The 41,502-nt window shown below is 59.8% G+C and carries 41 protein-coding genes and 2 tRNA genes; 21 read left to right on the top strand and 22 right to left on the bottom strand.

Translation table 11 applies throughout. The features are described from left to right. The 4 genes from VM94_RS29030 to VM94_RS14480 form a co-directional block, all read left to right on the top strand. On the top strand, positions 1–1,146 hold a 1,146-nt coding region (locus tag VM94_RS29030; protein WP_046684694.1), incomplete at its 5' end, for a type VI secretion system Vgr family protein. Further along, positions 1,143–3,071, top strand: a complete 1,929-nt coding sequence (locus VM94_RS27805) for a hypothetical protein (protein WP_082127718.1) — start codon at positions 1,143–1,145, stop codon at positions 3,069–3,071. The genes VM94_RS29030 and VM94_RS27805, both read left to right, overlap by 4 nt. 2 nt (positions 3,072–3,073) lie before the next feature. Continuing rightward, positions 3,074–4,192, top strand: coding sequence for a T6SS immunity protein Tli4 family protein (locus VM94_RS29025; protein ID WP_235432917.1), 1,119 nt, complete (start codon positions 3,074–3,076; stop codon positions 4,190–4,192). A gap of 72 nt (positions 4,193–4,264) precedes the next feature. After that, entirely contained in the window at positions 4,265–4,744 is a 480-nt protein-coding gene (locus VM94_RS14480; protein WP_046684076.1) for a GNAT family N-acetyltransferase, read from the top strand. Positions 4,745–4,748: 4 nt separating this feature from the next. Here the strand turns inward: VM94_RS14480 and VM94_RS29325 are convergent, their stop codons facing one another. The 6 genes from VM94_RS29325 to VM94_RS14455 all read right to left on the bottom strand — a co-directional run bounded on the left by VM94_RS29325 (position 4,749) and on the right by VM94_RS14455 (position 8,175). Next, positions 4,749–4,880 carry a hypothetical protein gene (locus tag VM94_RS29325; RefSeq protein ID WP_260687190.1) on the bottom strand — a complete coding sequence of 44 codons (132 nt, stop codon included), beginning with the start codon at positions 4,878–4,880 and terminating at the stop codon, positions 4,749–4,751. Further along, positions 4,873–5,250, bottom strand: coding sequence for a DUF2750 domain-containing protein (locus VM94_RS14475; protein ID WP_138829144.1), 378 nt, complete (start codon positions 5,248–5,250; stop codon positions 4,873–4,875). Before VM94_RS14475 ends, VM94_RS29325 begins: the two co-directional genes overlap by 8 nt. Further along, positions 5,240–5,512 carry a hypothetical protein gene (locus tag VM94_RS14470; protein ID WP_046684610.1) on the bottom strand — a complete coding sequence of 91 codons (273 nt, stop codon included), beginning with the start codon at positions 5,510–5,512 and terminating at the stop codon, positions 5,240–5,242. Before VM94_RS14470 ends, VM94_RS14475 begins: the two co-directional genes overlap by 11 nt. Beyond that, a complete protein-coding gene (locus VM94_RS14465; protein WP_082127717.1) occupies positions 5,512–5,901 on the bottom strand; it encodes an Imm1 family immunity protein in 390 nt (129 codons plus the stop codon). The genes VM94_RS14470 and VM94_RS14465 overlap by 1 nt, the downstream gene beginning before the upstream one ends. Beyond that, positions 5,898–7,538 (bottom strand): SulP family inorganic anion transporter, encoded by a 1,641-nt coding sequence (locus tag VM94_RS14460; protein WP_046684073.1) that lies wholly within the window; start codon positions 7,536–7,538, stop codon positions 5,898–5,900. Before VM94_RS14460 ends, VM94_RS14465 begins: the two co-directional genes overlap by 4 nt. 67 nt (positions 7,539–7,605) lie before the next feature. Continuing rightward, positions 7,606–8,175, bottom strand: a complete 570-nt coding sequence (locus VM94_RS14455) for a TetR/AcrR family transcriptional regulator (RefSeq protein WP_046684072.1) — start codon at positions 8,173–8,175, stop codon at positions 7,606–7,608. Positions 8,176–8,302: 127 nt separating this feature from the next. On the opposite strand from VM94_RS14455, the gene VM94_RS14450 reads away from it, so the two are divergent. The 3 genes from VM94_RS14450 (at position 8,303) to VM94_RS14440 (ending at position 12,601) form a co-directional block, all read left to right on the top strand. Further along, positions 8,303–9,289 carry an SDR family oxidoreductase gene (locus VM94_RS14450; RefSeq protein ID WP_046684071.1) on the top strand — a complete coding sequence of 329 codons (987 nt, stop codon included), beginning with the start codon at positions 8,303–8,305 and terminating at the stop codon, positions 9,287–9,289. 3 nt (positions 9,290–9,292) lie between these two features. Beyond that, positions 9,293–10,168 carry a non-homologous end joining protein Ku gene (gene ku / locus VM94_RS14445; RefSeq protein ID WP_046684070.1) on the top strand — a complete coding sequence of 292 codons (876 nt, stop codon included), beginning with the start codon at positions 9,293–9,295 and terminating at the stop codon, positions 10,166–10,168. A 120-nt stretch (positions 10,169–10,288) separates the two neighbouring features. Continuing rightward, positions 10,289–12,601, top strand: coding sequence for a PAS domain S-box protein (locus tag VM94_RS14440; RefSeq protein ID WP_082127716.1), 2,313 nt, complete (start codon positions 10,289–10,291; stop codon positions 12,599–12,601). On the opposite strand, the gene ligD is transcribed toward VM94_RS14440, so the two are convergent. Then, positions 12,585–15,083: a DNA ligase D gene (ligD, locus tag VM94_RS14435; protein ID WP_046684069.1), complete on the bottom strand. Its 2,499-nt coding sequence runs from the start codon at positions 15,081–15,083 to the stop codon at positions 12,585–12,587. The genes VM94_RS14440 and ligD overlap by 17 nt on opposite strands. Before the next feature lie 210 nt (positions 15,084–15,293). Between ligD and VM94_RS14430 the strand changes: the two genes are divergently transcribed. The 6 genes from VM94_RS14430 to VM94_RS14405 all read left to right on the top strand — a co-directional run bounded on the left by VM94_RS14430 (position 15,294) and on the right by VM94_RS14405 (position 18,573). Further along, positions 15,294–15,617 (top strand): hypothetical protein, encoded by a 324-nt coding sequence (locus VM94_RS14430; RefSeq protein ID WP_046684068.1) that lies wholly within the window; start codon positions 15,294–15,296, stop codon positions 15,615–15,617. Positions 15,618–15,839: 222 nt separating this feature from the next. Beyond that, positions 15,840–16,190 carry a hypothetical protein gene (locus VM94_RS14425; RefSeq protein WP_046684065.1) on the top strand — a complete coding sequence of 117 codons (351 nt, stop codon included), beginning with the start codon at positions 15,840–15,842 and terminating at the stop codon, positions 16,188–16,190. Between the two features lie 39 nt (positions 16,191–16,229). After that, positions 16,230–16,571, top strand: coding sequence for a hypothetical protein (locus VM94_RS14420; RefSeq protein WP_046684067.1), 342 nt, complete (start codon positions 16,230–16,232; stop codon positions 16,569–16,571). A gap of 213 nt (positions 16,572–16,784) precedes the next feature. After that, positions 16,785–17,798: a serine hydrolase domain-containing protein gene (locus VM94_RS14415; RefSeq protein ID WP_046684066.1), complete on the top strand. Its 1,014-nt coding sequence runs from the start codon at positions 16,785–16,787 to the stop codon at positions 17,796–17,798. Between the two features lie 115 nt (positions 17,799–17,913). After that, positions 17,914–18,264 (top strand): hypothetical protein, encoded by a 351-nt coding sequence (locus tag VM94_RS14410; protein WP_046684065.1) that lies wholly within the window; start codon positions 17,914–17,916, stop codon positions 18,262–18,264. Between the two features lie 45 nt (positions 18,265–18,309). Then, a complete protein-coding gene (locus VM94_RS14405) occupies positions 18,310–18,573 on the top strand; it encodes a hypothetical protein (RefSeq protein WP_046684064.1) in 264 nt (87 codons plus the stop codon). A 67-nt stretch (positions 18,574–18,640) separates the two neighbouring features. Here the strand turns inward: VM94_RS14405 and VM94_RS14400 are convergent, their stop codons facing one another. From VM94_RS14400 to VM94_RS28525, 6 genes are all read right to left on the bottom strand, one after another. Continuing rightward, positions 18,641–19,198 (bottom strand): fasciclin domain-containing protein, encoded by a 558-nt coding sequence (locus VM94_RS14400; RefSeq protein ID WP_046684063.1) that lies wholly within the window; start codon positions 19,196–19,198, stop codon positions 18,641–18,643. 208 nt (positions 19,199–19,406) lie between these two features. Continuing rightward, entirely contained in the window at positions 19,407–20,852 is a 1,446-nt protein-coding gene (locus VM94_RS14395; RefSeq protein WP_046684608.1) for an efflux transporter outer membrane subunit, read from the bottom strand. 44 nt (positions 20,853–20,896) lie between these two features. After that, a complete protein-coding gene (locus tag VM94_RS14390) occupies positions 20,897–24,097 on the bottom strand; it encodes an efflux RND transporter permease subunit (protein ID WP_035820025.1) in 3,201 nt (1,066 codons plus the stop codon). 2 nt (positions 24,098–24,099) lie between these two features. Then, complete coding sequence (locus VM94_RS14385; RefSeq protein ID WP_034751960.1) at positions 24,100–25,344, bottom strand: efflux RND transporter periplasmic adaptor subunit; 1,245 nt, start codon at positions 25,342–25,344, stop codon at positions 24,100–24,102. Positions 25,345–25,615: 271 nt separating this feature from the next. Beyond that, positions 25,616–26,476: an alpha/beta hydrolase gene (locus VM94_RS14380; RefSeq protein ID WP_034751961.1), complete on the bottom strand. Its 861-nt coding sequence runs from the start codon at positions 26,474–26,476 to the stop codon at positions 25,616–25,618. After that, the gene (locus VM94_RS28525; RefSeq protein ID WP_160309294.1) at positions 26,473–26,658 is read right to left on the bottom strand and encodes a hypothetical protein; all 186 of its coding nucleotides are present in this window, start codon (positions 26,656–26,658) and stop codon (positions 26,473–26,475) included. Before VM94_RS28525 ends, VM94_RS14380 begins: the two co-directional genes overlap by 4 nt. A 175-nt stretch (positions 26,659–26,833) precedes the next feature. Between VM94_RS28525 and VM94_RS14375 the strand changes: the two genes are divergently transcribed. The 3 genes from VM94_RS14375 to VM94_RS14365 are packed head-to-tail and all read left to right on the top strand — an operon-like array spanning position 26,834 to position 29,216. Beyond that, the gene (locus VM94_RS14375) at positions 26,834–27,796 is read left to right on the top strand and encodes a LysR family transcriptional regulator (protein ID WP_034751962.1); all 963 of its coding nucleotides are present in this window, start codon (positions 26,834–26,836) and stop codon (positions 27,794–27,796) included. Beyond that, on the top strand, positions 27,793–28,764 hold the full coding sequence (locus VM94_RS14370) for a D-2-hydroxyacid dehydrogenase (protein ID WP_046684062.1): 972 nt from the start codon (positions 27,793–27,795) through the stop codon (positions 28,762–28,764). Before VM94_RS14375 ends, VM94_RS14370 begins: the two co-directional genes overlap by 4 nt. Next, on the top strand, positions 28,761–29,216 hold the full coding sequence (locus VM94_RS14365) for a hypothetical protein (RefSeq protein ID WP_138829146.1): 456 nt from the start codon (positions 28,761–28,763) through the stop codon (positions 29,214–29,216). The genes VM94_RS14370 and VM94_RS14365 overlap by 4 nt, the downstream gene beginning before the upstream one ends. 3 nt (positions 29,217–29,219) lie before the next feature. On the opposite strand, the gene VM94_RS14360 is transcribed toward VM94_RS14365, so the two are convergent. The 5 genes from VM94_RS14360 to VM94_RS14345 form a co-directional block, all read right to left on the bottom strand. Then, the gene (locus tag VM94_RS14360) at positions 29,220–29,720 is read right to left on the bottom strand and encodes a DUF1993 family protein (protein WP_046684060.1); all 501 of its coding nucleotides are present in this window, start codon (positions 29,718–29,720) and stop codon (positions 29,220–29,222) included. Between the two features lie 429 nt (positions 29,721–30,149). Beyond that, on the bottom strand, positions 30,150–32,030 hold the full coding sequence (locus VM94_RS28235; RefSeq protein WP_138829147.1) for a hypothetical protein: 1,881 nt from the start codon (positions 32,028–32,030) through the stop codon (positions 30,150–30,152). 245 nt (positions 32,031–32,275) lie between these two features. After that, positions 32,276–32,815 carry a GNAT family N-acetyltransferase gene (locus VM94_RS14355; RefSeq protein WP_046684059.1) on the bottom strand — a complete coding sequence of 180 codons (540 nt, stop codon included), beginning with the start codon at positions 32,813–32,815 and terminating at the stop codon, positions 32,276–32,278. Between the two features lie 15 nt (positions 32,816–32,830). Next, entirely contained in the window at positions 32,831–33,178 is a 348-nt protein-coding gene (locus VM94_RS14350) for an SMI1/KNR4 family protein (protein ID WP_046684058.1), read from the bottom strand. Next, on the bottom strand, positions 33,175–33,738 hold the full coding sequence (locus VM94_RS14345) for a GNAT family N-acetyltransferase (RefSeq protein ID WP_034751971.1): 564 nt from the start codon (positions 33,736–33,738) through the stop codon (positions 33,175–33,177). The genes VM94_RS14350 and VM94_RS14345 overlap by 4 nt, the downstream gene beginning before the upstream one ends. 139 nt (positions 33,739–33,877) lie before the next feature. Here VM94_RS14345 and VM94_RS14340 point away from each other — a divergent pair, with 139 nt between their 5' ends. The 4 genes from VM94_RS14340 to VM94_RS14325 all read left to right on the top strand — a co-directional run bounded on the left by VM94_RS14340 (position 33,878) and on the right by VM94_RS14325 (position 37,873). After that, on the top strand, positions 33,878–35,461 hold the full coding sequence (locus VM94_RS14340; protein WP_052755769.1) for a sensor domain-containing diguanylate cyclase: 1,584 nt from the start codon (positions 33,878–33,880) through the stop codon (positions 35,459–35,461). A gap of 8 nt (positions 35,462–35,469) precedes the next feature. After that, on the top strand, positions 35,470–36,231 hold the full coding sequence (locus VM94_RS14335) for a CPBP family intramembrane glutamic endopeptidase (RefSeq protein ID WP_160309293.1): 762 nt from the start codon (positions 35,470–35,472) through the stop codon (positions 36,229–36,231). 136 nt (positions 36,232–36,367) lie between these two features. Beyond that, entirely contained in the window at positions 36,368–37,165 is a 798-nt protein-coding gene (locus tag VM94_RS27300) for a DUF6624 domain-containing protein (protein ID WP_052755768.1), read from the top strand. 201 nt (positions 37,166–37,366) lie between these two features. Continuing rightward, positions 37,367–37,873 (top strand): AAA family ATPase, encoded by a 507-nt coding sequence (locus VM94_RS14325; protein ID WP_046684056.1) that lies wholly within the window; start codon positions 37,367–37,369, stop codon positions 37,871–37,873. Here the strand turns inward: VM94_RS14325 and VM94_RS14320 are convergent. Both VM94_RS14320 and VM94_RS14315 read right to left on the bottom strand, forming a co-directional pair. Next, positions 37,870–39,015 carry an alpha-hydroxy acid oxidase gene (locus tag VM94_RS14320; protein WP_046684055.1) on the bottom strand — a complete coding sequence of 382 codons (1,146 nt, stop codon included), beginning with the start codon at positions 39,013–39,015 and terminating at the stop codon, positions 37,870–37,872. The genes VM94_RS14325 and VM94_RS14320 overlap by 4 nt on opposite strands. Before the next feature lie 94 nt (positions 39,016–39,109). Then, on the bottom strand, positions 39,110–40,069 hold the full coding sequence (locus VM94_RS14315) for a phytanoyl-CoA dioxygenase family protein (protein ID WP_046684054.1): 960 nt from the start codon (positions 40,067–40,069) through the stop codon (positions 39,110–39,112). A 115-nt stretch (positions 40,070–40,184) separates the two neighbouring features. On the opposite strand from VM94_RS14315, the gene VM94_RS14310 reads away from it, so the two are divergent. Continuing rightward, on the top strand, positions 40,185–41,060 hold the full coding sequence (locus tag VM94_RS14310; protein ID WP_046684053.1) for a helix-turn-helix domain-containing protein: 876 nt from the start codon (positions 40,185–40,187) through the stop codon (positions 41,058–41,060). Between the two features lie 55 nt (positions 41,061–41,115). Here the strand turns inward: VM94_RS14310 and VM94_RS14305 are convergent. Both VM94_RS14305 and VM94_RS14300 read right to left on the bottom strand, forming a co-directional pair. Beyond that, a tRNA-Arg gene (locus VM94_RS14305) sits at positions 41,116–41,192 on the bottom strand. Between the two features lie 160 nt (positions 41,193–41,352). After that, positions 41,353–41,429 (bottom strand) — tRNA-Arg (locus VM94_RS14300). Positions 41,430–41,502: the final 73 nt, after the last annotated feature.

Raw genomic sequence — 41,502 nt, 5'->3', positions numbered from 1 at the left:
GGCGTGGTCTACAACAGCGCCAACCCGCCGCCGTGGCAGCTGCCGCAGCAACGCGCCCTGTCCGGCTTGCGCAGCCGCGAACTGGGCGCCCGCAGCGCCAACCATCTCGTGCTCGACGATACCAAGGGCGCGATCCAGGCGCAGCTGCGCAGCGAGCACCAGGATAGCCGTCTTTCATTGGGCAGCATCACCCGCATCGACGACAACGCCGGCCGCAAGGAAGCGCGCGGTGTGGGCTTTGAATTGGCCAGCAACGCCTGGGGTGCCCTGCGCGCAGCCAAAGGCATGCTGATCACCACCGAAACGCCGGCAGGCGGCTCCGTGAAGCAACTCGACGAAACGCAGGCCCGCCTGGCACAAGCACGCCAACTGCAGCAGGGCTTGGCCGGCATGGCCATCGACGCCGGTGCGCAAGACAGCGCAGCACAACAGGGCGCCGTCGCCGAGTCCATCCAGCGGCAAAACGCCGCGATCAAAGGCGCCGGCGGCGATTTCCCGGAGCTGTCCGAACCGCATTTGCTGCTGGCCAGTCCAGCTGGCATCGAGCTGAGCACGGCCCAGTCCGTGCACGTGGCCGCCAGCGGACATGTGGCGCTCACCAGCAGCAAGCATATTTCACTTGTCAGCGGCGACAGCATGTTTGCCAGCATCGCCAAAACCTTCAGCCTGTTCGTGCACAAGGCCGGCATGAAACTGATCGCCGCCAGCGGCAAGGTGACCATCGAGGCCCACAGCGACGAGGTGGAAATCCTCGCCCAGAAGGTCTTGTCGCTGATCAGCGAAGCGGACTGGGTCAACATCAAGGGCAAGAAAGGCATACGCCTGCACGGCGCCAACCACATGCTGGAAATCAGCGACAAGGTGCAGTTCTTCACCTCTTCCCCCGTGCTCTTCAACGGCAACCTGGAAACCCTGGCGCCGAAGAGCGTGTCGCAGGAATTTAATGAGAGGCCAGTAACCCGTTTTGATCAGGCCGTACGCTTGCTGGAAGTGGACGGGAAACCGGCGCCCGATATCGCATTTGAACTCATACGTGACGACGGCCACAAAATTAGCGAAAAGAGTGGCGCCGACGGGCTGACGCCATTACAAAAAGGAGATGGCATGGACAGCTATACGATACGTTACAAGGGAAAACTACCATGAGTGACGATAACGATTTGAATGAACATGGCAATTACCAAGGCGAGTTTAGGCAAACTGTCGGTGGGTGGGCTGAATACACCGTTCATATGACGGAAATAGAAGATACGATTCGTCATGACGTCACGATCCCACCCAGAAAAATCATACCGATTATATTTTTACCAGGCGTTATGGGTAGCAATTTAAGAATGACAAAACAACGTCAAGACGATCTGAAGCGACCGGATAACAGATCATGGAGGCCAGATGACATGGTCGACAAATCTGGTAATTTGGCGGTTGCAACCGGTAGTGGTTTAGGTGGTTGGTTTAGGGGAGCATCCCCCAGAGATCGACAATTGGTCTTTGATCCAAATGAAACTGAAGTTGAGTACTATCAATATTCTATCGAAAATGAGCGCTTCTTCCCTGATGGAGACGTAACCAAAGGATCTGACGCCCGTCATAACAATGTACCTGACGATTTTCCTGGTGTTCCTCCATTGATTTCTGTTAGTCCTAAAAAGAATGCTCAGGTAGATGCAATTCAGAAACCTGGTGTAGCGGGAAAATTCATTCCCCGTGAAATACGTGAAACTCCAGCGCATATTGCACGGTGGCGTGGATGGAGCGAAGTTCTTTTCGCCGGCGCCTATGGCGAAATGCTTAAAAAAACAGAATTCTTCATGAATAATATAATAAAAAGAGGAGAAGTTTTACCTCATTGGAAAATTGATTCTTCCGATCAAGTTACTGGACGATATTCATTTGGCCAACAAGCCTATCCGCCTATTGCGAAGCTCCTAATACAAAATCCGAAAGACTTTGGTGGTTCGTCCGGAGCACCAATTAACACTTCCGACATGCTAAAAATTTCCCCATGCTGGTATCCGGTTCATGCGTTGGGATACAACTTCCTGCAAAGCAATGCCATTACCGCTATTATTATTACCAAACGCATACGAGGCATAGTAATAGGCTATCAAAAATGCGGCTTCAAATGCAGTGAGGTCATTCTCGTCACACATAGCATGGGAGGACTGCTCGCCAGAGCCTTAATGCATCCTAGATATGGAAATATGCTTAATGATAAAAGTGTAAAAATACTTGGGATATATCATAATGTGATGCCTACCTTAGGGGCCGCCAGTGCATACAAACGCATGCGTTTCGGCTTTAAGGAAAAGAGTGGCCCAATTAATACTCTCGAAGCCCAAATTCTTGGCATTGATGGTGAGCATGCCACCGCAATTCTCGCAAATGCACCTGCGCCATTAGAAATGTTGCCAAGCATGGCATATGGTCAAGAATGGATCAAGGTTGTTGATGCAACAGATAAATTACTTTGGAGCTGGCCACGAGGTAAGGATAGTGCGCTGGAAAGTATCTACTTACAACCTGAAAATGCGTGGTGGAGGATGACAAATCCTTCCTGGGTGAACCCTGCAAATATTCCATCAAAAAAAGGGGGAGGCATCAACAATGTCATGCGACGATTGAAAGATGCATCAGAATTATTAAAAGAAATAGAACAAATATTTCATCCAAATACATATGCAAGCTATTGTGCATCAAAAGAATTCTTAAGCTATGGAGAAATCACTTTCAAAGTTACCGAGGGTTTGGAAATTAAAAATTCATCCGATCCAGAAAAAATTATACCATCACCAAATAAGTGGCAGTTATTGACTGACGATGCAAAAGGCAACCTTACTGTACAAGCAGGAACACGTGTTTTGAAACTAAAATTACAACCACCAAATTCTACTGGCGATGAAACTGTCCCATCGGATCGCTCAGCAAAACACATACCTGGGGAAAAATTTTCCCATGGTGCTAAATCTGAAAATGGATATGAACATCAAAATAGCTACTCTCATCCACATGTCCTGGCATCTATGCTCTATTCAATTGTGCAGATTGCCAAAAAAGCAGAATGGAAATGAGCATGTTAAATTATAAAAAAATTCTCATTATTTCAATTATTGCAATTAATTCACTAGCATCAAAAACAATGGCAAATGAAACAATGTCAAGCAAAAATCATGAGGAAAATAAAATGCACATGCACGCAACACCAAAAATAGAAAATTTATTTCAAAAGACAAAAAAACTTTGCTTTGGAAGATATTTATTAAATCTACCAAACGAGGCAGAGTTAATAATTGGAAATTCTGAAGTTGAACTTTTTAAAGGAGGACCTGAATCCTTAAAACACCAAGCAGAAATTGACTTAAAAAAAATACGATCTTTGAATATTTCCCCTGAAATTATTTATAATGGAAATGGCCCAATAGAAAATAGTTGGCAACTTCGATACTACAATAGCAAATCAGCCAAAGAAGACAATTTCATAATTTATAGAACCTTAATCAACAAAGGGAATTTCATATTTGCCATAGGCGACGCAGTAGATAATGGCGACACCGAAAGAGCAACAGCGGAAAGACAATTCCTTCAAGCAAAAAGTCTGTATTTGCGTGCTACTGAAGAAATTCCTGTCACGCCAGGCATTTGCGTAGAGCACGGATTCATAAGTGAAAATCAGTATAAATATCAAGAAATAGATGACGTAGGTATTTATCTACCCAGCTTGCCAGATGTTACTTTCTCCATCAGTTCAAATAAGGATGCATACGGTGACTACCCGCCGACAGAATTTGAATCAAGGTTGCGTGGAGAATTATCACTACTCAATCGCATACAAGACGCAAAAAAAATGCAAGGCAATAACTATCCCAAGCGCACCTTGCTGCGCGAAGGCAAGCGCACCATCCAACACTGGAAAGGCGAAGAATCGCTGATACGACGCACCGATGGCGTCCATGATTTTGAATGGGCATTGGTAGGCAAACCGAAAGACATCGCAAATCCGTCTGTGTTGGAAGTCAAGATGTACACCAAAGTCGCCCACAACATGGTCGGCGCCGCCGAAGCATCGTCGCTGACCGACGAAGAGGCGATTGCCTTGTGGGACAAGCTGTTGTCCGGCCTGAAGTTCCGGGTGAAGGTGCCGGGTGCGCCGCCGGGTTCGTATTACTTCGATCCGGACAAGCCAGCGCAGTGACAGCTGAATAAGCTCATGCTGGCGCCATGCAAGCCATTGCGCTAGCATGATCCTTTTGCCCGGAAAGCTTCCATGCCCATCGCCCTGCGCCCCGCCCTGCCCCTTGATATCGACGCCCTGTGGGCCCTGCGCACGGTGGCCGTGCGCGTCAGTTGCGCGACGCATTATGCGCCGGAGCAAATTGCTGTGTGGACGGCCTCGCCCGTGCCGGACTTTTATCCCGCCATGCTGGCCGCAGGTGACGGCATCGTGGCGATGCAGGGCGAGACCATTGCCGGTTACGCCATGCTGGACGCCGTGAAACACGAAGTCGATGCCGTGTTTGTCGATCCTGCGCGCGCAGGACTCGGTATCGGCAAGCGGCTGCTGGCGGCGCTGGAGCAATTGGCGCGCGAGCGCGGCATTGCGCGCCTGCACCTGTCTGCGTCGTTGAACGCGGTGCCGTTTTACCAGGCCGCCGGCTTTGTCGCCTTGCGCGAGGAAGCGTATGCGCATGCGAGCGGCATCAGCCTGGCCAGCGTGACGATGGAAAAGGAGTTGACGGCCGCCTGAACCTTCAGTCTTTGCCAGCAGCCGCTTCGGAATCGGCCAGGCATTGCTGCAGCTTCGCGATCAGGGTGCGCACTTCGTCGTCGCCCAAGTCCAGCGGGTCGCCCTGCGCGTCGAGGCGTTCTTCTTGATTATTCATATTGTCTGGTTTCATCTCGCAGGTCGGCAAGCAAGTCAGCAGGCGCCGCGATGCTGGCGCTGCCTTGCGGCACGGGGAATACGGAAGCCAGCTGGCCATTGCTCGCCATGCCGGGCAGCCATTTGTTCAGGAAATCGCCGAGCGCGATGGCGCACGGCTGGAAATCCGCCCAGTCGCCGCTGGCGCACGCTTGCGCGTATGCGGCTTCCGGCCAGAACGGGATGGCGACGTGGCCATGGGCTTGCGCCGTGGCCCAGCCAGCATGGTACAAGCCCCACACTTCTTGTGTATCGGTGACCTTGCGCACGCAATAGTCGTAGCGCTGCTGCGCCGGCAACTGCATCACCTGTTTGATTTTTTCAGGATGCACGGTTTCCCCCTACCCCGTCCCAGACCCGTAACTCCGGCCCGCACCAGCCCGTCACCATGTCGAGGGCGTCCAGTATCGCGTCTTCCAGCGGCCCCTCTTGTGTGGCGAGACGCAGTTCCTGCAGCAAACTGGCCACTTGCGCCGCCGTCACGCCGCTGGCGTGGTAGCGCAGCAGGATGGTGCGCAGCGTCAATAAACCTGCCCTGACGGCCAGCGCGGCCAGCAAATCCCTGTCGATGTCGGCAATGATGGTTTGCGGCATCAATCCGCTTCCCACGCGATGGCGTCCGGCCGCGCGCCGCCTGTCTTGAAAAACGCGACAAAGGCGCGCTGGCATTGTTCCACATCCACGCACCATGCTTCCGGATACACATCCACCTGGCCATTGGCCAGCAGGTAGCTGCATTCGCCCGTTTCCTCCTCGTCACCCAAGGAGTGAAAACTCAGGTCATCCTGTCCCGACAGATACATCAGCCAGGCATTGCCGCCATTGCGCAGCATGCACAGGGCCGGGCCCTGCTCCGCATCCGTGGCCATGGTCAGCCACAGCTCGCACTGGGCCAGCGCACGCGCTTCCAGCAACGCCTGTTCCAGCGCAGCGACGGTGTCAACAACACGCGCTTCGCCATGCAGATTCAATTCCATCGTCATGCTTTTTCTCCGCTCAGGTCATCCATGGCCAGCGCCGTGCTCAGGTACAGCTTGCCGCTCAGGTCGTGCAGCAGGCTGCTCTGGCGCAAGCGGTCCATCACGGGGCCCTTCACTTCGGCCAGGTTCAGGCTGATGCCGCGCTTGGCCAGCGTGCTGTTGAGTTCGATCAAACCCAGCAAGGCCGTGCTGTCGATCTGGTTGACGGCCGACAGTACCAGCACCAGGTGACGCGCCGTCGGGTGGCCCCGCAACTCGTCCTCCACGCGCTCCGTGACGGCTTCGACGTTGCCGAAGAACAGGCCCGCATCGATGCGCAGCAGCAAGACATCGGGCAGGGTTTGCGCTTCATAGCGCTCCACGTTGCGGAAGTGCTCGCTGTTCGGGATGCGACCCAGCACGGCGATGTGCGGGCGGCTGGCGCGCCAGATCAGGGTGCCCATCGACAGCAGCACGCCGATCACGACGCCCGCCTCCACGCCCAGCACCAGCACGCCGGCCGTCGTCGCCAGCAGGGCCAGCGCATCGCTGCGGTCGTAGCGCCACGACAGTTTCAAGGTGTCCCAGTCCAGCAGGCTGCTGACGGCAAAGATGATGGTGGCCGCCAAGACCGGCAACGGCAGCAGCGCCAGCCAGCCCGTGGGCGCCACCAGCGCCAGCGCGAGCAGTCCCGCCGTGATGATACTGGCCAGCGGCGTGTTGGCGCCCGCCTGGAAATTGACGGCCGAGCGCGAAATCGAGCCAGTGACGGGGAAGCCGCCCGACAGCGCGCTGGCCACGTTGGCCGCGCCCAGGCCCAGCAGTTCGCGGTTGGTATGCAGCTTTTCACCGCGTTTTTGCGCCAGGGTCTGGGCGGCGGACATGCTCATCAAAAAGATGATGAAGGCGATCAAGAGCGCCGGCGACAGCAAGGTGCGCCAATGGGCGCTCGATGTGGCCAGGTTCAGGCCGGGCAAGCCGCTGGGCACATGGCCGGTCGTCTGCACACCCATCGCTTCCAGGCCGCCATAAGAGACGAGCGCGATGCCGGCCAGCACCAGCGCCATCGGCGCCAGGCGCGCGCCCACATCGGCCGCCACCTTGTTCAAGCCGCAGCGTTGCAGCAGGCGCGACAGATAGCGCTTGGCCAGCCACAGGAACAGCAGGCCGGACAGTCCCAGCACGAGGCTGGGCGTATGCCAGTGGGGCCAGGTGGCGCCCAGAAGCGGCGTGATTTGCCCCCAGATGATCAAGATCGCGGCGCCATTGCTGAAACCGCTGATCACGGGGCGCGATAAAAAGCTGGCCATGAAACCCAGGCGCAGCACGCCGCACAGCAGCAGGACGAGGCCGCTGATAAAGGCCAGCTGAGCGGCCAGGACGATGTACAGGGAGGAACCGGGATCGGCCAGCGGTGCCAGGGCGGCGGCCGTCATCAGGGAAACGATGGCCATGGGCCCCACCGATTGCGTCATGCTGCTGCCGAACAAAGCGTACAGCACGGGCGGCAGGATGCTGGCGTAGATGCCCACCACGGGCGGCAAGCCGGCCACCAAGGCGTAGGCCATGCCTTGCGGCACCATCATCATGGCGACAACGATACCGGCAGTGATGTCCCCGGCCAACAGAGGACGCCGGTATTGCCTGAGCCAAAGCAGCATGATGAGATCCCAAAATCTGAAAACCGAAGCCTATCATGCGACGAGGCCGGCTGACAGGGGGACGTGCTTACGCTTGCAGCAATTGCGCCTTCACGGCGTCGAGGATTTCCGCCGATAACACCTCGTCATCGACGCAGCGCGCCAGCACCATGGCGCCCACCATGGCGGCAAATGTGGCGATCGCCTGCTGGCGCCGTTCTTCCGGCGCGCCTTCAGGCAGCAAGCCTTCCAGCAGCGCGAACTGCTGCTGCGTTGCCTTGGTAAACACGGGACGCGCGCCGGGCGACATGCGCGCCGCATCGACGCCCATGGCCGCCGCCGGGCAACCGCCGCCAGGCTGGTCGCGGTGCCGGATGGTCAGGTAGTTGTCGATAATCGCCGGCAGCGCCCGCTGCCGGTCGCTGGCGACTTTCGCCTGCCAGCCTTCCAGCGATTTCTCCAGGGCATGCTGGCACGCCTCGATCATCAAGTCTTCCTTGGACGCGAAATGGCCATAGAAGCCGCCATGCGTGAGGCCCGCGTTCTTCATCAGGTCCGCCACGCCGATGCCGTCATAGCCCTTTTCGCGGAACAATCTGGCTGCCACCTCCACGATGCGCTCGCGGTTCAGCGCCGCCTGCTCCCTGCTTACTTTCATGCTGCCCTCCTACATTTATGTCAACCATCATATAACTTTGCGCCCGTTTGCGCCACTCTGTTAGCAAGCGCACCGTTTGATGCGCATGCCGCGCCGATACTGGACCTTCGTTTACAAGGAGGCCAGCATGAACGAGAACAAGGACCAGTCCGCCGGCAATTTGCAGCGCAGCATTCAACAGGAACAGGATCAGGACGATAAGCAGCGCGATGCCGCCAAATCCGGCAAGGAAAGCAAGCAGCCCGTGCAGACGGGCCACGGCAGCCAGCCTGTCCCGCCCCTGCCCGCCCAGCATCTGGACAAGCCGGGCATCGAAGGACAGATGCAGCTCAAACCCCGCTTCCTGGCGCCCGACTACTGCGGCAGCGGCAAGCTGGCCGGCATGGTGGCCGTCATCACGGGCGGCGATTCGGGCATCGGCCGCGCCGTGGCCGTGCTGTACGCGCGCGAAGGGGCCGATGTCGCCATCATTTACCTGAACGAGCATGAAGACGCCCACGAAACGAAGCGCTACGTGGAAGCGGAGGGCCAGAGCTGCCTCTTGATTCCCGGCGACGTGCGCGACCACGGGTTTTGCCAGCAAGCCGTCAGCCAGGTGATGGCCAAGTTCACACGCATCGACGTGCTGGTGAACAACGCCGCCTTCCAGGAACATGCGGAATCGCTGCTCGACCTGAGCGAGGAACGCTTCGACCTCACCATGAAAACCAATGTCTACGGTTACTTTCACATGGCCAAGGCCGTGCTGCCCCACTTGCAGCGCGGCGCCTCCATCATCAACACGGGTTCCGTGACAGGCTTGCAAGGCTCGAAGCACTTGCTCGACTATTCCACCACCAAGGGCGCCATCCATGCATTTACCATGGCGCTGGCCGGCAATTTGCTCGACAAGGGCATCCGCGTCAACGCCATCGCGCCCGGGCCCGTCTGGACGCCGCTCAATCCGGCCGACAAATCGCCCGAGGACATCCAGAAATTCGGCCAGGACACGGACATGCGCCGCCCTGCCCAGCCGGAAGAACTGTCGCCCGCCTACGTCTTCCTGGCTTCGCCCGCCTGTTCCAGCTACATCAGCGGCATCGTCCTGCCCATCACCGGCAGCGTGGGGGAATAAGCGATGGCGCGCGCACTGTGGAAAGGCGCCATCAGCTTCGGCCTCGTGCACATCCCCGTCGAGCTGATTTCAGCCAGTCTCGATCATGAACTGGACTTGTCCATGCTGGACCGGCGCGACTTCGCGCCCATCGGCTACAAGCGCTACAACAAGAAGACGGGCAAGGAAGTCGAATGGGACGACATCATCAAGGGCTATGAATACAAGACGGATGAGTACGTGGTGCTGTCCGAGGAGGATTTACGGCAAGCCAATGTGAAGGCCACGCAAACCATCGACATATTGACCTTTGTCGATGCGCTTGAGGTGCCGCTGACCTTTTACGAGCACCCGTATTATTTGCTGCCTGCCAAGGGCGGCGAGAACGTCTATGCCCTGCTGCGCGAAACCTTGCGCAAGGCCAATAAAGTGGGCATCGCCAGCGTGGTCATGCGCACCAAGCAGCATTTGTGCGCACTCGTGTGCGTGGGCGACGCCATCGTGCTCAACACCCTGCGCTACGCCGATGAAATCCGCCCCACGGACGACCTTGATTTGCCCGGCAGCACCCTGAAAGCGGCGGGTATTTCCGACAAGGAACTCAAGATGGCCCTGTCGCTGGTCGAAGGCATGAGCGAAGCTTGGGAACCCGGGCAATACCACGACAGCTACCGCGAAGACGTGCTGGCGCTGGTGAAGAAGAAAATCAAGGCCAAACAGACCAAGACCATCACGCCGCCCGCGCCCGAGCCGGAAGAAGAGCACGGCAGCAATGTGATCGACCTGGTGGCACTGCTGCAGCAAAGCCTGGGCAAGAAAGCGCCGGCCGCGCCGGCCCGCAAGCGCGCGGCCTCGTCCGCTACCCGCAAACCGCCGCCTTCCAGGCGCAAGGCGGCCTGAAACACACCTCGCAGCCAGGAGAATCTTCAATAATATAAATGCATTGACTTTGATCAGGCTTCTCGCTACGTTATGCACTGGCCTGCCACCCGGCAAGCCTTGTCATGCGTGCGGGAAAAAATGGATGCCGAGTTAGATCAGCTTATCCTCAACGGCGCCCCTGGCGGCGTTGTCATCACGAACGAAGAGCATGTCGTCGTGCGCTGGACGGCCGGGGCGCAGCGCATTTTCGGCTATGCCAGCGACGAAGCGCTGGGCCGCACGCTGTGGGAGCTGATTTCCTTGCCGGGACAGGCCGAAGCATCCCCGCTGATCGACGAGCAGCTGGCCCTGCACGGCAGCTACGACCGCGAATCGCTGCGGCGGCGCAAGGATGGTGAGCTCATCTACGTCGACGTCGCGTGCCAGACGGCACAGGCCGGTGCGGACGCCACCCGCTACCTGATTTCCACCATGAAGGACACGACCTTGCTGAAGGCGGCGCGCGACGCCCAGTTCGTCGACGTGCGCTACCGCGTGCTGTTCGAGTCGACGCCGGACAGCGTCATCATGGTCAATGCCACGGGCGCCATCGTGCTGGCCAACCAGCAGGCGCAGCGCCTGTTCGGCTACGCGGAAGGCGAATTGAACGGCAGGCAAATCGATAGCCTGCTGCCGCAACGCCTGCGCCATTCGCACGTGACGCACCGTTCGCGCTATTTCGACCAGCCGCGTACGCGCACCATGGGCGCCGACCTGGAATTGCTGGGCTTGCGCAAGGACAACATCGAGTTCCCTGTGGAAATCAGCCTGTCGCCGATCCAGACGGAGATCGGTACCTTCGTCATCAGCGCCATCCGCGACGTCAGCGACCGCCGCCGGGCCGAGCAGAAATTTCGCGGCTTGCTCGAATCGGCGCCGGACGCCATCGTCATCGTCAACGGCGATGGCGAGATCGTGCTCGTCAATTCGCAGACGGAACGCCTGTTCGGCTATTCGCGCGCAGAGCTGCTCGGGCGCAACGTGGAAGTACTGATCCCGGCCCGCTACGCACACGATCATCCGCGCCACCGCCAGAGCTTTTCCACGGCGCCGCGCGCCCGCTCCATGGGTGCGGGGCTGGAACTGTACGGCTTGCGCCGCGATGGCACCGAGTTTCCAGTCGAAATCAGCCTGTCGCCGCTGGAAACGGACGAGGGCGTGCTGGTCTCGTCGGCCATCCGCGACATCACCGAGCGCAAGCGCATCGAACGCACGCTCAACGAACAGAAAATCGAACTCGAGCGGGCCAGCCAGGCGAAGGACCGCTTTCTCACCAGCATGTCGCACGAGCTGCGCACGCCGCTGAACGCCATCCTCGGCTTTGCCCAGCTGCTGGCCAACGAAGCCTTGCCCGCCACCGTGCCGCAAAAGCGCGCCTTCGTGCAAAACATCGTCACCTCGGGACGCCACCTGCTTACCCTGATCAATGAAATCCTCGACCTGGCAAAGATCGAATCGGGCAGCCTGAGCCTGTCGATGGAAGCGGTGACGCTGCCCGCGCTGATCGAGGAAGTGCGCGTGATGGTGGAAGAGCAGGCGCAGCAGCGCCAGATCCACCTGGTTGTTCCCGCTTGCGCGCCGCTGACGCTCAGGGCCGACCATACGCGCCTCAAGCAAGTGCTGCTGAACCTGCTGTCGAACGCCATCAAATACAACCGCCCGGACGGCAAGGTGGAACTGGAAATTTCTCAGCCCGATGCGCAGCGCGTGCGCATCGCCATCCGCGACACGGGCAAGGGCCTGGACGAGGCGCAGATGGCCGAACTGTTCCAGCCGTTTAACCGCCTGGGACAGGAGGCGGGCAGCGAGGAAGGCACGGGCATCGGCCTGGTCGTCACCAAGCGCCTGGTCGAACTGATGGGCGGCAGCATGGGCGTGCACAGCTGCGTCGGCGTGGGCAGCGTGTTCTGGATCGAACTGGGCACCACGGCGGCGCCGCCCGCCAGCCGGCTAGCGGACACGGAATACCTGCCCGAACCCGCCTGCGACACCGGGGACGATGACGGCGGACAGGCGCTGCTGCTGTACGTGGAAGACAATCCGGCCAGTTTGCGCCTGGTGGAAGACATCGTCAGTTTCCTGCCCCACCTGCGCATGATCTCGGCCACCGACGCGCGCCAGGGCATCGCGCTGGCGCTGGAGCGCCGCCCCGATGTCATCCTGATGGATATCAACCTGCCCGGCATGAATGGCAACCAGGCGCAGCGCATCCTGCGCAACGATACGCGCACGGCGCACATCCCCGTCATCGCCCTGACGGCCAACGCCATGAAGGGCGATATCCGGCATGGCCTGGCCGCGGGCTTTTTCCGCTACCTGACCAAGCCTGTCGAGATCACCCTGCTCAACGCGGCCATCGAGGAAGCACTGCAACTGGCCCGCAGCGCCCTGCCGCTCAAGCCGGGGGAGTAAACGCCAGCTTTTTCATGGCAGCATCGAGACCTTTCGCGCTGCGCGCATAGCCGTCCCACGGCGTGTTGCCCACGTCGAGGCGGCTGTGCACATTGCCCACATTCCACTGGTCGCCCGCCGTCAGCTCGTCGAGCTCGTCCCAGGCCAGCGGTACCGAAATGCCCAGCCCGGAACGCGTGCGGGCCGACCACGCGCACACGGTGGTGGCGCCCCTGCCATTGCGTAAATAATCGATGAAGATTTTGCCGACGCGGTTGGCGGGGCCGCTCTTGAGGACAAACCGCGCCGGGATGTGCTGCGCCATGTGCGCCACGATGGCTTGCGAGAACGCCTTTACCGTGTCCCAGTCATGCTTGGGCCGGATCGGCACGACCACGTGCAAGCCCTTGCCGCCGCTGGTTTTCAGCCAGGCGGGCAAGCCCAGCTCCGTCAAAAAGGCGCGCAGCAGCACGGCCGCCTCGCGGATGGCGGGCCAGGCCACGCCCTTGCCCGGGTCCAGGTCGAACACCAGGCGATTCGGCGTGTCGTAGGCACTGGCCAGCGCGTTTTGCGTGTGAAATTCCACCACATTCCACTGCGCCGCCGACAATAGCCCCTGCAGGCTGGCCACTTCCAGCATGGGCGGGTGTTCCGGGTCCAGCCTTGCATCGAGCTGTTTGACACCGGGCATCTTCGACGTCTCCACATGCTTCTGAAAGAACAGCTCGCCACCGACGCCCGATGGCGCGCGCACCAGCGACACGGGCCTGCCCCGCAAATGCATGAGCATCAGCTTGCCCACCAGTGCGTAATAGCACACCAGGTCGATCTTCCTGGCGCCGCTGTCCCTGTCGATCACGCGGTCCGCATGGCTGACCTTGAAACTGGACGGCAAGACGCAGTCCGGCGTGGATTTACTCTCCATTGTCTTCTCCCTGTCGAGTCGCCGCGCCCGCTCGCGCACGATGGCGGCCGGCTTTTTATCCTCGCGCAAGCCGTGAAACACGGCATGGCGCACGGCGCCGCCACTCGTCCATTGCGCAAAACCGACCTCGGCCACCAATTGCGGCTGGACCCAGATGGGCTGGCGCACGCCGCCAGCCTTGCCTTCAAACGGACTCGTCTCGATAGCCAGCGCATCGAGCCGGCGCCGCAAGTCGCGCAGGCTGGCATCGTCAAAGCCGCTGCCCACATTGCCCGCATAGCGCAGCTTGCCTTGCGCATCATGCACGCCCAGCAACAGCGAACCGATCCCTTCGCGCGCGCCCTGCGGCGCCGTATAGCCGCCGATGACGAATTCCTGGCGCAGCCCGCATTTGAGCTTGATCCAGTCGCCGGAACGCCGCGTGACATAGGGCGAGCCGCGCCGCTTGCCGATCACCCCTTCCAGCCCCAGGCGGCAGGCGTGGGCCAGCAGTTGCTGCGGCGTAGCATCGAGCGCGTCGCTGAAGCGCACCAGCGGCGACGCGGGCAAGCTCTGCAGCAGTTGTTGCAGCAACGCCCTGCGCGCCTCGACGGGCTGTCCCCGCAGATCGTGGCCATCGAAATACGGCACGTCGAACAGGTAATACACGATGTCGCTGGTCGTTTCCGCATCGAACGCGCGCTGCAAGGCGCCAAAATCCGGGTGGCCGCTGGCGTCGTTGACGACGATTTCACCGTCATACCAGCCTGGCGGCAAGCCCAGTTTTTCCAGCGATCGCCGCAGCTTCGGCAGTTTTGCCGTCCAGTCGTTGCCATTGCGCGTCATCAAGCTGACCTGCTCCCCATCGCAACGCGCGAGGATGCGGTAACCGTCGAATTTCACCTCGAAAATCCAGTCTTGCGCATCTGGCGGAGGCGTATCGACCAGGGTGGCCAGCTGCGGCGACAAGGTAGCGGGCAGATCGGCATCGGGCGCTGCGGAGCGGTCCGCCCTCTTCTTGCGCTTGGGCAGGGCCTTGTTCTTGACGCTGTCGGGGAACTCCTCCACGACAGAAAACTCCGCTGCCGGCCGTGCGTAGTCGTCTTTTTCCTTGATCAGCAGCCAGGCAGGCTGCTTTTCGCTGCGTTTGTCTCCCTTTCCTTTCATGCGCACGAGCACCCACTTGCCATGCATCTTGTGACCATGCAGGGTGAATTTCAGCTCGCCGGCCGCCAGCGCCTTGCGCGCATCGGGCGTGGCGGGCTGGGGCTGCCACGTTCCTTTATCCCAAATGATGACCTTGCCAGCGCCATACTGTTTTTCGGGGATCGTGCCTTCAAAACTCGCGTACGCAATCGGATGGTCTTCCACCTGCACGGCCATGCGCTTGTCGCGCGGGTCGTAGCTGGGTCCTTTCGGCACGGCCCAGCTTTTCATCGTGCCATCGAGTTCCAGCCGGAAGTCATAGTGCAAACGGCTGGCCCAGTGCTTCTGGATGACGAAGGTGAGCACGTCGTTCGCATCCTCGTCGCCTCCGGCAGGCTCGGGCGTAACGGCGAAATTGCGCTTGGCTTGATAGGTTTTCAAGGCGGCTTTCATGGCGGCCCCATGCGGTGATGATGGCTTCGAGTCTAGGCTGCGACAGGCTCGGGCGCGGTACGCCAGCTAACAGAGTGCCTGCCCCGGCAAATGTAAGTGTTTGTAATTCGCAAAAAACGTGTCAACGCTATTGCCACACGGCGCGTTTTTGCCTCAGTGACAGGGGATTGATCTCCTGAACTACAACCCCACTTCTCGAGGAACTGCATCATGAAAAAACGCATTTTCAACTTGTCCGCTACTCTGATCGCCGGCTTGTTCGCTACCGCAGCCTTTGCTCAAACGCCAGCCGCGCCTGTCAAGGCCGAAGCCAAGCACACCAAGGAAGTGGCCAAAGCGGAAGCCAAGGAAACCAAGGCCGTAGTCAAAGCCGATGCCAAGGAAGCGGCCGTCGTCGCCGATGCGAAAGCCGATGTCGCCAGCGCCAAGGCCGACGCCAAAGTCACCAAGGCCAAAGCCCATCACAAAGCGAAAAAAGCCAAGGCCAAGGCTGACGAAGCCAAAACTGAAGCGACCGCAGCAGCAGCCAAATAATTCACGCAGCGCGTTTTTTGCGCCATGCAAAAAGACAGCTTCGGCTGTCTTTTTGCATTTTCACGCCGTCTTTTTCAATTAACGCCACTTAAATCACCCGATTGTAAGAAAGTGTAAACAAGGTCAACGATAACCTTCCGGGCCGCGTTTTATGCTCAGTGACACGGAAATCATTCCGGCACCAACAGACATACCAGACAAACCACCACTGAGGACTGCACCATGAAAAAAGCAATTGTTACCCTGATCGCCGGCTTGTTCGCAACCGCAGCCTTCGCCCAAACCCCGGCAGCACCTGCGGCCGCTCCGGCAGCCTCGGTACCAGCGAAAGTGGAAGCGGCCCACACCAAGGCGGTCGTGAAAGCGGACGCCAAGGAAGCGCAAGCCGTTGTCAAAGCGGATGCCAAGGAAGCAAAAGCAGTCGTTGCCGCGAAAACGGACGTCGCCAGCGCCAAGGCGGAAGCGGCCACCACGAAAGCCAAGGCGCACCATAAGGCCAAGAAAACCAAGGCCAAGGCTGACGAAAAGCTGGCATCGGCCACCGCCGAAGCCGCACCAGCCGCAGCCAAGTAATCCCCCCTACCATCGCTTACCACTCGCCAGGAAAATACAATGAAAAAAGTTATCGCCACCCTCATCGCCGGCCTGTTCGCAACCGCAGCCTTCGCCCAAACCCCTGCCGCTCCTGCAGCATCGGTTCCGGCCAAGGCGGAAGCGGCCCACACGAAAGCCGTGGTCAAGGCTGAAGCCAAGGAAACCAAGGCCATCGTGAAAGCCGATGCGAAAGAAGCAGCCGTCGTCGCCGATGCGAAAGCCGATGTCGCCAGCGCCAAGGCCGACGCCAAAGCCACCAAGGCCAAGGCCCATCACAAGGCCAGCAAAGCCAAAGTAAAGGCGGATGCGGCGAAAGCGACGGAAACCGCTCCAGCAGCACCGGCAACGCCAGCGAAGTAAGCGCGAACGACGTCACGCGAGCGCGTCCGCCGGGTCTGCGCTTGCTTGACCACTTCGCCCGCAGTACCAGGGACAGCTTCGGCTGTCCTTTTTGCATGGCGCAGCTTCCACCGCATCTTCATGCAAACTTCATCGAACCAGGCACCTTGCGCGCGACAAAGCGGCGCAGATGGGGGACACTGGCACTCCGACCATCGCCGCGAAGCCTATCCCATGCGCCACCTGCTGCTGCTTACCGCCCTGTCCCTGCCTTGCGCCGCCAATGCGCAAACCGCCCCCGCCACCCTGGAGCAAGTCCTGCAAGCCCAGGACCGCGACAGCCATGGCGACTTGCGCGCCGTCGTCGTGCTGCGCGACGGCGCCATCGTGGCCGAACGCTATTACAACGGCGAGACGGCCGACACCCTGCACGACATCCGCTCGGCCGGCAAGAGCATCACCGCCCTGCTGGCGGGCGCGGCCGTGGCGCGCGGCCAGCTGGCGACGACAAAAACGGTGGGAGATTACTGGCCCGAAGTCGCTGGCAGCCCGGCAGGCAAGGTGCTCATCGACGACCTGCTGACCATGCGTTCGGGCCTGGCCGCCTTCGATGAAGACGAACAGTCGCCGGGCAATGAAGACAAGCTCGATGCGGCGCCCGACCCTGCCGCCTTCGTGCGCGGCGTGCCCGCTGCCACGGCGCCGGGCAGCGCCTACCGCTACAACTCGCTGGGGGCGTATGTCGCGGGCAGAGTGGTGGAAAGCGCCAGCGGCGCCGACCTGGAAGATGTCGCCGCCAAGGTGCTGTTCTCGCCACTGGGCATCACCCGCTGGAGCTGGGGCCGCGACGTGGCCAACCATCCGAAGGGCCAAGGTAATCTGTCGCTGCGCGCGCGCGACACGGCAAAAATCGGCCAGATGGTGCTCGACGACGGCGTAGTTGACGGCAAGAGGGTGATCGATACGAGCTGGCTGCAAGCGGCGCTGGCGCCACGCGTGGCCACCGGCGCCGTCGACCGCTACGCCGACAGCTACGGCTATTTCTGGTATGCGAAGACACAGGACATCGGGGGACAAAAGATCGCCGTGCATTTCGCCTCGGGCAATGGCGGCAACAAGATCTACGTGATACCCGCGCGGCGCATGGTGGTGAGCATCGCGTCCGGCGCGTACGGCAAGCCTTATGGACAGCGCCGTTCGGAAGACATCCTGAAGGCCATCCTGAAGGCGGATACAACGCAGATGTAAGCGTTTGTAATGACCGTCAACGCAAGCGATCGGGGGCGCGTTTTATGCTCAGTGACACGGGAATCATCCCGGCACCAACAGACATACCAGACAAACCACCACTGAGGACTGCACCATGAAAAAAGCAATTGTTACCCTGATCGCCGGCTTGTTCGCAACCGCAGCCTTCGCCCAAACCCCGGCAGCACCTGCGGCCGCTCCGGCAGCCTCGGTACCAGCAAAAGTGGAAGCGGCCCACACCAAGGCTGTCGTGAAAGCGGACGCCAAGGAAGCGCAAGCCGTCGTCAAAGCGGATGCCAAAGAAGCGAAAGCAGTCGTCGCAGCGAAAACGGACGTCGCCAGCGCCAAGGCGGAAGCGGCCACCACGAAAGCCAAGGCACACCACAAGGCCAAGAAAACCAAGGCCAAAGCTGACGAAAAACTGGCATCGGCCACCGCTGAAGCGGCACCTGCAGCAGCCAAGTAATTCATTCTCACTGCATCAACCCGAAAAAACACCAAGGATCTCATCATGAAAAAAGTTATCGCCACCCTGATCGCCAGCCTGTTCGCCACCGCCGCTTTCGCCCAGACGCCAGCCGTTGCGCCAGTCGCTCCAGTGGCACCGATTCCTGTCGTCGCCCCTGTCGTCAAGGCCGAAGCGCCGGCAGCCGCCGTCAAGCCAGCGGCGCACAAGAAAGCCAAGCATCACAAGGCGAAGAAAGCCGCTCCAGCCGACAAGGCAGCACCTGCGGAACCAGCGGTGCCGGCAACGCCAGCAGCGCCAGCCAAGTAATCACGGCGGCATAAATGAAAAAGACAGGGTTTTCCCTGTCTTTTTTTTCGTCCGCTTTTTCGTTCGCTTATTTAGGCATCAGCACCGAGTCGATGACATTGATCACGCCATTCGACTGGTACACGTCATAGGTGCTGATGTTGGCGCTATTGCCGCTTTCATCCATCACCACGATGTTGTGCATGCCGTTCATGGCGAACATCAGCTTGCCGCCGCTGGCCGTGGGCAAGGTGGCTTTTCCATCGTGCATCTTGATTTCCTTGGCCAGCGCCTTGAAGTCGTATTTGCCGGGCACCACGTGGTAGGTGAGGATTTTCGTCAGGGTCGCCTTGCTTTCCGGCTTCACCAGGGTCTCGACGGTGCCGGCCGGCAGCTTGCCGAAGGCCGCATTCGTGGGCGCAAACACGGTAAATGGGCCCTTGCCTTTCAGTGTGTCGACCAGGCCGGCCGCCTTGACGGCGGCGACCAGGGTCGTGTGGTCGGCCGAATTGACGGCATTGTCGACGATGTCCTTGGACGGATACATGCTCTGGCCACCGACCATGATCGTCATGTCGGCGGCAAACGGGGCGCTGGCGGCCAGCATGGATGTAAAGAACAGTGCTGCGGGAACGAAGGTGCGCATGATGGTATCTCCTGGATGACGGCGTTTGCATGATTGCAGGAGTATTTACGTGGTCGGACGGGGATTGGATTCAATTTATTTTACGCCGCGGGAAATGTCGGATTACGCGCTACGCGCTAAGCCGACCTACACAAGCCCCCCATAAAAAAAACGGCGCCGTGCAAAGCACGACGCCGTTCTTGAGAGGCTTATCGCCGCGGACCGGAAACTAGTTGGCAGCTACTTGCGGCTCCGTCTCGCCCCAGCCGCCGCCCAGGGAGCGGATCAGCGCCACCGTGGTGACGGCGCGGTTGCCGCGCAATTGCACGGCGTTGCGCTCGATGGCCGCCAGGTTGCGCTGCGCGTCGAGCAGATCGAGGTAGCTGGAACGGCCAGCGTCGTACAGCTTTTGCGCCAGGTCGGCCGAACGACGCGCCGAGACGACGGCTTCGTCGATCTGCTGCGTCTGGCCCGACAGGATGCGCAGGCCGGCCAGGTTGTCTTCCACCTCGGCGAAGGCCACCAGCACGCTCTGGCGATACGTCGCCACCGACTCTTCCAGCTGCGCTTCGCTGCGGCTCACGGCCGCCTTGTTGCGGCCACCGTCGATGATCGGCATCGACATCAGGGCGCCCAGCAGCCAGGAGCGGCTGCTCCACTTGAAGATGTCCGAGAAGGTATCGGACGCGCCGCCGCCGGAGGCGTTCAGGCTCAAGGCCGGGAACATGGCCGATTTCGCCACGCCGATGCGCGCATTCGACGCTTCCATGGTGCGCTGCGCCGACGCGATGTCGGGACGGCGCTCCAGCAAGGACGACGGCATGCCGGCCGGGATCACGGGCAGGAAGCCGCTATCTTGCAGCGGGTTGACGGTCGCCGTGAAACTGGCGGCAGGTTTACCCAGCAGGACAGCCAGCGCATGCTCGCTGGTGGCGCGCTGGCGCTGCAGGCCGATGGCTTCGGCGCGCACGGTCGACAGCTCCGTGCGGGCACGCGACAGATCGAACTCGCCGATGTCGCCCAGGTCATAGCGGCGCTGGTTCACATGCACGCTTTCCTCGCGCAGGCGCACAGTCTGTTCCAGGGTCGCCAGTTCGGCGTCCGTGGCGCGCAGCTGGAAGTAGGTCTGCGCCACGTCGGCCTGCAAGGACAGCAGCACCGAGCGGTAAGTCGCTTCCACGGCCAGCGCATCGCTGCGCGAGGCGCTGACGTTGGACGCCACGCGGCCGAACAGATCGACTTCGTAGCTGGCCGTCAGGTTGGCCTGGTAGACATTCGTGGCCGCCACCGGCGCGCCGTTCGGCAAGCCGAGCGACACGGCGGAAGCGCGGTTGCGCTGGCCGCCCACGTTCACGCCCACTTGCGGGATGCGGTCCGCTTCGGCGATGCCGGCAATCGCCCTCGCCTGCTTGACGCGGGCGGCGGCGACGGCCAGGTTGGCATTCGCTTGCGTGGCTTCGTTGATCAGGCTCGTGAGGGCCGGATCATTGAAGGCCAGCCACCACTCGCCGCGCGCCTGGCGCTCGGCAGGTACGCCCTGTTTCCAGCGCGTGCCGTCGGCCGCCGTCTGCACGGCGGGCAAGGTTTGCGCTTCCTTGAACGCGGCCGGCGTTTCGATCTGCGGCTGCTTGAACTCCGGCGCCGCGCAGGCGGCCAGCAGCACGGCTGCGGCCATGGCGGTCAGCACGGGCTTGACGCGCCAGATGATTTCCTTGGTTTTCAATATATATCTCCTTCCAGGTCCAGCGCTGGCGCGGCGACAGGCTTGGCGGCAGCGGTGGCTGGTTTTTTCTCAAAACGCTGCGCCAGGGTGCGCAGCAGTACGTAGAACACGGGCGTCAGGAACAGGCCGAAGAAGGTCACGCCCAGCATGCCGGCGAAGACCGCCACGCCCATGGCATGGCGCATTTCCGAACCGGCGCCGTTCGAGAACACCAGGGGCACCACGCCCATGATGAAGGCGATCGACGTCATCAGGATCGGACGCAGACGCAGACGGCACGCTTCCAGCGCCGCTTGCACGACGGTACGGCCATGCTCTTCCAGTTCGCGGGCAAATTCCACGATCAGAATCGCATTCTTCGACGCCAGCCCCACCAGCACGAACAGCGCGATCTGGGTAAACACGTTGTTGTCGCCGCCGGTCAGTTTCACGCCCAGCAAAGCACAGAGGATCGACATCGGCACGATCAGGATCACGGCCAGCGGCAATGTCCAGCTTTCGTACTGGGCGGCCAGCACCAGGAACACCAGCAGCACGCACAGCGGGAACACATAGATCATCGTATTGCCGGACAAGATGTCCTGGTAGGTCAGCTCCGTCCATTCATACGAAATCCCCTGCGGCAGCACTTCCTTGGCGATGCGTTCCAGCGCCGCTTGCGCCTGGCCGCTCGATACGCCAGGGGCTGCACCGCCATTGAAGTCGGCTGCGGCATACGCGTTGTAGCGCTGCACGCGGTCCGGGCCATAGCTGTCCTTGACGCGCATCAGCGAAGACAGCGGGATCATCTCGCCCTTGTCGTTGCGTACCTTCAGTTGCGCGATATCCTGCGCATGCGAACGGAACGCCGCATCGGCCTGCACGCGCACCTGGTAGGTACGGCCAAACTGGTTGAAGTCATTCACGTACAGCGAACCGAGGTTGATCTGCAAGGTCTGATAAATCGTTTGCAGCTGCACGCCCATCTGCTTGGCTTTCACGCGGTCGACGTCGGCGAACAGCTGCGGCACGTTGATCTGGTAGCCCGAGAACACGCCCGCCAGTTCCGGCGTCTGGTACGCTTTCGCGGCCAGTGCCTGGGTGGCGTTGTACAGCGCGTCGTAACCGAGGTTGCCGCGGTCTTCGATCATCATCTTGAAGCCGCCGATGGTGCCGAGGCCGTTGACCGGCGGTGGCGGGAAGACCATGATGAAGGCGTCCTGGATACCGCCCAGGCGCTTGTTGATCTCGGCCGCGATGGCGCCGCCCGACAATTCCTTGCTGGTACGCTCGTCGAACGGCTTCAGGGTGGCGAACACGATACCGGCATTCGGCGCATTGGTGAAGTCGTTGATCGACAGGCCGGGGAAGGCGATGGTCGATTCGACGCCAGGCACCGACTTGATGACGTCGGACATGCGGCGCACGACATCTTCCGTGCGGTCCAGCGAAGCGGCGTCAGGCAATTGCGCAAAGCCCACCAGGTATTGCTTGTCCTGTGCTGGCACGAAGCCGGCCGGCACGGACTTGAAGGTGAAGATGGCGGCAACGACCAGCAGCGCATACACGCCCAGCGAGGCGCTCTTGCGGCCCAACACGCCTTTTACGCCCGCTTCATAGCGGTGCGAAGCGCGGCCGAAGAAGCGGTTGAACCAGGCGAAGAAGCGGCCGAAGACCATGTCCATGCCGCGCGTCAGCGCGTCTTTCGGCGCATCGTGCGGTTTGAGCAGCGCGGCCGACAGGGCTGGCGCCAGGGTCAGCGAGCTGAAAGCGGAGATCACGGTCGAAATGGCGATGGTCAGCGCGAACTGGCGATAGAACTCGCCGGACAAACCTGGCACGAAGGCGATCGGCACGAACACGGCGCACAGCACCAGGGCGATGGCGACGATAGGACCGCTCACCTCTTTCATGGCCTGGATAGTGGCGTCGCGCGGCGACAAGCCTTCCTCGATATTGCGCTCGACGTTTTCCACCACCACGATGGCGTCATCGACGACGATACCGATGGCCAGCACGAGGCCGAACAGCGACAGCGTGTTGATCGAGAAGCCAAAGCCCAGCATCACGGCAAAGGTGCCGACGATGGAGACGGGAACGGCCAGCAGCGGGATGATCGATGCGCGCCAGGTTTGCAGGAAGATGATCACCACCAGCACCACCAGGGCAATGGCTTCCAGCAGGGTATGGATCACGGCTTCGATGGACGAACGCACAAACTGCGTCGGGTCGTACTCGATGCGGTATTCCACGCCTTGCGGGAAGTCTTTTTTCAGTTCGTCCATCTTGGAACGCACGTCGGAAGACAGTTGCAGCGCGTTGGCGTTCGGCGCTTCGAAAATACCCATGCCGACGGCCGGATTATTGTTCAGCAGCGAACGCAGCGAGTAGCTGTTGGCGCCCATTTCCACGCGCGCCACGTCCTTCAGGTGCGTCACGGCGCCGTCGGCATTCGTGCGCACGATGATGGCGCCAAACTCCTCGGGCGTCTGCAGACGGCCCTGGGTGTTGACGGTCAGCTGGAAGTCCGAGTTCTTCGCTGGCGAGGCGCCGATCACACCGGCGGCCACCTGCACGTTCTGCTCGCGAATCGCGTCGACGACGTCATTGGCCGTCATGCCGCGCGCCGCCACCTTTTGCGGGTCGAGCCAGATGCGCATGGCGTAGTCGCCGGCGCCGAAGATCTGGATGTCGCCCATGCCGGGCAAACGGGCCAGTTGATCCTTGACGTTCAGCACCGCGTAGTTACGCAGATACATATCGTCATAGCGCTTGTTTGGCGAAACCAGGTGCACCACCATGGTCAGGTTGGGCGAGGACTTGACGGTCGTCACGCCGATCTGGCGCACTTCCTCGGGCAGGCGCGGCAAGGCGCGCTGCACGCGGTTCTGCACCTGCGTCTCGGCTTGCTCGACGTTGGTGCCGATCTTGAAGGTCACGGTCAGCATCATCGCGCCATCGGACGTGTTTTGCGAGGACATGTAGAGCATGTTCTCGACACCGTTGATCTGCTCTTCGAGCGGCGCGGCCACGGTTTCGGCGATCACTTTCGGGTTGGCGCCCGGGTACTGCGCGCGCACCACCACGGATGGCGGCACGACGTCAGGATATTCGGAGATGGGCAGGCCGAAAATCGACAGCAGCCCGGCCACGAATATGACGATCGACAGCACCGCCGCGAAAATCGGCTTGTCGATGAAAAAGCGGGAAAAGTTCATGTTTATTCCTTGGAAGTCGATGCTGCTTTCGCGGCGATCTTGGCATCTTTTGCTTCAGGTTTTGCAGGAGCGGCAGGCGCGGTCGGATCGAAATCCATGGCCACTATCTGCGGCGTCACCGGGGCGCCCGGGCGCACGCGCTGCAAGCCGTTGACGACGATTTTCTCGCCCGCCTTCAAGCCTTCGCGCACCACGCGCAAGCCGTCCGAAGTCGGGCCCAGCTTGACGGCGCGGTATTCGGCCTTGTTGTCGGCACCCACCACGTAGACGTATTTGCGGCTTTGATCCGTGCCGACGGCGCGGTCGCTGATCAACAGGGCCGTGCTTTGCGCCTGCGGGCCGTTGCCGCCGTCGAGCTGGATGCGCGCGAACAGGCCAGGCACCAGCTGGCGCTCGGCGTTGGCGAAGGTGGCGCGCATGCGCACGCTGCCCGTGGCCGGATCGAGCTGGTTGTCGACGAATTCCAGCTTACCTTCATGCGGGAAGCCCGTTTCGTTGGCTAGGCCGACCTTGACGGTGACGGGCGTGCCCTTTTGCGCCGTGCCGGCCACGCGCAGGTAGGTATCTTCATCGCCGTCGAAGCTGGCGTAGATGCGGTCCGTCGACACCACCGAGGTGAGGATGGCGGAAGCGTCGATCAGGTTGCCGACGGTGATTTCCGCCTTGCTGACGCGGCCGCTGATCGGCGCCTGCACCTGCGTGTACGACAGGTTCAGTTTCGCCGCTTCATACGCGGCTTGCGCCGAACGGACATTCGCGTCCAGCTCTTTCAGGCCCGACGCTTTTTCATCGAATTCGCGCTGGGCGATGGCTTTTTCGGCCAGCAGCTTTTCAGCGCGCGACAATTCCAGCTTGGCCAGTTCCGCCTTGGCGCGGGCCGAGGCGGCAGTGCCTTCGGCGCGCGACACTTCGGCCTGGAATGGGCGCGGATCGATGACGAACAGCACATCGCCCTTTTTCACTTCGCTGCCCGGCTTGAAATTGACGGCCGTGATGAAACCGCTGACTCTCGAGCGGATTTCCACGCGCTCGATCGCTTCCAGGCGGCCCGAGAATTCCTGCGTTTCCGTGATCTGTTTTTCAACGACGGCGGCGGCCGAGATGGGCGGGCCGCCGGCCGCTGGCGCGTCGGGCACCTTGCTATTGGCCGAATCGCAGCCGGCCAGGCTCACGGCCACCAGTCCCGCCAGCGCGAGCGAGGCAGCCAGGGGCTTCAGCAGAGTGGAAAATTGTTGAACGTTTTTCATTTTATTTCCCTGTTTTATGAAAATTTCTAATGGTATGGGCGGCAGGAAGCAACCCAACTGAAAAAGTGAATGGTGGTGCCATGGCGCCCGACGGCGCTCGATCAAAGGTAAACAGGCCGCCAGCTGTTTAAAAGCGGACGGGGACGACAAAGCTGGCTGTGCGAGCGCACAACTCAGGCAAGATGGGAACTACACTCCGTAGTGTAACAACCGAAACTCAAAAAGTAAACTGATTAGTGTAAGTTTTTTTGCGGTGCATCAGATGGCGGCGTCATGACTCGGGCTCCTGCCCCAGTCCAGCGACAAAGCTGGCAATCTCGTTCAAGGCATGCACCTTGCAAGCGCACTCATTACGCGCGCCTGCATCCTGCAGCGGCGCGGCGGGCATGCGCCGCACCGTGGTCTTGATGCCGCAGGCGATCAGCTTGCTGCCGTATTGTTCAGCCTCGTCGCGCAATGGGTCGTCTTCGCCGGACAGGATGAGCGCCGGCGGCAGGTTCTTCAGGCGGCTCGACTGCAATGGCGACGCATACGGATGGGTACGGTCAGCGGCATTCGGCAGGTAGCCACGGTAGGCGGCGGCGCATTGATCAGCCACTTCCGCCAGATCTGGGCACGTCGGCAAGTTGCGCATCGAACAGGTCGACAGGCCGGGGTCGAGCATCGGCATGATCAGCACCTGGCCCGCGAGGGGCGGTCCGCCCCGGTCGCGCGACATCATGGCGCACACGGCAGCCAGATTGGCGCCCGCTTCGATGCCCGACACCACCATCTGCTTGCCCGTCCAGCCCAGCTTGGACTTGTTCTTTTTTGCCCACAGCAGCACGGCGTGCGCGTCTTCCACGGCGGCGGGGAATGGCCGCACCTTCGCCAACGTATAGTTCGCGGCCAGCACCACGTGGTCGGGATTGCTCAGCACGAGGCAGCGCAGGAAGTCGTCCGCGTCGTCCAGGTCGCCGTCGACAAAGCCGCCGCCATGGAAGAAGACGATCAGGCTCGACTGCTTGGCGCCCGGCACGCCGGCCGTGTAGACGCGCGCGGCGAGCGCATCCTGCGCGCCCTGCACCTGGATATCGCGTATCTTCAGCGCCTGGCCAGGAGCCAGTTCAGCCACGGTGCCGGCAACGCTCATTGCGCCACCACCGGCTGCACCGCAGCATCGAGTACCGTGTCGTTCAGGCACAACAGGGCGATGCCGCCCACTTCATGGGTCAGGGCGCTGTAAGCACTGGCTTCGCTTTGCGCCGCCAGTGAATACGCATCCGTCGATACCATCGCGGCCAGAGCGAGCGAGCTCATAGCGAGAGCGAGCACTGCAAAGATTCCATTCCGATAAGCCATGATGTTTCTCCTGTTGTACTGCCTGCGGCATCACATTTATGCTGCAGTACAACAACTATAGACTTGATCTACAATCTGATAAAGAGTGCAATGACGAATTGATTGTTCAGGATTCTGAATAATCACGGATAAAGTGACAGGAATTCAAGTGAACAAGCTGCAAGCAATGGAAGTTTTCATCCAAGTCGTCGATGCGGGCGGCTTTACGCGCGCGGCGGAAAACATGCAGCTGCCGAAAGCCACCGTGTCAACCCTGATCCAGTCGCTGGAAGCGAGCCTGTCGGTCAAGTTGCTCAACCGCACCACGCGCCACGTCAGCATCACGTCCGACGGGGCCGCCTATTACGAACGCTGTGTGCGCATCCTGTCCGACGTGCGCGAGGCCGAGGAGTCGCTGTCGCGCACGCGATTGAGCCCCAGCGGACGGCTGCGCGTGGATGCGCCCACGGCCCTGGCCAGCGAACTGATCATCCCCGCCCTGCCCGATTTCTTTGCCCGCTACCCGGACATCTCGCTGGAACTCGGTTGCAGCGACCGCCCCGTCGACCTGATCGAGGAAGGCGTCGACTGCGCCGTGCGCGGCGGCGAACTGGGCGACCTGAACCTGATCGCGCGCCGGGTCGGCGTGCTGCACTTCATGACGTGCGCCTCGCCCGGCTACCTGGCGCACCACGGCACGCCGCTGCATCCAAACGACCTGCCGCGCCACCGGGGCGTGAATTTTTTCTCCGCCAAGACGGGCAAAACGTTTGACTGGGATTTCACGCGCGCCGGCGAACGCATCCAGATCGCCATGCCCAGCCATATCGCCCTGAACGACTCGAATGCCTACTCGGCCGCGGGCCTGGCCGGCCTGGGCATCGTGCAAATGACGCATTTCATGCTTGCGCCGCTGATAGAACAGGGCAAAATGGTGGAATTGCTCAGTGAGTGGGAATCCGACCCGCTGCCCATCCACGTGATCTATCCGCCCAACCGCCATCTGTCCGCCAAGGTGCGCGTGTTTGTCGAATGGGTCGCCGACATGTTTACCAACCACCCGGCCACGCAGCTCAAGGGCAAGAACGCCAGCCCGAGCCCGCGCGCCACCCTGACCGAGGCCCAGCCATGACCGCAGCAAGCACATCGCCCCACCGCATCGTCTTCCTCGACCGCGACAGCCTGATCGCCACCGTGCGCCCGCCCGCCTTCGCGCACAGCTGGGAAGAGCATGCGCACACCAGGGGCAGCGAACAGACGGTGGATCGCCTGCAAGGCGCCAGCATCGCCATCACGAACAAGGTGCCGCTGCGCGCGGCCGAGCTGGCACAGCTGCCGGACCTGAAAATGATCGCCGTGGCCGCTACCGGCACGGATATTCTCGACCTGGCCGCCTGCCGCGAGCGGGGCATCGTCGTGGCGAATATCCGCGACTATGCGCGCGCCACCGTGCCGGAACATACCTTGGCACTGATGCTGGCCCTGCGCCGCCAGCTGCTTGCCTACCGCGCCGACGTGGAAGCGGGCCTGTGGCAGGCATCGGACCGCTTCTGCCTGTTCGGCCACCCGATCCGCGACCTGGCCGGCAGCCGTTTGGGTTTGCTCGGCTACGGTGCGCTGGGCAAGTCCGTGGCGCAGCTGGGGCGCGCCTTCGGCATGCAGGTGCAAGTCCACAACCGCTCCCCCATCGATGAGAACGGCGTGACGCAAGTGAGCTTCGATGAATTGCTGGCCACGTCCGACGTGCTGAGCCTGCACCTGCCGCTGACGGACAAGACGCGCAACATCATCGGCGCGCAAGAACTGGCGCGCATGCAGCCGACGTCGCTGTTGATCAACACGGCGCGGGGCGGCCTTGTCGATGAAGCGGCGCTGGCCCAGGCATTGAAAAACGGCGTGATCGCCGGCGCCGGTTTCGACGTGTTATCGAAGGAGCCGCCGCTGCCCGACAACCCGCTGTTGAATTTGCGCCTGCCCAACTTCATCCTCACGCCGCACACGGCCTGGGCCAGTGGCGAAGCCATGCAAAAGCTGGCGGACATCCTGATCGGCAACGTGGAAGCGTTCGAACGGGGCACGCCCACGAACGTGGTGGCATGAGCGTATTGCACGAACTCGATGAACTGCTGTGCGGCGACGACGAGGAATACGACCGCCTCGACCTGTTTCACGAAGCGGACGAGCTGATCGGGCAACTGCGGGTGGCCGACGTGCCCGCACTGCTGGCCCTGTGGCAAGCGCGCAGCCTGTGCTGGCAGCAACGCTACACGCAAGCGAGCGGCTCCATCGACGGCGCCGTGCTGCGCGCCCTGCTGGCCGGTTTGCTGCAGGTCAAGGAGGCCCCACACGGCGTGTTCGAACTGATGAACCGCCTGCCTGCGACAGCCGACGCCTCCCCGCTCAGCGACGCCCTGCTCGATTACGCCGAGCAAGCCTGGCATGCGAACCCGGCACGGCACCGGCAAATCCAGATCAGCTGCTGGAGCTGCGGACTGTCGGGCCGGCTGCTGAAACGGCTGGGGTTTTCCGCCTGGAAGGAAGCGGGACTGTAGTTCTTACGATGCGGCCGGCGTCTCGAAGGAAAATCCCGGCGCATACGCGTGATAGCCGTCGAAATCGCCCTTGCCGATGCTGGCTCCCTGGCTGCGGGCAATCGCATACGCCATGCTGAAGTGAAAATAGAAATTCGGCAGAATGTACAGGTTCAAGAATTCATCGGCCGGCAGCGCGATGTCGGCAAAGCCGGCGCGGTCGCGGCAGATGCGTTCGGGCGGCCCGTCAAAACGTTCGGCAGGAATATCCTTGAGGTAGCGCGTGGTCTGTGCGATCTGCTCCTGCAGGCTGGCGGCGGCGCTGAAATCGGCCACCTCCAGCCCCGCCAGCGGGCAGCAGCCGCGCAGGGAAAAGCTCACAGCCGCGCGCACCTGCTGGGCAAACGGCAACATGTCCGGATGCAAGCGCGCCGCCAGCATCTGCGGCGCGGTGCCGGTCTTGTCGAGCATGGCGGAAAGCTGCGCAAGCGAGCGGCAAAATACGGTGACGGGATGGCTGTTCATACGTGCCTTTGCAAGACTCAAGATGGTGGTAGTAAAGGCTTGTTTGCGTTAAAGGCCTACTTAATAATTCGCCTTAGACATTTTCGCACTAATATTCGCTTAAAAATTCTTCAATGATTTGTATTTTCTTTGCAAAAGCCACGTTTGACACTTTACGTACATTTCCTCGGCGTGATCCCACAAATCATCGAAAAACAAGACTTCACGAAAGGCATCAAAGATAGTACCCAACAATCGAATATCTCGATTTATATTTTCACATTTAGCAATGAAACAATGGCAAAACAAATATATATATATATATATATTTAAAGACTAAAATAAATATACCAATAATGAAATTAATTCACATACTTCATTTCGTAAATATCACAAAAACCAAATTCAACAAGGGCGAAACTTACCAGTCCCACCCTTGACATAGTTAATCTAATTATGCCTACTGTCAGGTGTTGTGAATTTTATAGAAAACGTCTTCTTAATTAGGTCCTTCAGGCAAATTACGCGAACTGTATTTTTATACACTGCTCCATCTTCACTTTCAATATCAGAAATAATCCACTCAAAGTCATTTTTTGCAGATTTCTTCACATCCCCAAAACACGTATAACTATCATATATTTTGCATTCATTTTTTAAACTAACATCCCATGCAACAATAAAATCGACTACCGCCAATGCATGATTAAATGGCCCTGAATTATTAAAGTCATATTTATATTCAACAGTAACAACATTGGACTCCTTTAATGGATTAGGACTAGCCTCATCAATAATTCCCAGACTATCAATGCCTTGAGTGGAAAAAGTAACAATTTTTTTCCAGTAATCACTATATGGAGAATTTTGAGGCAACATATTTGCCAAAGTCGCATAAAGCACACCGACCAAATACTCCTCACCGGGCAAAGGCGATAAAAATAAATGCTCTTTTCCTGTTGTGTTTATTCTAAATCTCTCTCTTTTCTTGAGCCTATTTCTTGCAGTCTCCAATATCTCCATCTGTTCATTTAATTTATTTTCCGTACTTTCTTTTTTCAACCTGGAAATCAATTCACTAAACACACTATCTGTTTTTTTCTGCACATCAAGAAACTTCTTGAACTCCTTCAAAAACTCGGGATCAGTTAACGTGTCAAATGCTTTCTTGCTTAGTGAATTCCTATTGGTTACCAAATCAAATTCACCATCAATTATTATACAGAAATGACTTGAGCTTTCCGCATCCGCAAGTACGCCATATTCATCAATATTCTCAAGAAGCTCAAGATATTTACATATTTTAATACCATTTACAGATATAAATAAACCACGTTGGTCACCAAGGCGTACACCTGATCTAGTTTTCCCCTTGCGATCAAGGTTTTGATATTCTTCATGCGCACGTCGATTCCCATCAATAGCCAAAATCAAAGAATATGTTTTACCACCAATTTGAATAGCTTTTGCCGCACGGCTAAAAAATCGACCATCGCGCAAGCGAGAAACCGCAGCTGGTGATTTTGCATCTTCAACATTGGGCCGTTCCAAGTATGGAAAACCATGTGGAATCAGCGATCTTTTTTTATTTGAAAAGCAGCTCAATTCTGCCTCACCAATTTTATTGGCAATTTGCGTAATTTGATTCTGTGTAAAACCATGCATTTTATCAAGTCTGCGCACATCTCCATGCCGAGTAAAGAATCGAATGTAATTAAATACGTAAGATTCCTCTATGATTTTATTTAAAGTAAAATATTTTGCATAATTTTCAGTATCAAGCCCATCAATAAAAATTAAAGTTCCCGTCTTAAAATCTGATGCGTACTCTACCAAATCCAAAATTGCAGCATCTGTATCACTGGATGGATCGGGCAAAAACTTTCTTATTATTGTTTCCAGACCCATTTCCTGCTTATCGGGTGAAATATCAAAACTGACATCCAAATTACTTCTTGGATTATCAATTATCTTAAATACCCAATCAGACTTTGCAGATGTCTTGGTCGCAACAAGTATTCTTGAGCAAGCAAAGCAAAGTTTTGTGCCTTGGCACTTATATCCAATAGCACTCCCTTTCTTTTTTGTCGACCTACCAATTGAAAAAAAAGCTTCCCACGGAGTTATTCCATTAATTTTTTTTGAGATAGACAAACCACTCCCATCATCAAGAAATGCAAATCCCCTCTCTGTATTTAATGGAGCATAATAAATCTTACTAGAATTGGCGTCATATGAATTAGATACCAATTCACGTAATACTTCGCATGGATCATGCCTATTAACAGACAACTCGCCTAGCACATGCTTAAATTCAATTTGCGGTTTCAAAAAATCTCCCAATTTTAAACGTAAAAATTAAATTCCATACTGATATCAATTTACCATATGAAACCTTTTGTAGCATAGTCCCCATCTAAAATTAGCTGTGAGATATTAGTTCCCTTTCCTCCGCAGCTGTATTTTTAACACTATTGCATCGGCAAATGGCACTGATTCAAGCCACCATTCTGCGCTTCCCTTTCTCTCCGCAACAGGACGCTCTTCTACCAGCAATATGCTCAAGGGCAAGCGATTCATGGAGTGCCAGCAATGCGCGCATACAGCCAGAAATTGCCGGACCTACCGCGAATTTGCCGGTAGCAGCGCAGATAGCCTTCGCGCTCGAAACCGCAGCGCTCGAGTACGCGGATCGAACGTTCATTGCTCTCCAGCACAGTTGCCTGGATGCGCAGGAAGCCCAGGCGCTGGAAGCCCCAGTCCATGACCGACGCGGCGATGGACGTGGCCACGCCCTGCCCCCATACGGCAGGAGACAGATCGTAGGCGATTTCGGCCGTGCGGTGCTGCGGGGAAATCGCATTGAAGCCGATCGTGCCCACCAGCTGGCCGCCCTCGCGCAGCACGATGGCCAGGCGGATGGACGACGCTGGCTGGGCCGAGGCGTAATCATCGAAATTGGCCTGCAGATCGTCGGCGCAACGCAAGTCCCAGCTCGTGTGTTCCACGACAACAGGATCGGCCAGGTACGCATACCAGGCGGGCGCGTCACTGCGTTCCAGCTGGCGCAACGTCACCAGTGGATGGGCTGAAACGGGTAAATCGGCAGCTTTCATTGCTTGGCATCCTCCTCAATCCAGCGGGCAATCAGCGGCCAGCCAGGACATGAAATCATCGGCAGCCAGTTCGAAATCGTCGCGCTGCATCGATCCATGCCCCACCAGATACACGGCGCGGTCGCCATCATCGAGCGCCAGCATGACGGCGCGCCCGCCGCTGTCGTCGCCGATGGTGATGTGGCCGGGGCAGGATTGCAGCGTGTCATATGTTTCGTTACGCTCCACCAAACTTTCTGCGCCATACAGCAATACCTGTTCGCCACGGAGACCTTCCTGCCAGTCCTGGAGAAAGCGCAGGTAGTACGCCGGCAAGGCGCGGCCCAGCCAGCGCTCGAGCGCTTCGGTTTCCTGCTGGCTCACGCGGCGCCTTTGCGCCGTGCCTCCCACGTACGCCGCAGCAAGCCGTATAGGGCCGTATCGCTGACGTGGCCTCCGACGATCCAGCGTTCGGGCAAGAAACCTTCCTTGCTGAAACCCTGGCGTTCCAGGGCGCTGGCCGAAGCCGTATTGAGCGGATCGATATCGGCTTCCAGGCGGTTCAGGTCGCGCTCGATGAACGCGTATTCCAGCAGCGCCGACAAGGCTTCCTGCATATAGCCCTTGCCCCAATGCGGTCGCGCCAGCGCATAGCCGATTTCGGCACGGCGGTTCTGGCGGTGTTCGGAAAACAGGCTGCAACTGCCCATATATTCGCCCGTCGCCTTCAGCGTGACGGCGAAACGGAAGAATTCCTCGCTCTCGAAAGCGGCGATGTCCTCGGCAAGCTTGCGCGCGGCGATGCTGGCATCCTGCCATGGCGGCTCGCTGAAATAGCGCATCACTTCGGGATCGGCATGCATGGCGAAGAAGTCCGCTTCATCCGACGGTTGCGGCTTGCGAAGGATCAGGCGTTCAGTGGTGATGGTTTTCGTGTAGGCCATGCGACTCCAATCAAAGGTTCAAAGGGGCAACGCTTATTATTCCATGCAACTATAACGATGTGGCAACTTTGTGATCTTGCTTTTTAATGTAGTATGGCAATGTTTCACCATATCATAGATGCAACTTCATGATCCGCCTATGCACGCAGTAAAAGAAGCAGCACCTACCCACACCGTCCCGGCGCAGCCCGAGGTCTTGAGCAAGCACAAGCGGCCAGTGATCATCTGGGCCAGCATCGCCTTCTTTTGCATGTGCGCCATGCTGCTTGGCATGACCATCTGGATCATCTGGTCTTCGCGCGAAGTGCGCTTGCACGAGGCGAGGGCGACGACGGAACACATGGCGCGCACCCTTGCGACCCAAGCGTACATGGAGCTGGAAGTCGCCGATGTGATGCTGGAAGATATCGTCGAGCACATCCGCAACGAAGGCAATAATGACGCGACCGGCGAGCGGCTGCAATCGCATCTGCAGCAGCTGTCGAAGAATATCGTGGAAATTGCCGGCGTCTTCATTTTTGACAGCCGCGGAGACTGGCTGGCCAGCTCGTCCGGCGCCGGGCAGGACGGCAACAATGCGGACCGCGACTACTTTACTTATCACAAGACGCATGCGCAGCTGGGCAGCCGCATCAGCGCGCCCGTACGCAGCAAATCCAGCGGGCAATGGGTCTTGCCCGTGTCGCGCCGGGTGGAATTGGCGGACGGTTCCTTTGCGGGCGTGGTGCTGGTCACCCTCGGGCTCGCCTCCTTCGAACGCATCTACGATAGCCTCAACCTTGGCAATACGGGCACGGCCTTCTTTGCCCTCGACGACGGCACCTTGATCTACCGCCGGCCATTCCAGCCCGGCGTCATCGGCATGGATATTTCGTCGGGTGCAGTCCTGCGCGCCTACCGCGAAAAAGGGCCTGTCGGCACGGCCATGATGACGGCGAAGGTGGATGAAATCGAACGGCTGTACAGCTATCGCCACCTGCAGCGCTTTCCCGTCATCGTCGCGGCGGGGCTATCGGAGGAAGATATTTTCGCCGAATGGCAGCGCTTGAGCATGCAAATCGTGCTGGCGTCGCTGGCGGCAGGCGCGGCGCTGATCTACTTGTTCCGCAAGCTGATGCGACAGATTGCCGTACGCGACCATATCGAAGCCAGCCTGCGCGTGGCCACGACGGAGCTGCGGCACGCCAATGCGGACCTGGCGGCGCGGGCCTCGCAGGATGGCTTGACGGGGCTGGCCAACCGCCGCTGTTTCGACGAGACCTTGGCGCATGAACTCAAGCGCGCCCAGCGCAGCGGGCATGAAGTGTCGCTGATCATGCTGGACGTGGATTTCTTCAAGAAATTCAACGACCAGTATGGCCACGTGGCAGGCGACGAGTGCCTGCAGGCAGTTGCTGGCGCCGTGACGCGCAGCGTCGGCCGGGCCGAAGACCTGGCGGCCCGCTATGGCGGTGAAGAGTTCGCCGTCATCATGCCAGGCACCGGCGCGGCTGGCGCACTGGAAGTTGGCGAAGCCATCCGGGCGGCCGTAGAAGGCTTGCAGATTCCCCACGCGGCCAGCGCGAACGCAGTCGTGACCGTCAGCCTGGGCGCGGCCACGCTCCAGCCCGGCCAAGACCGCCCCACGGACAGCAGCGAGCTGATACGCGAGGCCGACGCCTTGCTGTACCAGTCGAAAAACACGGGCCGCAACCGCGTCAGCGGCGGCGCACCAATAGCATGAGGCCGCTTATGTCCGGAAAAAGAATTGCCCTCACCATGCCGCTGTCCCTCATCGCACTGGCCGTCTGGCTGGGCTTGAGCATGGGCGGCCGCTGGCTGGAAGCCGCCGGCTACGCCTTGCCGGGCGCAGCCGTCACGGGCCGTATCGGCCTGTCGTGGGCGCTGGCCGCAGTGTTCGCGCTGGCGCTGCTGCTGGCGTCAAGCCGGCCCCGCGGAGCGGGCCTGGGTGCGCCGCAGCCCTGGAAATCGCTGTGGCTCGTCTGCCCTCCCCTGCTGTATGCGCTGCTGATGCTGTTGCTGGCCTGGGCCGGCGGCTGGCCGCAGCCGCGCGTGCTGCTGATCGTGGCGTGCAATGCGGCGCTGGTGGCCATCTCGGAAGAACTGATGTTCCGCGCCATCTTGTTGCAGGGCATGCTGGACCGCTACGCCGTCTGGCCGGCCGTGCTGATTTCCTCGGCGCTGTTCGGCTTGGCCCACACGGCCAACGGCTTGGCCACGGACGACGTCAGCGGCGCCTTGTGGCAAGCCGTGGCCGCCGCCTTGCAGGGCGTCGGCTATGCGGCCATCCGCCTGCGCACCCGCTCCATCTGGCCGATGGTGCTCGTGCATGGCCTGTGGGACTACGCGCTGGTGACGGCCACCTTGCCCAACCCGGCCGAAGACGGCGCGTCCATCTTGCCGTACATCGCCCTGCTGGCCGTGCTGCCCCTGTGCCTGTACGGCGTCTACCTGCTGCGCCCCAGCCAGCGCGCGGCCATCTTGCAAGCATAAGGAATTCGCATGGCGTTTTTTTCACGTGACTACGACGTATTCCCGCTGCTGGCCGCGCCCGGTGCGGCGCCGCTGTGGCAGGCGGCGCAATGGACGCGCATTGAACTGACGCCACACCTATCCTGATTGGACTCCCATGCGACACCTGCTTTGCGCCACCCTGCTCTGCTTCAGCAACCACGCGGATGCCTTTGAACTGAGCGGCACCATCCGCAGCAACGGCGCGCCGCTGCCGCAAGCCATCAGCATCGTTGCCGAGCGCATGCACGGCGAGCCGCAGATACATGGCACGGTCGAGAATGGCCGTTACCGCATTGACGTGCCGGAAGGCACCTTGCTGGCGCTGGTCGCGCGGGCGCCGCAATGGGAAGCGGAACCGAGGCTCATCCACGACGCCGCCACGGCGGGCGCGCCGGATATCCTGCTGTATCGGACGGCGGTGCCGGAACCGGCGCTGGCGCAGGAATTGCTGGCCATGGAAAAGGAAGACGTGGCCGCACGCACGGATTGGCCGGCAACAGGTGCCGACCTGCAGGCACGGCAGCGCATGCGCGAGACGGATGCGAGGAACGAAGCGCGGCTGCGCCACATCATCGCCAGCAAGGGATGGCCCACGCAAACAATGGTCGGTTACAAGGCGGCGGCCAGCGCCTGGCTGATCGCCCAGCACGGCTCGGACGCCTTCCTCAAAAGCAGCCTGGCGCTGATGCGCGCGGCGGCCGCGCAAGGCGAAATCACGCCGTCCAGGCTGGCACTGGCGATCGACCGCGACTTGACCAATGACAAACTGCCACAGCTGTACGGCAGCCAGTTCCAGACGGGCAGCGACGGCAAGAGCGTCGCTTTCCCCATCGCCGATCCGCAGCATCTGGAGCAGCGCCGCGCCAGCGTGGGATTGGCGCCGTATGCGCAATACAGGCAAGCCTTCGAGTGAACTATTGACAAGGCTGCCGATCGCATGGCATCGTTACGCCATGCAATCGCCATTCCCTCCCCTGCCCTCCATTATTGCCGCCATTCCAACGATGGTGGCTTAGCAGCAGTGTGATTGCCAAAGCCGCCTGAGGGGCGGCTTTGATGTGCAGTCACTGGTCAAACCGTCTCGCAGGCTTCATTTCTTTTTTAGCGAGCGACCATGACCCCGACTTCCAGCACCAACGCTTCCCCCACCCTGCACCTCGTCTGTGGCAAGATAGCCTCCGGAAAATCCACTTTGACCAGCCGGCTTGCGCAAGCGCCGCACACGGTGCGCATCAGCGAAGACACTTTATTGGCGCAGCTGTATCCGGGCCAGATCGCCAGCCTGGCCGACTACGTGGCGTGCGCGGCACGGCTGCGCGCGGCCATCGCCCCCTTGGCCCTGCAGATGCTGCGGGCGGGCGTGTCCGTCGTGCTCGATTTTCCCGCGAATACGCCGGCCAGCCGCGCCTGGATGCGCGAACTGTTCCAGCAGGCAGGCACGCCGCACGTACTGCATTACCTGGACGTGCCGGACGAAGAATGCAAGGCGCGCTTGCGCCAGCGCAATGAAAGCGGGCTGCACCCGTTCTCCACCAGCGACGCGCAATTTGATGAAATCACGCGCCACTTCGTGCCGCCCGACTCTTCGGAAGGCTTTGATATCGTGCGGATTGCCGCTTAAAACGTGCCCGGCAGCAGGATCTTTTTATCCACCTGCTGCAAGTCGCGCAAGCCGCAAAAGGCCATCGTCAAGTCGAGCTCGTTGCGGATGATGTCCAGGCATTTGGTCACGCCCGGCCCGCCCATGGCGCCCAGGCCGTATAAAAACGGACGGCCGATGTACACGCCTTTCGCGCCCAAGGCCACGGCCTTGATCACGTCCTGGCCCGAGCGGATGCCGCCGTCCATGTGCACTTCGATCTGGCTGCCGACGGCGTCGACGATGGCGGGCAAGGCTTCGATCGACGATTGCGCGCCATCGAGCTGGCGCCCGCCGTGGTTCGAAACGATCAGCGCGTCAGCGCCGCTTGCCACGGCCAGGCGCGCGTCTTCCGGGTCCATGATACCTTTGATGATCAGTTTGCCGCCCCAGCGCTGCTTGATCCATTCCACGTCCGCCCACGACAGGCTGAGGTCGAACTGCTGCTGCGTCCAGGCCGACAACGACGACATGTCGGACACGGACGTGGCGTGGCCGACAATGTTGCCAAAACCGCGGCGTTTCGTGCCCAGCATGCCCGCCACCCAGCGCGGCTTGGTGGCCATGTTGAGGATATTCGGAATCGTCAATTTCGGCGGCGCCGACAGGCCGTTGCGCAAGTCCTTGTGGCGCTGGCCCAGCACCTGCAAGTCCAGGGTCAACACGAGCGCGCCGCATTTCGCCGCCTTGGCGCGGTCGATCAGGCGGTTGATGAATTCGCGGTCCTTCATCACGTACAGCTGGAACCAGAACGGTTTCGTCGTGTTCGCCGCCACGTCCTCGATCGAGCAGATGCTCATGGTCGACAGGGTGAACGGCACGCCGAAGCGCTCGGCCGCCTGGGCCGCGAGGATTTCGCCATCCGCATGCTGCATGCCCGTCAGGCCCGTGGGCGACAGGGCCACCGGCATCGCCACGTGCTGGCCCACCATGGTCGAAGCCAGGCTGCGGTTTTCCAGGTTGACGGCCACGCGCTGGCGGAATTTGATCTTGGCGAAATCGCTGTTGTTGGCGCGGTACGTCGATTCCGTCCAGGAGCCGGAATCGGCGTAGTCGTAAAACATGCGCGGCACCCGTTTCTGGGCCAGCACGCGCAAGTCTTCGATGCTGGTGATGATACTCATGCGTTTCCTCGGTCGATGGCAAGTCGAACCATGATCGTGCATTTGCCTGCAATTGTCTATCCGCCAGGCAATGCCAGCGACGCTGGCGCCACGCTTACCAGTCGCGCGCGCCGAGAATTTTCTCGCCCAGTTCAGTCAACTGTGCCTGCGGATAGCGCCGGCTTTCCTTTTCCTCGGGGTCGCCGGGAAACGCATAGCCTTGCGGCGCACTGCGCTCGCGCCAGCTTTGCACCCGCCAGTCGCGCAGGGACTGATTGTCTTCCTGCGCTGGCGTAAAGGAAATGTATTGCGCCAGGCGCACCTGGTCCGTCGACGTGTTCGGGCGGATGCCGTGCGCCAGCAGGCTGTTAAAGATCAACAACTCGCCTTTCTTCATGGCGATGAATTCCATCGGGTACGGCACCGTTGCCAGGTCCGGCTGCCACGGGTTGCGGTCCGCCGGCACCGTCTTGCGCCACGCCAGCAAGTTGTTGAACAGTTCCGGATAGCATTGAAAACCGCCGCTCTCGGGCGACGTATCGGACAGGGCCAGCACGCCTTGCACGTTGACGGGCAGCGGGTCGAGCGTGGTATCGGCATCCCAGTGGATGAAGCCGCCAAACTTGCGCTTGCCATTGTTCGGCGTGTTCAAGTTGGCGCGGTCGATCGTCACCCACAGGTCCTCGCGATCCCATATGTCGACAAAGGCGTCATAGACGCGCCGGGTCTGGCGGTTATCCCACAGGGTCTGGTTGTGGTAGGCCTCGACCATGCCGGAACCATTGAGTTCTTTCATCGCGTGGTCGCGCAACTGGTCCCGGTTCCAGGTGGCGGGATCGTTCTCGTTGAGCCCCTGGAATTCCCACAGGAAATCTGTCGTACGGCGCACCTGCTCTGGCGAGACGGCATCCTTGACGATGACGTAGCCGTAGGTTTGCCAGTGCAAGAAGTCGCTGTCGGACAGCACGCGCAGCGGCAGCTGTTTCTGGATGTCGCGCAACTGGGTTTGTTCCGTGTAGGCCACGGACGGGTTGCCGGGACGGTCTTCGCCGTATTGGTATCGATCTTCTTGCATCGCTGTCTCCTGTGTTGGTGTGAGACGGATTGTGCTACGCCGGTGCCGCGCAAAATGCGTGCGCAGAAACCAATACTGATACTATCCTGACTATCCATATCCTCAGAACGTCACGATGACGCCTTTATTTGAACAAGTCACGATCCCGACGGGCCACTCCTGGGGCTTGCTGTGGCGCGAACTCGACGCCATTCCCTTCATCTGGCATTACCACCCGCAATTCGAACTGACCCTGACGGTCAATGCGCGCGGGCAACGCTACATCGGCGACCATCTGGGCGACTTCGAACCGGGCGACCTGGTGCTGCTGGGGCCGAATTTGCCGCACACGTGGTCGGCCAGCGAACGCATCGACAGCACGCAACCCATGCTGGCCGTCGTCGTGTGGTTTTCGCTCGAGTGGGTGGAGCAGCTGGCCGCCTGCTTTCCGGAGTTGCACAGCGTGCGGCAACTGGCCGCCCGCGCCGGCCCGGCCCTGCATTTTTCAGTGGATGCGAGCGCGCGCTGCGCCCATCAACTGCTGCAACTGAACGCCCTGCCCGTGCCGCAGCGCCTGCCGCTGCTGCTCGACGTGCTGCTGGACCTGGCCGGCGATGGCGCCGCGCGGCCGCTGGCCTCGACGGCGCAGGCGCCGGTGCATGCCGATGGACAGCAAAAGCGCATGGCAATCGTGTTTGACTTCATGCACGCGCATTTTCGGGAAGAGATCGCACTGGAAACACTGGCGCAGCGGGCCGCCCTGTCGCTGGGCGCGTTTCACCGCTGTTTCAAGCGCCACGCGCATTGCACGCCGGGCGAGTATCTGGCGCGGCTGCGCATCGGGCGCGCCTGCCAACAGCTAATCGAAAGCAATCTGGCCATCGCCGTCATCGCGCAAGAGGCGGGCTACCGCAACCTCGCACATTTCAACCGCCAGTTCCGTGCCGCCAAACATGTCACGCCGCGCGCGTTTCGCCTGCAATACCGGCGCGGCGCCAACGACCTGTCGTAAATCCGTTCGGAAACGAAAAAGGGGATCAGATTTTACAATCTGACCCCCAATATTCTGGTGCGGCTGGCAGGAATTGAACCCACGACCCCTTGGTTCGTAGCCAAGTACTCTATCCAGCTGAGCTACAGCCGCCTAAGACAAGATTATAGCAGGGCTTTGCAGAATGGCAAAGGGCGTCGTGCGGATATTTCACAATTGCCCAGGCTGCCAGCGTGGTCGCTGCCAAGGCACCGTGATGACGAAAAAAAACCCGGAAAGCGAACTTTCCGGGTTTTTTCACTACTGCTAATACTGGTGCGGCTGGCAGGAATTGAACCCACGACCCCTTGGTTCGTAGCCAAGTACTCTATCCAGCTGAGCTACAGCCGCAAACTCTGACACACTTCGCCGGACGGCGCGAAGCTTGAAACTTTCATCAAAACGAAGCGAACTTCATCTTGGC

Source organism: Janthinobacterium sp. KBS0711, assembly GCF_000988085.1.
Lineage (GTDB): Bacteria > Pseudomonadota > Gammaproteobacteria > Burkholderiales > Burkholderiaceae_D > Janthinobacterium > Janthinobacterium lividum_E.
The sequence above is the reverse complement of the archived record's forward strand: the minus strand, read 5'-3'. Positions and strand labels throughout refer to the sequence as shown.

What these genes read in the sequence shown, in the direction of transcription:
- VM94_RS27805 (WP_082127718.1), top strand. Translation starts at nt 1,143, where the DNA reads ATGAGTGACGATAACGATTTGAATGAACATGGCAATTACCAAGGCGAG.
- VM94_RS29025 (WP_235432917.1), top strand. Translation starts at nt 3,074, where the DNA reads ATGTTAAATTATAAAAAAATTCTCATTATTTCAATTATTGCAATTAAT.
- VM94_RS14480 (WP_046684076.1), top strand. Translation starts at nt 4,265, where the DNA reads ATGCCCATCGCCCTGCGCCCCGCCCTGCCCCTTGATATCGACGCCCTG.
- VM94_RS29325 (WP_260687190.1), bottom strand. Translation starts at nt 4,880, where the DNA reads ATGAATAATCAAGAAGAACGCCTCGACGCGCAGGGCGACCCGCTGGAC.
- VM94_RS14470 (WP_046684610.1), bottom strand. Translation starts at nt 5,512, where the DNA reads ATGCCGCAAACCATCATTGCCGACATCGACAGGGATTTGCTGGCCGCG.
- VM94_RS14465 (WP_082127717.1), bottom strand. Translation starts at nt 5,901, where the DNA reads ATGACGATGGAATTGAATCTGCATGGCGAAGCGCGTGTTGTTGACACC.
- VM94_RS14460 (WP_046684073.1), bottom strand. Translation starts at nt 7,538, where the DNA reads ATGCTGCTTTGGCTCAGGCAATACCGGCGTCCTCTGTTGGCCGGGGAC.
- VM94_RS14455 (WP_046684072.1), bottom strand. Translation starts at nt 8,175, where the DNA reads ATGAAAGTAAGCAGGGAGCAGGCGGCGCTGAACCGCGAGCGCATCGTG.
- VM94_RS14450 (WP_046684071.1), top strand. Translation starts at nt 8,303, where the DNA reads ATGAACGAGAACAAGGACCAGTCCGCCGGCAATTTGCAGCGCAGCATT.
- ku (WP_046684070.1), top strand. Translation starts at nt 9,293, where the DNA reads ATGGCGCGCGCACTGTGGAAAGGCGCCATCAGCTTCGGCCTCGTGCAC.
- VM94_RS14440 (WP_082127716.1), top strand. Translation starts at nt 10,289, where the DNA reads ATGGATGCCGAGTTAGATCAGCTTATCCTCAACGGCGCCCCTGGCGGC.
- ligD (WP_046684069.1), bottom strand. Translation starts at nt 15,083, where the DNA reads ATGAAAGCCGCCTTGAAAACCTATCAAGCCAAGCGCAATTTCGCCGTT.
- VM94_RS14430 (WP_046684068.1), top strand. Translation starts at nt 15,294, where the DNA reads ATGAAAAAACGCATTTTCAACTTGTCCGCTACTCTGATCGCCGGCTTG.
- VM94_RS14425 (WP_046684065.1), top strand. Translation starts at nt 15,840, where the DNA reads ATGAAAAAAGCAATTGTTACCCTGATCGCCGGCTTGTTCGCAACCGCA.
- VM94_RS14420 (WP_046684067.1), top strand. Translation starts at nt 16,230, where the DNA reads ATGAAAAAAGTTATCGCCACCCTCATCGCCGGCCTGTTCGCAACCGCA.
- VM94_RS14415 (WP_046684066.1), top strand. Translation starts at nt 16,785, where the DNA reads ATGCGCCACCTGCTGCTGCTTACCGCCCTGTCCCTGCCTTGCGCCGCC.
- VM94_RS14410 (WP_046684065.1), top strand. Translation starts at nt 17,914, where the DNA reads ATGAAAAAAGCAATTGTTACCCTGATCGCCGGCTTGTTCGCAACCGCA.
- VM94_RS14405 (WP_046684064.1), top strand. Translation starts at nt 18,310, where the DNA reads ATGAAAAAAGTTATCGCCACCCTGATCGCCAGCCTGTTCGCCACCGCC.
- VM94_RS14400 (WP_046684063.1), bottom strand. Translation starts at nt 19,198, where the DNA reads ATGCGCACCTTCGTTCCCGCAGCACTGTTCTTTACATCCATGCTGGCC.
- VM94_RS14395 (WP_046684608.1), bottom strand. Translation starts at nt 20,852, where the DNA reads ATGGCCGCAGCCGTGCTGCTGGCCGCCTGCGCGGCGCCGGAGTTCAAG.
- VM94_RS14390 (WP_035820025.1), bottom strand. Translation starts at nt 24,097, where the DNA reads ATGAACTTTTCCCGCTTTTTCATCGACAAGCCGATTTTCGCGGCGGTG.
- VM94_RS14385 (WP_034751960.1), bottom strand. Translation starts at nt 25,344, where the DNA reads ATGAAAAACGTTCAACAATTTTCCACTCTGCTGAAGCCCCTGGCTGCC.
- VM94_RS14380 (WP_034751961.1), bottom strand. Translation starts at nt 26,476, where the DNA reads ATGAGCGTTGCCGGCACCGTGGCTGAACTGGCTCCTGGCCAGGCGCTG.
- VM94_RS14370 (WP_046684062.1), top strand. Translation starts at nt 27,793, where the DNA reads ATGACCGCAGCAAGCACATCGCCCCACCGCATCGTCTTCCTCGACCGC.
- VM94_RS14365 (WP_138829146.1), top strand. Translation starts at nt 28,761, where the DNA reads ATGAGCGTATTGCACGAACTCGATGAACTGCTGTGCGGCGACGACGAG.
- VM94_RS14360 (WP_046684060.1), bottom strand. Translation starts at nt 29,720, where the DNA reads ATGAACAGCCATCCCGTCACCGTATTTTGCCGCTCGCTTGCGCAGCTT.
- VM94_RS14355 (WP_046684059.1), bottom strand. Translation starts at nt 32,815, where the DNA reads ATGAAAGCTGCCGATTTACCCGTTTCAGCCCATCCACTGGTGACGTTG.
- VM94_RS14345 (WP_034751971.1), bottom strand. Translation starts at nt 33,738, where the DNA reads ATGGCCTACACGAAAACCATCACCACTGAACGCCTGATCCTTCGCAAG.
- VM94_RS14340 (WP_052755769.1), top strand. Translation starts at nt 33,878, where the DNA reads ATGCACGCAGTAAAAGAAGCAGCACCTACCCACACCGTCCCGGCGCAG.
- VM94_RS14335 (WP_160309293.1), top strand. Translation starts at nt 35,470, where the DNA reads ATGTCCGGAAAAAGAATTGCCCTCACCATGCCGCTGTCCCTCATCGCA.
- VM94_RS27300 (WP_052755768.1), top strand. Translation starts at nt 36,368, where the DNA reads ATGCGACACCTGCTTTGCGCCACCCTGCTCTGCTTCAGCAACCACGCG.
- VM94_RS14325 (WP_046684056.1), top strand. Translation starts at nt 37,367, where the DNA reads ATGACCCCGACTTCCAGCACCAACGCTTCCCCCACCCTGCACCTCGTC.
- VM94_RS14320 (WP_046684055.1), bottom strand. Translation starts at nt 39,015, where the DNA reads ATGAGTATCATCACCAGCATCGAAGACTTGCGCGTGCTGGCCCAGAAA.
- VM94_RS14315 (WP_046684054.1), bottom strand. Translation starts at nt 40,069, where the DNA reads ATGCAAGAAGATCGATACCAATACGGCGAAGACCGTCCCGGCAACCCG.
- VM94_RS14310 (WP_046684053.1), top strand. Translation starts at nt 40,185, where the DNA reads ATGACGCCTTTATTTGAACAAGTCACGATCCCGACGGGCCACTCCTGG.